This is a genomic window from Paenibacillus sp. FSL W8-0919 (assembly GCF_038003785.1).
Lineage (GTDB): Bacteria > Bacillota > Bacilli > Paenibacillales > Paenibacillaceae > Paenibacillus_AQ > Paenibacillus_AQ lactis.
The window spans coordinates 6,253,480-6,310,792 of the sequence record NZ_JBBOPV010000001.1 but is presented as its reverse complement, the minus strand read 5'-3'; the positions used below and the strand labels follow the sequence as shown (position 1 = coordinate 6,310,792).

59 protein-coding genes (2 of these 59 running past the window's edge) are annotated in these 57,313 nt (G+C 53.3%); 44 read left to right on the top strand and 15 right to left on the bottom strand.

Annotated features, from left to right (window positions below; genetic code table 11):
• On the bottom strand, nucleotides 1–602 hold the 5' portion of the coding sequence (locus tag NST44_RS28655) for a hypothetical protein (protein WP_007130822.1). It extends 352 nt beyond the left edge of the window; 602 of the gene's 954 nt are visible here — the first part of the coding sequence; it begins with the start codon at nucleotides 600–602; its stop codon lies off the left edge, out of view.
• Between the two features lie 230 nt (nucleotides 603–832).
• On the opposite strand from NST44_RS28655, the gene NST44_RS28650 reads away from it, so the two are divergent.
• Nucleotides 833–1,510 carry a general stress protein gene (locus tag NST44_RS28650; protein ID WP_007130821.1) on the top strand — a complete coding sequence of 226 codons (678 nt, stop codon included), beginning with the start codon at nucleotides 833–835 and terminating at the stop codon, nucleotides 1,508–1,510.
• A gap of 250 nt (nucleotides 1,511–1,760) precedes the next feature.
• Here NST44_RS28650 and NST44_RS28645 read toward each other — a convergent pair whose 3' ends face one another.
• Nucleotides 1,761–2,870, bottom strand: a complete 1,110-nt coding sequence (locus tag NST44_RS28645) for a GNAT family N-acetyltransferase (protein ID WP_007130820.1) — start codon at nucleotides 2,868–2,870, stop codon at nucleotides 1,761–1,763.
• Nucleotides 2,871–3,198: 328 nt separating this feature from the next.
• Here NST44_RS28645 and NST44_RS28640 point away from each other — a divergent pair, with 328 nt between their 5' ends.
• Nucleotides 3,199–3,687, top strand: coding sequence for a Dps family protein (locus NST44_RS28640; protein ID WP_050954052.1), 489 nt, complete (start codon nucleotides 3,199–3,201; stop codon nucleotides 3,685–3,687).
• 224 nt (nucleotides 3,688–3,911) lie between these two features.
• Nucleotides 3,912–4,823 (top strand): EcsC family protein, encoded by a 912-nt coding sequence (locus NST44_RS28635; protein ID WP_007130818.1) that lies wholly within the window; start codon nucleotides 3,912–3,914, stop codon nucleotides 4,821–4,823.
• A 177-nt stretch (nucleotides 4,824–5,000) separates the two neighbouring features.
• On the opposite strand, the gene queF is transcribed toward NST44_RS28635, so the two are convergent.
• The 6 genes from queF to NST44_RS28605 form a co-directional block, all read right to left on the bottom strand.
• Nucleotides 5,001–5,498 carry a preQ(1) synthase gene (gene queF / locus NST44_RS28630; RefSeq protein ID WP_007130817.1) on the bottom strand — a complete coding sequence of 166 codons (498 nt, stop codon included), beginning with the start codon at nucleotides 5,496–5,498 and terminating at the stop codon, nucleotides 5,001–5,003.
• Nucleotides 5,499–5,576: 78 nt separating this feature from the next.
• Nucleotides 5,577–6,371, bottom strand: a complete 795-nt coding sequence (gene queE / locus NST44_RS28625; RefSeq protein WP_007130816.1) for a 7-carboxy-7-deazaguanine synthase QueE — start codon at nucleotides 6,369–6,371, stop codon at nucleotides 5,577–5,579.
• Nucleotides 6,364–6,855, bottom strand: a complete 492-nt coding sequence (queD, locus tag NST44_RS28620; RefSeq protein WP_007130815.1) for a 6-carboxytetrahydropterin synthase QueD — start codon at nucleotides 6,853–6,855, stop codon at nucleotides 6,364–6,366. The genes queE and queD overlap by 8 nt, the downstream gene beginning before the upstream one ends.
• Entirely contained in the window at nucleotides 6,852–7,532 is a 681-nt protein-coding gene (gene queC / locus NST44_RS28615) for a 7-cyano-7-deazaguanine synthase QueC (protein WP_007130814.1), read from the bottom strand. The genes queD and queC overlap by 4 nt, the downstream gene beginning before the upstream one ends.
• 290 nt (nucleotides 7,533–7,822) lie before the next feature.
• Entirely contained in the window at nucleotides 7,823–8,527 is a 705-nt protein-coding gene (locus tag NST44_RS28610) for an AIM24 family protein (protein WP_007130813.1), read from the bottom strand.
• A gap of 38 nt (nucleotides 8,528–8,565) precedes the next feature.
• Nucleotides 8,566–8,994: a hypothetical protein gene (locus NST44_RS28605; protein WP_028406447.1), complete on the bottom strand. Its 429-nt coding sequence runs from the start codon at nucleotides 8,992–8,994 to the stop codon at nucleotides 8,566–8,568.
• A 267-nt stretch (nucleotides 8,995–9,261) separates the two neighbouring features.
• On the opposite strand from NST44_RS28605, the gene NST44_RS28600 reads away from it, so the two are divergent.
• The 5 genes from NST44_RS28600 (at nucleotide 9,262) to NST44_RS28580 (ending at nucleotide 15,474) form a co-directional block, all read left to right on the top strand.
• A complete protein-coding gene (locus NST44_RS28600) occupies nucleotides 9,262–9,417 on the top strand; it encodes a hypothetical protein (RefSeq protein WP_007130810.1) in 156 nt (51 codons plus the stop codon).
• Nucleotides 9,418–9,641: 224 nt separating this feature from the next.
• On the top strand, nucleotides 9,642–10,382 hold the full coding sequence (locus tag NST44_RS28595; protein ID WP_100085240.1) for a hypothetical protein: 741 nt from the start codon (nucleotides 9,642–9,644) through the stop codon (nucleotides 10,380–10,382).
• 102 nt (nucleotides 10,383–10,484) lie between these two features.
• Nucleotides 10,485–10,883, top strand: coding sequence for a helix-turn-helix transcriptional regulator (locus NST44_RS28590; protein WP_007130808.1), 399 nt, complete (start codon nucleotides 10,485–10,487; stop codon nucleotides 10,881–10,883).
• A 353-nt stretch (nucleotides 10,884–11,236) separates the two neighbouring features.
• Complete coding sequence (locus NST44_RS28585) at nucleotides 11,237–12,175, top strand: copper amine oxidase N-terminal domain-containing protein (protein ID WP_007130807.1); 939 nt, start codon at nucleotides 11,237–11,239, stop codon at nucleotides 12,173–12,175.
• Nucleotides 12,176–12,186: 11 nt separating this feature from the next.
• Nucleotides 12,187–15,474, top strand: coding sequence for a DUF5704 domain-containing protein (locus NST44_RS28580; protein ID WP_445670722.1), 3,288 nt, complete (start codon nucleotides 12,187–12,189; stop codon nucleotides 15,472–15,474).
• 147 nt (nucleotides 15,475–15,621) lie between these two features.
• Here NST44_RS28580 and NST44_RS28575 read toward each other — a convergent pair whose 3' ends face one another.
• Nucleotides 15,622–16,731 (bottom strand): YheC/YheD family endospore coat-associated protein, encoded by a 1,110-nt coding sequence (locus tag NST44_RS28575; protein ID WP_007130805.1) that lies wholly within the window; start codon nucleotides 16,729–16,731, stop codon nucleotides 15,622–15,624.
• Between the two features lie 327 nt (nucleotides 16,732–17,058).
• On the opposite strand from NST44_RS28575, the gene NST44_RS28570 reads away from it, so the two are divergent.
• The 21 genes from NST44_RS28570 to NST44_RS28470 all read left to right on the top strand — a co-directional run bounded on the left by NST44_RS28570 (nucleotide 17,059) and on the right by NST44_RS28470 (nucleotide 35,292).
• Nucleotides 17,059–18,204 (top strand): glycosyltransferase family 4 protein, encoded by a 1,146-nt coding sequence (locus tag NST44_RS28570; protein ID WP_007130804.1) that lies wholly within the window; start codon nucleotides 17,059–17,061, stop codon nucleotides 18,202–18,204.
• Between the two features lie 281 nt (nucleotides 18,205–18,485).
• On the top strand, nucleotides 18,486–19,061 hold the full coding sequence (locus NST44_RS28565) for a WIAG-tail domain (RefSeq protein ID WP_213616045.1): 576 nt from the start codon (nucleotides 18,486–18,488) through the stop codon (nucleotides 19,059–19,061).
• A gap of 182 nt (nucleotides 19,062–19,243) precedes the next feature.
• On the top strand, nucleotides 19,244–20,101 hold the full coding sequence (locus tag NST44_RS28560; protein ID WP_213616047.1) for a glycosyltransferase family 2 protein: 858 nt from the start codon (nucleotides 19,244–19,246) through the stop codon (nucleotides 20,099–20,101).
• A gap of 125 nt (nucleotides 20,102–20,226) precedes the next feature.
• Entirely contained in the window at nucleotides 20,227–21,168 is a 942-nt protein-coding gene (locus tag NST44_RS28555) for a glycosyltransferase family 2 protein (RefSeq protein WP_210095161.1), read from the top strand.
• The gene (locus NST44_RS28550; RefSeq protein ID WP_340901247.1) at nucleotides 21,165–21,926 is read left to right on the top strand and encodes a glycosyltransferase family 2 protein; all 762 of its coding nucleotides are present in this window, start codon (nucleotides 21,165–21,167) and stop codon (nucleotides 21,924–21,926) included. Before NST44_RS28555 ends, NST44_RS28550 begins: the two co-directional genes overlap by 4 nt.
• Nucleotides 21,923–22,654, top strand: a complete 732-nt coding sequence (locus NST44_RS28545; RefSeq protein WP_340901246.1) for a sugar phosphate nucleotidyltransferase — start codon at nucleotides 21,923–21,925, stop codon at nucleotides 22,652–22,654. The genes NST44_RS28550 and NST44_RS28545 overlap by 4 nt, the downstream gene beginning before the upstream one ends.
• Complete coding sequence (locus tag NST44_RS28540) at nucleotides 22,651–23,382, top strand: glycosyltransferase family A protein (protein ID WP_251537053.1); 732 nt, start codon at nucleotides 22,651–22,653, stop codon at nucleotides 23,380–23,382. Before NST44_RS28545 ends, NST44_RS28540 begins: the two co-directional genes overlap by 4 nt.
• Nucleotides 23,383–23,456: 74 nt before the next feature.
• Entirely contained in the window at nucleotides 23,457–23,801 is a 345-nt protein-coding gene (locus tag NST44_RS28535) for a transposase (RefSeq protein WP_007128026.1), read from the top strand.
• Nucleotides 23,738–24,631: an IS3 family transposase gene (locus NST44_RS28530; RefSeq protein ID WP_138919311.1), complete on the top strand. Its 894-nt coding sequence runs from the start codon at nucleotides 23,738–23,740 to the stop codon at nucleotides 24,629–24,631. The genes NST44_RS28535 and NST44_RS28530 overlap by 64 nt, the downstream gene beginning before the upstream one ends.
• Before the next feature lie 176 nt (nucleotides 24,632–24,807).
• On the top strand, nucleotides 24,808–25,098 hold the full coding sequence (locus NST44_RS28525) for a nucleoside-diphosphate sugar epimerase (protein ID WP_251537052.1): 291 nt from the start codon (nucleotides 24,808–24,810) through the stop codon (nucleotides 25,096–25,098).
• 37 nt (nucleotides 25,099–25,135) lie between these two features.
• A complete protein-coding gene (locus NST44_RS28520; RefSeq protein ID WP_007130796.1) occupies nucleotides 25,136–25,444 on the top strand; it encodes a hypothetical protein in 309 nt (102 codons plus the stop codon).
• Nucleotides 25,444–25,743 carry a hypothetical protein gene (locus NST44_RS28515; protein ID WP_251537050.1) on the top strand — a complete coding sequence of 100 codons (300 nt, stop codon included), beginning with the start codon at nucleotides 25,444–25,446 and terminating at the stop codon, nucleotides 25,741–25,743. Before NST44_RS28520 ends, NST44_RS28515 begins: the two co-directional genes overlap by 1 nt.
• A 22-nt stretch (nucleotides 25,744–25,765) precedes the next feature.
• Complete coding sequence (locus NST44_RS28510; protein WP_028406438.1) at nucleotides 25,766–26,077, top strand: hypothetical protein; 312 nt, start codon at nucleotides 25,766–25,768, stop codon at nucleotides 26,075–26,077.
• A gap of 206 nt (nucleotides 26,078–26,283) precedes the next feature.
• Nucleotides 26,284–27,354 (top strand): CgeB family protein, encoded by a 1,071-nt coding sequence (locus NST44_RS28505; protein WP_007130793.1) that lies wholly within the window; start codon nucleotides 26,284–26,286, stop codon nucleotides 27,352–27,354.
• Nucleotides 27,355–27,400: 46 nt separating this feature from the next.
• Nucleotides 27,401–28,522: a CgeB family protein gene (locus tag NST44_RS28500; protein WP_007130792.1), complete on the top strand. Its 1,122-nt coding sequence runs from the start codon at nucleotides 27,401–27,403 to the stop codon at nucleotides 28,520–28,522.
• Nucleotides 28,523–28,670: 148 nt separating this feature from the next.
• Nucleotides 28,671–30,074, top strand: a complete 1,404-nt coding sequence (locus NST44_RS28495) for a glycosyltransferase family 4 protein (protein ID WP_251537048.1) — start codon at nucleotides 28,671–28,673, stop codon at nucleotides 30,072–30,074.
• Between the two features lie 128 nt (nucleotides 30,075–30,202).
• Nucleotides 30,203–31,297, top strand: coding sequence for a non-hydrolyzing UDP-N-acetylglucosamine 2-epimerase (gene wecB, locus NST44_RS28490; protein WP_251537046.1), 1,095 nt, complete (start codon nucleotides 30,203–30,205; stop codon nucleotides 31,295–31,297).
• On the top strand, nucleotides 31,287–32,273 hold the full coding sequence (locus tag NST44_RS28485; protein ID WP_007130789.1) for a polysaccharide biosynthesis protein: 987 nt from the start codon (nucleotides 31,287–31,289) through the stop codon (nucleotides 32,271–32,273). Before wecB ends, NST44_RS28485 begins: the two co-directional genes overlap by 11 nt.
• Nucleotides 32,270–33,097, top strand: a complete 828-nt coding sequence (locus tag NST44_RS28480) for a dTDP-4-dehydrorhamnose reductase family protein (RefSeq protein ID WP_007130788.1) — start codon at nucleotides 32,270–32,272, stop codon at nucleotides 33,095–33,097. The genes NST44_RS28485 and NST44_RS28480 overlap by 4 nt, the downstream gene beginning before the upstream one ends.
• Nucleotides 33,079–34,026, top strand: a complete 948-nt coding sequence (locus NST44_RS28475; protein ID WP_213616057.1) for an NAD-dependent epimerase/dehydratase family protein — start codon at nucleotides 33,079–33,081, stop codon at nucleotides 34,024–34,026. Before NST44_RS28480 ends, NST44_RS28475 begins: the two co-directional genes overlap by 19 nt.
• Nucleotides 34,027–34,236: 210 nt before the next feature.
• Nucleotides 34,237–35,292 carry a YhcN/YlaJ family sporulation lipoprotein gene (locus NST44_RS28470; RefSeq protein ID WP_007130786.1) on the top strand — a complete coding sequence of 352 codons (1,056 nt, stop codon included), beginning with the start codon at nucleotides 34,237–34,239 and terminating at the stop codon, nucleotides 35,290–35,292.
• A 106-nt stretch (nucleotides 35,293–35,398) separates the two neighbouring features.
• Here NST44_RS28470 and nagA read toward each other — a convergent pair whose 3' ends face one another.
• From nagA to NST44_RS28455, 3 genes are read right to left on the bottom strand one after another with little or no spacing between them, the layout of a single operon-like run.
• Nucleotides 35,399–36,586: an N-acetylglucosamine-6-phosphate deacetylase gene (nagA, locus tag NST44_RS28465; RefSeq protein WP_213616059.1), complete on the bottom strand. Its 1,188-nt coding sequence runs from the start codon at nucleotides 36,584–36,586 to the stop codon at nucleotides 35,399–35,401.
• The gene (nagB, locus tag NST44_RS28460) at nucleotides 36,583–37,311 is read right to left on the bottom strand and encodes a glucosamine-6-phosphate deaminase (RefSeq protein ID WP_210095154.1); all 729 of its coding nucleotides are present in this window, start codon (nucleotides 37,309–37,311) and stop codon (nucleotides 36,583–36,585) included. Before nagB ends, nagA begins: the two co-directional genes overlap by 4 nt.
• A gap of 4 nt (nucleotides 37,312–37,315) precedes the next feature.
• Entirely contained in the window at nucleotides 37,316–38,191 is an 876-nt protein-coding gene (locus NST44_RS28455) for a MurR/RpiR family transcriptional regulator (protein ID WP_007130783.1), read from the bottom strand.
• A 289-nt stretch (nucleotides 38,192–38,480) separates the two neighbouring features.
• Between NST44_RS28455 and NST44_RS28450 the strand changes: the two genes are divergently transcribed.
• From NST44_RS28450 to NST44_RS28410, 9 genes are all read left to right on the top strand, one after another.
• On the top strand, nucleotides 38,481–38,705 hold the full coding sequence (locus NST44_RS28450; protein WP_006208732.1) for a helix-turn-helix domain-containing protein: 225 nt from the start codon (nucleotides 38,481–38,483) through the stop codon (nucleotides 38,703–38,705).
• Nucleotides 38,706–38,779: 74 nt separating this feature from the next.
• Nucleotides 38,780–39,151, top strand: a complete 372-nt coding sequence (locus NST44_RS28445; protein ID WP_213616061.1) for a hypothetical protein — start codon at nucleotides 38,780–38,782, stop codon at nucleotides 39,149–39,151.
• A complete protein-coding gene (locus NST44_RS28440; RefSeq protein WP_213616064.1) occupies nucleotides 39,132–40,865 on the top strand; it encodes a hypothetical protein in 1,734 nt (577 codons plus the stop codon). Before NST44_RS28445 ends, NST44_RS28440 begins: the two co-directional genes overlap by 20 nt.
• A 238-nt stretch (nucleotides 40,866–41,103) precedes the next feature.
• Complete coding sequence (locus tag NST44_RS28435; RefSeq protein ID WP_210095151.1) at nucleotides 41,104–41,385, top strand: hypothetical protein; 282 nt, start codon at nucleotides 41,104–41,106, stop codon at nucleotides 41,383–41,385.
• Nucleotides 41,386–41,666: 281 nt separating this feature from the next.
• Entirely contained in the window at nucleotides 41,667–43,457 is a 1,791-nt protein-coding gene (locus tag NST44_RS28430) for a cache domain-containing sensor histidine kinase (RefSeq protein ID WP_340901235.1), read from the top strand.
• Nucleotides 43,432–44,220: a response regulator transcription factor gene (locus NST44_RS28425; RefSeq protein WP_028406779.1), complete on the top strand. Its 789-nt coding sequence runs from the start codon at nucleotides 43,432–43,434 to the stop codon at nucleotides 44,218–44,220. Before NST44_RS28430 ends, NST44_RS28425 begins: the two co-directional genes overlap by 26 nt.
• Nucleotides 44,221–44,332: 112 nt before the next feature.
• The gene (locus NST44_RS28420) at nucleotides 44,333–45,661 is read left to right on the top strand and encodes an extracellular solute-binding protein (protein WP_340901234.1); all 1,329 of its coding nucleotides are present in this window, start codon (nucleotides 44,333–44,335) and stop codon (nucleotides 45,659–45,661) included.
• Nucleotides 45,662–45,760: 99 nt separating this feature from the next.
• Nucleotides 45,761–46,642: a carbohydrate ABC transporter permease gene (locus NST44_RS28415; RefSeq protein ID WP_028406781.1), complete on the top strand. Its 882-nt coding sequence runs from the start codon at nucleotides 45,761–45,763 to the stop codon at nucleotides 46,640–46,642.
• A 13-nt stretch (nucleotides 46,643–46,655) separates the two neighbouring features.
• Nucleotides 46,656–47,540 (top strand): carbohydrate ABC transporter permease, encoded by an 885-nt coding sequence (locus tag NST44_RS28410; protein ID WP_007130775.1) that lies wholly within the window; start codon nucleotides 46,656–46,658, stop codon nucleotides 47,538–47,540.
• A 114-nt stretch (nucleotides 47,541–47,654) separates the two neighbouring features.
• Here NST44_RS28410 and NST44_RS28405 read toward each other — a convergent pair whose 3' ends face one another.
• Genes NST44_RS28405 through NST44_RS28395 form a run of 3 tightly spaced genes read right to left on the bottom strand, consistent with a single transcriptional unit; the run spans nucleotide 47,655 to nucleotide 49,985 of the window.
• Complete coding sequence (locus NST44_RS28405; RefSeq protein WP_340901232.1) at nucleotides 47,655–49,040, bottom strand: nucleoside recognition domain-containing protein; 1,386 nt, start codon at nucleotides 49,038–49,040, stop codon at nucleotides 47,655–47,657.
• A complete protein-coding gene (locus NST44_RS28400; protein ID WP_340901230.1) occupies nucleotides 49,003–49,737 on the bottom strand; it encodes a FeoB small GTPase domain-containing protein in 735 nt (244 codons plus the stop codon). Before NST44_RS28400 ends, NST44_RS28405 begins: the two co-directional genes overlap by 38 nt.
• Nucleotides 49,734–49,985 carry a FeoA family protein gene (locus NST44_RS28395; protein ID WP_007130772.1) on the bottom strand — a complete coding sequence of 84 codons (252 nt, stop codon included), beginning with the start codon at nucleotides 49,983–49,985 and terminating at the stop codon, nucleotides 49,734–49,736. The genes NST44_RS28400 and NST44_RS28395 overlap by 4 nt, the downstream gene beginning before the upstream one ends.
• 254 nt (nucleotides 49,986–50,239) lie before the next feature.
• Between NST44_RS28395 and NST44_RS28390 the strand changes: the two genes are divergently transcribed.
• The 6 genes from NST44_RS28390 to NST44_RS28365 all read left to right on the top strand — a co-directional run.
• A complete protein-coding gene (locus NST44_RS28390; protein ID WP_340901229.1) occupies nucleotides 50,240–50,380 on the top strand; it encodes a hypothetical protein in 141 nt (46 codons plus the stop codon).
• A gap of 122 nt (nucleotides 50,381–50,502) precedes the next feature.
• Nucleotides 50,503–51,576 (top strand): flavin-containing monooxygenase, encoded by a 1,074-nt coding sequence (locus NST44_RS28385; RefSeq protein ID WP_340901228.1) that lies wholly within the window; start codon nucleotides 50,503–50,505, stop codon nucleotides 51,574–51,576.
• Complete coding sequence (locus tag NST44_RS28380) at nucleotides 51,557–51,862, top strand: ArsR/SmtB family transcription factor (RefSeq protein WP_007130770.1); 306 nt, start codon at nucleotides 51,557–51,559, stop codon at nucleotides 51,860–51,862. Before NST44_RS28385 ends, NST44_RS28380 begins: the two co-directional genes overlap by 20 nt.
• Before the next feature lie 436 nt (nucleotides 51,863–52,298).
• Nucleotides 52,299–54,017, top strand: coding sequence for a proline--tRNA ligase (locus tag NST44_RS28375; protein WP_340901227.1), 1,719 nt, complete (start codon nucleotides 52,299–52,301; stop codon nucleotides 54,015–54,017).
• A 230-nt stretch (nucleotides 54,018–54,247) separates the two neighbouring features.
• On the top strand, nucleotides 54,248–55,264 hold the full coding sequence (locus NST44_RS28370; RefSeq protein ID WP_340901226.1) for an MBL fold metallo-hydrolase: 1,017 nt from the start codon (nucleotides 54,248–54,250) through the stop codon (nucleotides 55,262–55,264).
• 251 nt (nucleotides 55,265–55,515) lie between these two features.
• A protein-coding gene (locus NST44_RS28365; protein WP_340901225.1) for a glycogen/starch/alpha-glucan phosphorylase crosses the window boundary here: on the top strand, nucleotides 55,516–57,313 show its 5' portion. It continues 635 nt past the right edge of the window; the window shows 1,798 of its 2,433 coding nt (coding positions 1–1,798); the start codon lies at nucleotides 55,516–55,518; its stop codon lies off the right edge, out of view.

Here is a 57,313-nt window from a genome sequence, read left to right as displayed (position 1 = left end):
AAGGTCAGCAGCACGTGGTTCATCATGTCATTCGCGGCAGGAATCAGCTCAGGGCGTTCCGCCAGAAGGAGGACGGCGGTGCTGCCGAGTTTAACCGGAGCGGCCTTCTTGGCGACTCCCATCGGCATGTTCACGAAATAATCAGCGCTGCCCTCGTGAATGACGCCATCCGACCATTCTTGATTATAAACTTTGAAAAATTGCCAGAATGCGGAGTCAGGCGGGAAGTAAGCTTGGTACATCGCAAGGAATTCCGAATATAAAAGGGTCGCGAGTGCAAGATGCTGTTTCACATGGAGCGGGGATGGACTCTCCTGAACAGAGTCCATGATGTCGTCTTGAATGAAATAGTAGAGCATGCCGATGATGTTGGCTGCTGCCAGGTGGCGGTAACTTTCTGCTGGGAGTGTGGTAAGTTCTTTCATCCAGAAGGGAAGTAGATAACAGATGTAGTTTTTGGAGCTGTCTTGCTCGAAGACGTCGAAAGCGCGCAAATACGAAATTCCGAGTTCATTCAACGGAGGGGGCAGGTCCGACAATCGAGCTTCGCATTGCGCAAATACGGCAGCAAGATCGTCCTCGAATGGCTTAAACCAATTCATCGAATCACCAGCCTATTTCTATTTTATTGGGAATTACTTACTTTTAATTCTAGCATGAATAACTTAATAGTTAAATATTACCATTCAAATTCAGGGGAGATTCTTCCGTTCGGTATGGAAATCGATGGAACGATGCCTTTTGGCCGGGATCTGTTGTTTGATCAAGTCCTCAGACGTTTAAGAATGAAGTGTACACCGATAACTGAAATGACCATAAGGAGGTAACTCATATGACTCAGAAAATTGTTGGTGCTTTTCGTTCGGAAGAGGAAGCAACTCGCGCTATAGAGGAACTGAAGTCGCAAGGGTTCAGAGCAGATGAAATCTCTGTCATTGCAAAGGATCGCGGTGAAACGTCGGCGATTGAGGAAGAGACAGGGACGAAGGCGCCGGAAGGCCTGGCGTCCGGGGCAGCAACAGGCGGCGTCCTGGGCGGCGTAACCGGACTGCTTGCCGGGCTCGGCGCGCTTGCTATACCGGGCATCGGCCCGATTGTCGCTGCAGGTCCCATCGCTGCCACTCTTACGGGAGCTGCCGTCGGAGCAGGCGCAGGCGGGCTGGTTGGAGGATTGATCGGACTCGGCATACCGGAAGATCAGGCGAAGGAATACGGAAGCTACGTCGATGAAGGGCATATTCTCGTCATGGTGGATGCGGATGAGAGCCGCGGCGGAAAGGTATATGATATCTTCCGCAGCAACAGCGCGCTTAATGAGCATCATTACCGTCAAGGAACAACGTACAACGGCACGGGCTCCCCAATCGATTCCCGCACGGAAGCGGCGGCGGCTACCGAGGATGCCGTTCCGGATCCGAATTTGTATCACGGCTACGGCAACGGGGACGGAGGCGCGGTGAGACCTGATGGTGTAAGCACGGGCCGCGAAGGGTCATCTAAGAGACTTTAAGATACTATATATTACTCTATACAATGAGGGGCTGTCCCACAAGATCATCGATCTGGGGCAGCCCCTCTTCCTGCTGTCAAGCCACTTCAGTAACCGTTATGAATTTCCTTTCGCAGTTACGGTATACCATCAATCACTTTATGCCTATTAAATCTGGAAAAGCGGCTCATCTCTAGGATAAAAAATTTACTATCAGGCCAAACCTCGGTGAACATTCGGTTCGATGAGTATTCGGTATCCGTTGGCTTATTTAAATATACTGCAGCCCGGAGGTATACGGCAGCGGAATCGGGTCAAACGCTGCTGTCCCTCGAATCCGGTACGGAGACAAAGGGTCGAACAGGAGCGACAGCAGTCCTTCGTCATCCAGGACAACAGTCTCCCCCGAGAGCGTAATGCGATAAGGTCCATGCTCCCCATCGGCTTGGATGGCGCCTTCCGGCAGCAGCGGAGCCAGCTGATCCAGAAGCCGGATTCCGTTCACCAGGTAAACCGTCCCGTCATTCTGGATCGATTCCGGCATGGCACCGGCGGATTGAAGCAGCGCGGCGAGCTCTCGGTCCTGCCAGGCCAGTGGAATGATCAGCTCCGGCAGGTTAAAGCCGGCGATTGCTTCAGCAATGACCAGCGCGGCGGCTTCCGGGCTGCCGCCCCATTCCACAAGCGTGGATGCGCGGGAAGGCGTCATCACGGTTCCGGGCACGGCAATGATTGCGAATGCCGACAATTCCCCGTTCTGCTCGGCGACAAGCACTTGCTGCTCAAGCCGGATCACGTTGGAATAGGCGCTTGCGTCAAGCAGCTTGCCAAGCTCGGTAGGCGTCGACATATACCCGGCTTCCCGATCTTCCATAAGCGCGTGGACTTGCAACAGATCCTCCGGCTTCATGGCCCGGATCTGAACCTGCTTTGCGGTGGAGGACCGAAGGGGCTCGACCATGGAAGGGGTCACCTGAAAGCGCTGGGCCCGGCCGAACAAACGGCTGCCGGCACGGGTGTACAGGGATCTCCCTCCGGAGATGAAGATCAGGGATGCGCCTGAAGCTTCGCCATGCTTGATGCATGCTTGAAGCAGCGAACCGGCAAGCCGCTGTCCCCGATAGTCTGGGTCCGTACATACGGATCCGATCGAGAATACGTTCAGCCGTGCTCCGCGGATCTTCATCATAAACGGGACAAATCCCATGAACGAGACAAGCTTCTCTTGATCCCATGCTCCGTATGAATGGCTGATACCCGGAGAGAAGATAAGCGGGAAGGATACGCCCATGGAGGGCTGCTCGGGCTGCTTAAGAAAAATACGATCGGATAATTCAATCGCTTGGGTCAGTTGATCGGAATTCATGATAGAAATATGCACTGGGGTATTTCGCCTCCCTATGGTTGTCACTTAACACCAGTATAAGGTGACAGACCGCGGGATTTCCAGTAAACGTTTACAAATTAATAGATTTTTATGGATAAACCGCTCTCAGCACCCATCACCTGAAGAACAACATGATTCAATTCACAGCCGGCTCGGCAAGGAGCACTTATGATAGGGTATAAAAACAGAGAAAAATCTTCATCCTATCTTCATCTAAGAAATCGTGAATTGCTTTGCAAATAAGATGAAAATCTGATATTATAAAGACAAGGATTTAGAATAAGTCTAAATACAATATCAACTAAAGGAGACGATATAGATGATGAATACAAATACGAACGCGAATGTAAATTTGACTCAAAACCTGCAGGGTGAAAACGAGCTCCACAGCATCCTTAATATCCAAGTTGCGAACTGGAGCCTGCTGGGCGTAAAGCTGCACCATTACCACTGGTATGTGAAAGGGCCACAGTTTTACGTGCTGCATGAGAAGTTTGAGGAGCTGTATAACGCGGCAGCCGATTACGTGGACGAGCTGGCTGAGCGGCTGCTGGCCATCGGTGGCAAACCGGCAGCAAGCATGGCCCAGTATCTGCAGCTGACGACGCTTCAAGAAGCGAACGGTGAGAACAGCGCTGAAGAGATGGTGAGCCAGCTTATCGCTGATTATGAAACGATCGCAGCCGAGCTTAAGCAGGGGATCGCGGCAGCCGATGTAGCAGGTGACGATGCGACAGCCGACTTGTTCACGGGCATGATGACCGATATTCAGAAGCATGCCTGGATGTTGAACGCATTTTTGGGCAAATAAGCTGCGTATACAGGTTGCTTGATGTTCATTACATTTCGAAAAACATCGTAAAATGGCCATCCCAGATGGGATGGCTTTTTCGTATGATTAGCTGGCTATAATGGGGCTGCTCGATTTGGGCGATATCGTGCTGAGGCATCAGTTTTGAAAAATACTGCGCCGTTTTTACGTTTGATGCGTATATACTCCATAGTTAACGCTGAATTGAAGAGGAGATTGTGAACATGGCAGAAATGGAATCACGGCAAGTGTTGGAGTCACAGCTTCAAGAGATATTGGTGTGGGAAAAAGAACAGAAAGACGTGATGTTCTGGGAAAAGCTCGGCAGAATCCCCTTCATGCTTCTGGATCGGCTGACACCGAAGGCCGTGCGGAATAAAATCGGTGAGGCGCTTAACGATGTCGGCAGCTTTATCCAGACCGGAGGCCAGTATCTGGTGCGCGAGCAGTCCGTAATGAATCTGTTGGCCAAAACGGCGGGAGATGAGGGGACCGCTTCCAAGGAAGCCGAAGCGTGGGAGATCGAAGAAGAAACCGATCCTTCCCGTACGGGTGGCAACGCGGCGGATGGCTCAGGCGATCAGAAGCTGACCTTGACCGAGGCTTCTCGTTTGCCGCTGCAGGTGATGGATGCCGCGGCGGATATTTTGACGGCTAAACGGGTCAAATTTGCCGCAGCCCAAGGGGCAGCCACCGGGATCGGCGGCGTCTTTACGATTGCAGTCGATATTCCGATGGTGCTCGGACAGTCACTAAAGGTGCTTCAAGAGATGGCGCTATGCTACGGCTATGATCCGAACGATACCAGGGAGCGGGTGTTTATCGTGAAGTGCCTGCAGTTCGCTTCCGCCGATATAGTGGGCAAGAAGGCGGTGCTGGAGGAGCTCGCCAGCTTTGATGACGAGAAGGGGACGGATCAGGTATTCTCCCAGCTGCAGGGCTGGAGGGAAGTGATCCAGTCGTACACGGACAGCTTCGGAATGAAGAAGCTGTTCCAGCTTATTCCGATTGCCGGGATTGTATTCGGCTCGATCAACAACAAGGGCACCATCGGGGACGTGGCGGAAGCCGGAAAGATGCTCTACAAAAAACGTCGCCTGAACCACCGACTGCGCAATATGGAATATCCGCTGTAAGTTTTCAGCTAAGCCAGAAGAATGGGTGCAGATTGAGACTAAAAAGAGGGCCGCTCCGTAAATGGAGCGGCCCTTATGGATATGAATGCCTAGAGGTAAAGCATCGTATAAGAAGTGATAGATTGCTTGTAAATCTAACTTGTACCTGTACTTGTTACCAGTACAGGTAACTTGTATTTAACGGTTATCCACTTTTTCCGGATACAGATCATGATTCATGAGACGCTGTGCAGCCATTTCCTCGTATTTGGTTCCGGGACGGCCGTAGTTGCAGTACGGATCGATGGATATCCCGCCGCGCGGAGTGAATTTACCCCACACTTCAATATATCTCGGATCCATCAGCTTGATCAAATCGTTCATGATGATGTTGACGCAGTCCTCATGGAAATCGCCATGATTGCGGAAGCTGAACAGATACAGCTTCAGAGACTTGCTCTCCACCATTTTAATATCCGGAATGTAGCTGATGTAAATGGTGGCAAAGTCCGGTTGGCCCGTAATCGGACACAGGCTTGTAAACTCGGGGCAGTTGAATTTTACGAAGTAATCCCGATATGGATGCTTATTGTCGAAGCTTTCCAGGATGCCGGGATCATACTCGAAGGTATATTTCGTGCCTTGGTTGCCCAGCAGGGTAACCTCTTGCATTTCCTCTCTTTGTCTTCCAGCCATGAATGCATAACTCCTCTATATTATAATCGTTTTCTGTTCAGGTTCATTAGGCCATCAAGCGGTATGTCGGACAGCTGTCTAGACGCCGCGCTTATTGCCCCATACGAGCGTATGCAGCTGGGGAAGGACGCGCACGTCGTTGAGCCGATCGGATTGCATAACCGCATTCACCAGCCACTCGTATCGCTCCAGCAGGTAGCTGACATGGGAGGACGTATCACTTGTGCTGACATCCGGGTTGCCGGTTTGCAGGTAAAACGGGACATTCGGATATCGCTCATGCACCGTTTCGGCGTAAGCCAGATCGGTATCGTCGAATACGACCACCTTCAAGCTGAAGGAGCGGCCGGGCTGGCGCGCGGACAAGCGGGAGATCATGATGTCAAGCTTCTCCCAATCCGTCTCCATACCGGAGCTCGGCGGCTTCGGCGATATGGTGACTTCATCGATGTCGTTCAGCCAATCCTGCCAGCGGGAGCCTTGCGTCTCTACCGCAACGGTAATGCCGTGCCGGTGCAGCTCATCCACAAGGGAGCCTAATTGGGACAGCAGGGCGGGGTTGCCGCCCGAAAGGGTGACGTGGTCGAACCGTTCTCCCCCAAGACGATACAGCTCCTGCCATATTTCATCAGTGCTCATCTTGCGGATCGAATCTGCCGCCGATCCGTCCCACGTAAACGCGGAATCGCACCAGGCGCAGCGGTAATCACAGCCCGCCGTGCGGACGAACATCGTTTTTCGGCCAACGACCATCCCTTCGCCTTGTACGGTAGGGCCGAAAATTTCCATTACCGGAATGGGGCGGTCGACGGTTGCCGCAGCGAATGCGCCTCCGCTTGTGCCGGTCTCTGCCTTACTATGCTGATTATTCACCTAGCATCCACTCCCGTCTGACCTCGGCATAGCTGGTCGGTGTTTCGAACAAACGCACGAATTCGGTGCGCGTTCCCTGCTGCTCATGGGATGGCTTGGCGCTGAGGGCGGCTTCCATTTTCTCAAACAGCCATACGACCATATTCTCCGCCGTGGTGTTCATCGGAGGCAGCGTTTCGTTCAGATATCGATGGTCGAGATAAGGCTCGATCTCCGATTTCCATATGTCCTTAATTTCACCGAAATCAACGGTAATTCCGACTTCATCCGGAATGCCGCTGATGCCGAATACGACTTTATAGGTATGCCCGTGGAGGTTCTTGCATTTTCCTTCATAAGCATGCAGATGATGTGCTGCATCGAACGTAAATTCCTTGGAGACGAGCACGCGCTTCCGGTGGTAGCGCAGGCTGCCGGCATCGATATCCTCGCCGAGCTTCTGCAGCCGTTCAACGATCCGAAATGCTCCAGGCTCTCGGCTCATACCGTGCGCCCCCCTTCAACGCTCGCGTTCCTGCGGCTCAAATATTTATCCAACCCGGCTTTTCTCAGCTTGCAGGCAGGGCATTCTCCGCAGCCGTTGCCTTTAATGCCGTTATAGCAGGTCAGCGTGTGATCACGGATATATTCCAGGGCGTTCATCTGGTCTGCGAGCTCCCATGTTTCCGCTTTGTCCAGCCACATAAGCGGGGTGTGAATGACAAAAGGATAGTCCATGGCCAGATTCAGCGTCACATTGAGCGATTTGATAAAGCTGTCGCGGCAATCGGGATAGCCGCTGAAGTCCGTCTCGCATACGCCGGTTACGAGATGCTTGGCTCCGATTCCTTTCGCAAGGACGGCAGCGAAGCTTAGAAATAGCAGGTTCCGGCCCTCCACGAACGTGGTTGGCAAGCCTTGGTCGCCTTCCTTGATTTCAATATCGGTGCGTGTCAACGCATTGGGAGCCAGCTGGTTCAACAGGCTCATATCGAGCACGGTTTGCTTCACGCCTTGGTCTTTGGCGATCTGGGCGGCGCATTCGATCTCAAGCTTGTGGCGCTGGCCGTAATCGAAGGTGACCGTCTCCACCTCGGCAAAGCGTTCCTTCGCCCAGAACAGACAGGTGGTGCTGTCTTGGCCGCCGCTGAACACGACGACCGCTTTTTCATGTTTAAGCATAAAAAAACCTCTCATTCTTCATAGTTTTAGGGGAGCCCGAAGGCCGATCCCGTAGAAGAATAGAGAAGTTCTTGAACTGAATCCGCAAAAAAACAAGCCTTATTTTCACGGCAGCTTAAAAAAGATAATTCGATGCCGAATAAGACAATGTAGTTTTTTATAGAGGGAGTTCGCGAACCTCTCCCATACGCTTTGCAGCGTATGGACTTGTCTTCTGTTGTCACTAGCGGCCGCTAGCGGCTCTTGCGCTGCAGCCGGGTACTTATGCCCTACATTATAACACGGGGACATTATTTGATAAACACTCCGCCGAAGGGAATTGCTTCCCGTAAGAAGCGCTTGATAATCCCTTCATCGTTGAATTCGTCGACCAGCCGCTGGTTCTGCCGCCCGGCCTGAAACAGGACATATCCTTCTCCGGTAAGCTTCCAATGGTAATTCATATGCTGGCTTGCCAGGTGGTTACCGTATACGGTCAAATCCAGTTTGGCTCCTTCCGGATAGGCAATGATGCTGCCTGCATCGACGTATAGCGGCTCCGTAGGGTGCAGCTTCACCTTGCAGACCGGACCTTGGGTCAGGATGCCGATGCTGCCGCTGCCGGAAAACTTCATTTTAATGGCGTCCCGCGTAACGAGCATATTTTTAAATTTCAAAATACGGGTCTGCATTGTTACATTACTGGTATAGAAGAATACATGCCTGAAATCGTAGAGCATATCCTCCCCGCCTTCCAGCCGGATCTCATGCATGTTGAAGCCCGGAGGGAGGGCTGCCGTAAACTGGCTGGGACCGCTGATGTCGGCACGGATCAGCTTCTTCTTCCGGTATATCCCTTTCACGTTCATCAGACGGTCGCTTCGCCCGGTCGAGGGACCCCGGTACGCTACAATCTGATCGGGATGCAGCACATGGGCAATGTCGCCGTCGGCCAAGGAAAAGGTAACCGCTTGCCCGGCCCCGCCGCCGGACGTATCTTCCATTCGGATAATCACACGCCCACCTCCTTTATCAGTCTGACTGGCTGCTTTATTTAAAAGCGGTTCGTTCGGCGCATGCCGAATCGAAGGGCGCGTATCAGCAAAAAATATCCTGCAGCTAGCGCGGCCGCCGTAATCGCCAGGTTCTTCAGCCGTTCCGCTCCCCGCTTTCGGGCGGCTTCCGCTTCCTGCAGCTGGTTCACCATTTGCGTCAATTGCCGATTTTGCTCCGCTAGCTCCGCATTTTGCTGCTGGAGCTTTTCCGTATTCATCCGAGCTCGATCCAGCTCCTGCAAGGTTTGATTATAGCTGTCCTTCAGCTCGGTAACCTCTTGCGGCAATTCACGAAATTGCTGTATATTGTCGTACAAATTACTGATGTAGCCGGCGCTGGCCGTGCGGCCTCCGAGGGGAAGCGCGATCCCTGTCGCCAGTATTATCAAAGAAAGTCGGATCAGCTTAGATCGTGCAGACTTGTCCATGAGGGATCACCGTCCTTTGATATATAATAGTACATACGAAATGATAGAGGAACAAGTTTCCATAGTATCATTTACCCACTGGAGAGGCGGCGTTTCATCTCGGGCCGCCAGGATGTTTAATAGGCGGTTGAATCGGGTAAATAGATGTTGGCAAGCAGCGGCCAAGCATGCTCAGGCATGAAAGGCAGAATACGACAAGGAATAATAGACACGCTTTTGAACAAGATGACAAATTAATAGAATTTTCGAAATAAGGAGATTATGCATATGAATAACAATAACGTGAAAAAAATCATGATTACCGTAAACGGCAAACCGGTTGGAAACGGCCTGGTTATTGATAAAGTCACCTACGCGCCCGTCGGGCGTGCAGAGGAGGCCCGCAGTGAAGCGAGCAGGGCTGCGAGCACGGTGATTGGTTAAGCAGGTCATACAGCGACTACTTTTTTTTAGAAGGAGCTTTGGGTTCCCTGGGAGGAACGACAAGGCGGTTGCCGGTTATCTAATCGGTCCTGACAGAATCCATGACAAAGACTGCAGCGATAGAGGCTGCGGTCTTTTTTTGTCGAAAACATTTTTCGAACATACGTTCCGTGACAGTAAGATGTCCCTCTCTATTGGTACATTATTAGAAGAAGAGGAAAGAGGTGGATGTATTGCAGTCAGGGTTGTATTCGGATTTTTTATGGAGCCATAACCAGGTATCAGCTAGCGGCTGTAATCAAGTCTTTCTGCTGATCGAGTGGAGGGGTGGAGTCTTAGGGCCGAAATTGCCGGCAAAAGGTTCCAAACAGCTGCTCGCGGATCAAGTTCAGCTGCATCTCCAATTGGGTGAGCGCGTGCAGCTTGGTCGTATGTACGGATGCGAAGGCGAAATGCTGAATGACCGGAATCTCTCATTATCGCTGGGCACATTGTCCGAAGGAAAGGTAAGGCGGCTGGTGCTCGATCTGTCGGTCGGCCCCCGGCCGTCAGGTGTTTACCCCATTGTCACGATGCTGTGGACTTATCTGGATGTGATCAAACAAAAGATGGTGCTGCAGCCGTCTCGAACAATCCCCCTCCAGTTCAGCAACAGTACGGCATTAATAAAGCGGGGCGCCGATCATCGTGTGGAAAAGGCACTCAAATTGCTGCAGAATCCGATGATCGTGGAGCAAGCCAGACAGGAAATGCAGCGTGGAAAACTGGCCGAAGGGGAAGCGATTATTCTTAGACGGGCCGATGAAATGCTGCTGTACGCCGCACGTTTAGAGGATGCCGATTATTTAAAAGAAGCGGAGGCTTTGTATAGGTTAAGCACTTTGTATATGGATACATACCGTAAGTTCCGTTCCCGCATTGCGAAAAGACAAGGACTTAAGGCTTATTCTGATGCTAGTTATTAAGAATCTTTGTCCAAAAAAGGAAAAATGATATCAGGGTCGAATGTACTATTTTATAGTCATAAAATATACGTCTAATTTACTAGAGAGATAGGGAGAATGCATATGACAGACAGACTGATCCGACTAATGAGAATCATTACCCTTGTACAAGCAAGACCCGGAATTTTGGCGAGAGAGCTTGCGGAACGCTGCGGAACGAGTGAAAGAACCATCTATCGTGATATGGATGCGCTCAGCGCGATGCATATCCCCATTACCCACCAGGGGCGCGGGCGCGGATATACGTTTATCGGCCATTTTGCCATGTATCCGCTTGGTTTGACGGAAGAAGAGGTGCAGGCACTATTCAAGCTGATGCCCGTAATGGACAAAATCAAACCGCTGCTGCCCATAGAATTTGAAAGCGCTTATGAAAAAGTGCTGGCTGCCGTATATAAACAGAGTGCGGAAAAGGCCGAAATCCAGGCGGGGGACCGTGATGATTCCTCTGTCCAAGCCTAATTTTCGCAGACGAAATCGCACATCGTAAATGTGAAGCCCCGAATGAAGCACATGGAATTGGCATGTGACAGTCATTCGGGGTTTTTGTTGTTTAGGACTATAAACTCATTCTTCTTCAATGCGAATAGTGTCTTAAAGACTATAAAAGATAGGGATAATATACCAAATTATATGAATATATGATAAAATGACTACAATTTATCTCTAGGGATCAGAATCTGTCAATTGCTGATCCGGATGGGGATATAGCGGCATAACGTCCCTAAGCAAGGGCGTAGAAAGGAGATCCGTGCAAGGGATGCACGACATGCATAACTAGTTTTTGAGAAATGGAGAGGGGAGCAAGAAGATCGATGAAAAAAATCATTCTGACGATGTTGTTGAGTATGGTGGCATTATCCGTACTGGGAACTGATGGAGCAGAGGCCTCGAGCCCAAGACAGGTTGAAGTCCTATTGAACGCTAACAAGCTGAGCTTTCCGGATGCCAAGCCGTTCCAAGATAGCCAAGGCAGCGTCATGGTACCGATCCGGTTCGTCTCCGAAGCGCTCGGCGGGAAGATCAGCTACAGCAAGTCTGGAGGCAAGACGATCGTTGAAATTCGAAAGGGCGATGACCTTGTAAAAATGACCGTGGGCCAAACGAGCGCCCAGGTGAACGGGAAAGCGAAAGACTACGGGACGAAGGTGATCTTGAAACAAAACCGTACCTTTGTGCCGCTGCGGCTCGTAAGTGAAGGGCTGGGCGAAAAGGTGGAGTGGGATAAGGTTGGCCGGTGGGTCTGGATTGGTGAGAAAACATTCCGGAATACCGATGATGCGGAGTTTAAGCTGCGGCCGTTGAGTGATTTTAAGGCGTATATGAAGGCCAACATATTTTTTAATAAGGTCGCTTCAGATGAACCATACAATGGAATTAAAATCGTTCAGGCAAATCAGTTACCGATTAAGCTAGGTGATGGTGAGATTATTTATGATATTAGACTAGAAAATGTAAAGGGTATGGATTATATCGTTACTCGTAGTTCAGAGCGAAATACTCCGGTTTTTTTCATGGTTAAGGATGATTTTGTTAAGTTTAGATATGGGCTGGACAGTGCATTTGTAAACAATAAAGACGGGACAGCAACGAATTATTATCCGGTTACTAGCACTTCTGATGTCTTTCAAAATGGGAAGTACAATCAATATTATGATTGGACAAAATTCACATTGAGTAATGCAGATTATATTGCTTTTAGTACCCACCAACCGAAAGACTATCTTGTAGTTATCGTTAATCCTTTTAAATAAGGAGACGGATTATGCAGCTAAGGTACAGATTAAAGAAATTCATTCAGATATTTCTTTGTTTCATCACTCTCATGACCACGGTGTTCATCATTAACCCAGGTAGAGCAGAGGCCATCGGAGTTAATAGAATGTTTCAAGACCCACAGAACCCCAATAAATTTTATTTTGTGGGTATGGTCTACTATGAAACCTGGAGTAATGCTGCTGGTCAATGGATTACAAAGCCACCAGGTAGCCAAACTGATGTAGATGGATTTGACTATTTATTTGAATTTAATTCCTCTCGAAAAATAAAGGACATCCGGGTTAGTAAGTTCGATTATAACCGGGAGTATGGGGATGAAATCTTTCTTGCTTCCCGTTCCGTAGAAATGTCACAGAACCCAAAATCATATTATGTAAGGGCAACTTCGCCTATCTATTCGTTAACAAATCAACCTTGGTCAGGGAAAGGGACAAATATTGCTAATGTACCAGTTTATGTAATTCGTGCAATGTTAGAATCTGATTTACCTGTAGATAGAAAAAGGGAAGAGGAACAAAAAGGGCAACAATTTGCCCCTCTAGTACAAGGCTGGCGTTACTACTTCCCTACCTTATTCGAAATCGAGCTTGAACCGGCGGAAGGAAATGCGATTATTAAACACTACACCACTACAGGGAAACCGCTACATGGAGTCCCCGGTTTTTCAGACCGGGAGGAGAAGCTGGAGAAGGATAAGCCCTATGCTTTTACGCACACACCGGGCAATGCGGATTATACATACAAGGGGCATAAGAAGAGCACAATAGCTGCTCCGAGCGGCGGTCCAATTACGCCGGGGGATCCGTATCCGTTTACCTATGACGGGTCTTTCCCTACCTATTACCTGTACTTTTACTACGAACCAACCAGGGACACACCGCCCCCGCCTGACCCGTCAACCGGAGCCTGTACGGAGCCCGCTCCAGGGCAGACGATCAACGGACGGTATATGGACCCGGTGGTGACGGCGAAGATCCTGGCCGACCAGCGTGGCAGCGAACGCTTTGACGTGCTGCAGGGAATTCCGACCTCCGAGAGCTTATACGGCAATATTTTGGCTCGCAGCTATCTTGTTCAGAACACGTTTGTCAAAATGACCGGGGTATGCACATTTGAAGTGAATGTGGAGAAGAGCTGGACACTGCACTGGGATCCCGGCAAGCCCGGACCAAATGGACCGGACGGTAAGCCGACCACGGTACCGGATCCCCAGCAAGCGGAAGAGAAAGTGACGGAGCGATATACGGTTAAGCGTCCCTACTCCTATTGGGTGATCGACAACCTGGAAGTATACAGAATCAACCAAGGCCTGCTCCGAAATTATGCGCTCCCCGGCAATGAAATCCGCCTTGATCCGCAAGGCTATCAGCCGCCGCAGTATTCAACCAGCCAAACGGGTGCTTTCTATCCGCCTTCCCCGCCGGATCCGATCATAGCGCCGTCCGGCTCCTACGGAGGCAGCTCTTACAAGAGCAAGCCATCCCCGCCTAGCGAAAATCTGCAAAGCATCGCAGAGGCCGGCGTGGATCGAGTGGAGGTCGCCAATGACTCCCTCATTTTTAACGGAGCAACGATTATGGACAGCCGCCGGACTGTGGAGAGCGGTCCCACGCCGGGAAGCATTCCCGAGCCGCCTCAGATCCGCGAGAACGTGCTGTACAAGCCCGGCAACATGATTAGCAGCGATAAGGCCAATCGGGCGAATACAACAAGCGCCGGTACAATCGCGTATGGCCTGCTGCCGGGGAGCATAAATGGAGGCAGCGACAAGGAGTTCCCGATTTACGGTATCAATACGGTCACCGTTCATACTCCCGTGGTCAACTATTCCTCCGTAACGGATGATCGGGCTCATAATCAAAAGACGGTGCCGAATCCGGACCGGTCTGCCTTTATTTTGGACAGACCGTTTACGGTACGCATCCCGACGTCCGGACAGCATCGCAATATTCCGGGTTACGGAAATCGGGATTATGCCAAGTATGTAAGAGCGAAGCAGGTCTATTTTCCGTTTGATGTGTACAGCGGTGATAAGCGGACGTTCTACCCGAAAAATACGTGGATCACGATCCCGACAGCCCAGCTCGATACGGAATTTTTCCTGCCGGTCTGGGTTGATGAAGGGGATTATCAGGTGTATTTCCGTACGATTGCTGAGAATGCGCCGCCCGATTATACGACGCAGCCGGGCGCAAATATGGATCTGATCCACCATGCAGCCACAGACATCGAGCCGGTAGAGGTGATCGGGCGGATGTATGATTTTCATATTACCGATATCGCGGATTATAACTGGGAGGGGGTCTTTCGCAAACAGAAGGGGAGCGCCGTTCCAAGCGGTGTCTCCTATTGGACGGGACTTCGGGATATCGATGGGGGAGTCCGGGGGAATACCGCTCCATACATGCTCCCAATCGCGCCAGGGAAGCATCCGGCTAAAGGGTATAACAATGCCGCCGTGAAGACGGGCTACCATTTCAAATTCGATTTGAAGACCAAGGGCAATATGTCCGGTGCCGCAGACGGGATCGCGATCACGCCTAGCTTTTATTTTGTGGGCAAGGATGGAACGGGACGGCAGGAGGTGGATCTGTACTACCACAGCGGAGACCGAAAGTTTATACGAATCGGCTCCCCTGAGGACAAGGAGAAGCGATATGTCATTCTGAACGAGCGGCTTCGAAATGTTCCGATAGCAGAGCTTCGGGATACAGCCGACCATCTGTACCGTCAAGGCGGGGCCTCAGCCGGCATGCCTGCTGAAGCGTTCACCAAGCAGTATATCGAGAAGCTTAGCAAATCCAAGACCTGGGTTGGCCGGTATGACTGGCTTCTGCTTTCGTCAGGGGTTCGTACGTTGATCGGGCCGAAAGCAGGGCTGCCGATAACGGTGGATGCCGGGCGAGCCAACGCTGCAATCCAGCGGTGGTATGGGGAATACAGCATTCCCTCTGATGTATATGTCGTCAAGAAAGGAACGAATATTGCAGAGCACGGTCGAACCCGGCGATTGGACGAAAAGTCCGATATTTTTCTGAAAAAAGGATATATCATCGTTCGGTTTAACCTCGAATCGATCCGGGATGGCAACACGGCAAGGCCGCATCTGCAGTATATTCATGCTCCGCTGATGAACCAATGGAGGCTGGAGGGGTACGCAAGTTCTTATACCGATCCCTACGGGCACCGATTCAGCCTGCTCGATGGCGATGTCGTATTCTATCATGGCGACAAATCCAGTAAGGGGGACTTCCTTTCCAGGGTACCGCATTAATGTCTTTACGGCTGTTTTGCTGCAACCTGGCTTGGAGCGTCATTCAAAGACGGGCCAATCAAGCTTCGAAATGCTTGATTGGCCCGTTTTTTCCTTTGTGCCTGCGGTCCATCTAATCGCAGCAGACTTGATCTCAAAAGTGTTCGACTAGTAATCGGGCCATGCCTGGTGATCATATAGATAACGGGCGAAGGCCATCGGATTGCGGTAAGCGGTTCTCCACGCTTCCTCCATCCCTGCCTCCAAAAATCCGTAGCGCTGATCACATCCGTTGCATTCGATGAAATATAGCTTCCCATCCGCAGTAATTCCGATGTCGAGACCGAAGTCCGCTGCATACGGTATAAACAGGGACAGCACGCGGGCGATATGAAGGGAAAATTCCGTGATTCGTTTCATCATGAGCGGAACCGGCAGGTCTGGCAGGCTGTTCTGCAGGATATACGGGACCTGGTAAGCCGATCCGCCCTGGGCGATGTTCGAGACAAATGTGCGCGGCGGCGAGGTCTTGGCGAACATGCCCGCTACCTCCCAGGCTCCGCTGCCTCCCCGCTGAACGGTGACGCGGATGTCGAAAGGGCGTCCCTTATACTCGGCCAGCGGAATGCGTTCCTGGGCAAGAAAGGGAGCCCGCCGGATTCGCTGAAAGATCAGCGGATGCAGATTTCCGGCTGCAAGCTTCACGGTTCGCCAGCCCTTCGCTGAAGGAGAGGAGCGGGAGTAGGTGAGCAAGCTGCCCCCCGGCGGACTGCTTCGCAACCGCATGATCCCTACGCCTACGCTGCCGCTGCAGGGCTTCAGGACCAGGTCGCCATACTCGTGAAGCATCGTTCGAATGGAGGCAGCGGTAGCTTTTACCGTATGCGGCAGGGCAGGTGTGACCTCTGGGTCCTGCTCCAGCATACGATGTATAGCATCCTTGCCGTACCGGGTGCGGCCGTTGTATACGAAGAATCCGCGCTGGATAAGATCTTCGATCTGGGATCGTTCCCGCCGATGGGAATAAATGGCCCGCATATGAATCGCCCGTGGAATCGGAATACGCACGCGTGTATATCCGTACGGCCGCTTCGGCATAAATCCGGTGACCTCTCCGGTTTCAAGCGAAATATGGCGGATGGTAAAAAAACAAGGAACCAGTCCGTATATGGCAGCTGCTTCTTCATAGTTGCTCAGTGATTCGGTACCGATTCTCCCGCTGGAAATTCTGCGATACGTGCTGTTGTTAAGCAGAATGCCGACAAATTCCGGATGCATGGTCATCCTCCTTGCTGCCACAAATCTTTGTAGTTTTTTCGTATCTCATCGTATGCATAGGAAAGTTTGTCCCGGATGGACGGGTGTCGTGCATGGTTGGCCTATTCTTTCAGGTGAGCATGTTCGCTTCCCTATGGGACGGGGGAGACGGCACATCGGATACGGTGAAAATCAGGCACCGGAGGAGAGCATGGCCGGAATATTGATTTATGAATCGTATCAAATTCTATACACCGAACGGGTTGCCGCGAAATTATGAATTTCGGGAATCCAATGGGGTGGATATGGAAATTTTTAATAGATATGCTGCGAGAAGGATGTGAAGATATGAGTTTACGGAAGGTGGCGGTCGTGACGCCGGGGTCTTTTGTCATTCCATCAGGAAGGAGCAGTTCCGTGGAGCGGGTCGTCGAACAGATCATTCCTTTAGCTCAAGAGGCGATGGACGTCCGAATCTATGGTGTGGTGGGCAAAGGACTGCCTGTTAAAGACACGATTGGAGGAGTGCCGTGCTACCGCCTGCCGGCCGGTGCCAGCTACTATTCCTCCCTGCTGCGAAGACTTCAGAAGTGGAGACCCGACATCATTGAAGTGCACAATCGTCCGCTTCTGGCCCAGCGTCTGAAGATGCATCTTCCGGATATCAAAATCGTGCTGAATCTTCATTCGAATACCTTCATCTCCCCGCCTTATATAAGCCGGCAGCGATTTGGGAGCATCGCCCGCTGGATGGACGGAATTGTCGTCAACAGCCGGTTTTTGCTGGAGGAAATAACCTCGCTATACCCATGGCTCCATGAGAAAATGACGATCAATCATCTCGGTGTCCGCCTCGAGCATTTCACTCCGCCGTTCAGTCCGGCGGCCAAAGCGCTGAAAGAGGGGAGGCTGGCGCACTTTGGCTGGAGCGGACGTCGTATTGTTATGTTTGCCGGACGGCTCATTCCGGACAAAGGCGTTCACCATCTCATCGCAGCATTGCCCCAATTGGTCGAAAGACATCCGAATGTCCTGCTTCTTATTGTCGGAAGCGCGGCTTACGGATCCGACCGGGAAACCGCTTATGTCCGGGAGCTGAAGCAAGCGGCAAGGCCATATCAGAAGTGGGTGCATTTTCGCCCCTTTGTTCCGTATCCGGCTATCGCGGACTGGTACTCGCTGGCGGATGTCGTTGTCGTCCCGTCCGCTCCAAGGGAGGCGTTCGGACTCGTGAACGTAGAAGCGATGGCAGCCGGTGTGCCGGTCATTGCCGCAAGTGCAGGAGGTATACCGGAAATCGTTGAAAACGGCGTTACGGGATATTTGGTCAAAGGGGATGAACTGCAGACCGGACTCGTTGAACAGATTGACCGTCTGCTGAAGAACGAGGAGCTGCGCATTCGGCTCGGGATGGCTGGCCGTGAAGCGGTCCGCCAGCGCTTTAGATGGGACCATACCGCGGAGCGCTGGGTTCGGCTGATGCAGACGATCTGAGTCCGACAATTTGAAGCAACCGGGACAAAGAAATCCGCAATCTTAACGGTTTATATTTATACGATCTACAATCGATCATGGATGCCTGCCCTTTTTACGGAATCCTCATAATCGGGCCGGCTCGGAATGGATACTAGTACACCGGCTGCAAGTAAGCCGGGGTGCTCTAGCTTATAGCCCGGGAAATAACATGTCTGCATGCAAAACCCGGGTGCAGTGGCAGGAGCCCTCCTTCCCGAATAGGATGAATGTAACGATTAGAGCAGAGGAGAGAGCCGACAGTGAACAAAGCCAGAAGGATTACGAGAGGGAGAGGGATACGCCCTTGCCGGCGATATTCCGGACGTCTCCGGACATCCGCCTTCAGGGGAAAAACAACGGCCGGAGCCGATCGGGCAGACGGCGACTCGGATTATGCTTTGGCCGAGGATACGATCAGCGCTTCCCATCTTAAGCATCGGAGTGTGCGAAGCGAAGCCATCGAAGATTATTCCGTGTACAGCATTCATCTGTCTCCTGAATCGATTACATCCTCCAAGATCGCGTTAAACTCCGTGGAATTAGAGCATCTGAATTTTAATCCTGTGCAGGGAGCGGCGGAACGGCCGGTGATGCAGCAGTTCGGTCAAATACCGTTCATATTCCCGGAAGGCGCCACGGAAATGGATGTATCCGTAACACTGCAGGCCTTTTACCCGGATGGAAATTATGTGATGGTCGTTTCATGCAATGACCCGGCATTCCAGGCGGGCGTTCGCGCAAAAAATGAACTGCAGGCGGTTGTAGGAATTACAAGACCCCAAGACAGCCTCGCAGGTGAAGGGTGGCTGTCCTGGATTGCCATCGGCTTGAAGTAGGCAGAGCATAACGGTCAGCAGGGCTGGAGGCGACTCCAGCCCTTTTGTATGCATCCAGGATTCACGAGGTAAGTCAAGCAGAGATGACTGTACATATGCCGTTACGGTGCCGGATGTCTTACATACAATAGCATAGATTGCCGAGGAGAAAAGAGACCCCTTTGCGGAGGAGGAATACGATCATGCGTCACGTGCAGCGGTTAAGACCAAGAAGATCAAGGGTCCGGCGCCCTTCCGCGCCGCAGGTCCCGGAGACGGCGCCGGTAAGGCTGACCTACCGTTTCTTTGAACCGCTGATCCCCAAGCAGAACCATCCGGAACCGTTGGTATCGGTCATTATCCCGGCTATGAATGAAGCCGGCAAGATTGCCGCCGTGATCGCCGAAGCGAGGGCCGTCCATCCGGCAACGGAGGTTATCGTTGTCGCGAATGGTTGCAGGGACCATACGGAAATGGCAGCGGAGCGTATGGGAGCGAAGGTTTTGGCTTTTGCCGACCCGCTGGGCAACGATGTGGGAAGAAGCGTGGGCGCACAGGCGGCCAAGGGCCAAATCTTACTGTTTACGGATAGCGATATGGTGATTCCTTCTAGCGAATTGAAGCCATTTGTGCATGCGGTGCAATCCGGAGTCGATGTGGCGTTAAACGATTATACGGGTCCTACTGACCGATCGCTGGTGCACCGGGTCATTCTTGCGAAGTATACATTAAATTCCATGCTGGGCAGGCCCGATCTGCGGGGAGCATCCATGACCGCTGTTCCGCATGCCATAAGCCGACGTGCCCTGCAGACGATCGGAGCCGAGATCCTGTCCGTGCCGCCGAAGGCTCAGGCTGCGGCGGTGTGCAGGGAATTGCGCGTCGAGGCAGTGCATCGGGTAGAGGTCGGCAGGTTGAACCCGGGTCGGGCTGCCGGAGGAGATCCGCTCGAGAAGCTTGTGCTGGGCGATCATCTGGAGGCATTGGCTGCATTGGTGGTGGAGCGCGGTGTGCGCGGAGGATTTCATGATGGAGAACGAAGACGGAGCATGGTGAGGTGACGAGTGTGAAAAGGCACGGCCCCAAAGCATCAGCGCTAATCCGCCGGCGTGGCCGGAGGCGTCCGGGAAGAAGCTTAGTACGGAACGCAGGCTTACGTTCCCTGCGGAACGGCAGGTGGGGGAGGATGGCAGTGACGGCCGGCCGCTTGGCGGGAAGAAGGGGAGGCGCCGCAGCCGCCGCGTTCGGGCAGTGGCTGGCATCGGCCGCATTGCCTGCCGGACAGCTGTTTCGCCTGCTGCCCGGCGTTGCGGAATCCTTCCGCCGCGGCTTCGTCCGAAGCTCCGGCAGCCAGATTCCCTCCCCTCTAATGCCGCCTCTGGCAGGACGTCCTTCGGTGGTTGTATCCGCCTGCAACGAGGCGGGTTCGCTGCCGGCGGTATTGAGGGAGCTCAAGCGGCTTCCCTTCCATGAAATCATTGTGGTAGTGAACGGAAGCCAAGACGGCAGCTTTGCTGCAGCGCGTTCCTTCGACGGTGTGATCGTCGTTCATATCGCCGAGCGGCTTGGGCATGATGTGGCGCGTGGAATCGGAGCGAAGCTGAGTACGGGAGATTTCGTTTTGTTTATAGATGGAGATATGCCGGTGTCCGCTCATTTACTGTCCGCCTTTTTGGTGGCGGCAGATCGGGGCGTGGACGTGGCACTCAATGATATTATGCCTCTCTTGCCTGCGTTTGACCGGCAGGATGAGGTCACCCGCTGCAAGACCTTTCTTAACCGGATGATGGGACGTGATGATCTGGAGGCGAATTCGATGACCGCTGTCCCCCATGCCCTGTCAAGAAGGGCGATCGAGATGATCGGATACGATAATCTTGCCGTACCGCCGAAAGCGCAGACGCTTGCCATCCGGGCAGGGCTTCGAATCCAGGCGGTTCAAACGGTAGATGTGCTCAGCGTCAACCGTAGACGAACGTTGAACCGAGGCAGGGATAATCCGGTAGCCCGGCTGATCATTGGGGATCATATCGAGGCCCTGATGGAAGCCATGAAGAGTGCCGGCACCCGCCTGCAATGGGGACAGGTGTCCCGGGACGAATTCGCAATACGGAGGAACGGCATATGAGCGGACTGACGAGCATTATTATTCCAACGTATAACGGGCTTCATCTTCTTCGGACATGTGTGGAGCATATCCGCGCTTATACCAACGTGCCCTACGAAATAATCGTGGTGGATAACGGTTCCCGTGACGGCACAGCTGCATATTGTATTCGTGAGAAGCTGCTGCTTGTATCCCTGCCGGATAACGCAGGGTTTCCCGTCGCCTGCAATCGCGGTTTGAGGATCGCCTCCGGCGACAATTTGCTCTTGCTGAATAACGATTGCTTTGCCTCGCCGCGCTGGCTGTCCTATATGCTGGATGCGCTGTACAGCAGGGAGGACATCGGGATTGTGGGACCAGTAACGAATTACGCCAGCGGCATCCAGCAGGTGAAGGTCGGATACAGCGATTTAGCGGGCTTTATTCGTGAGGCCGAGTCCTGGAATGTGCCGGACCCCGCAAAGTGGAAGGAAGTCCACCGCATCGTCGGGTTATGTTACTTGTTTAAACGTACGGTGATGGATCGTATCGGCCTGTTGGATGAGATGTATTCCCCGGGACATTACGAGGATGATGATTACTGCTACCGTGCCCGCCTGGCTGGCTTCAAGCTGCTGGTAGCCGGTAATGTGCTGGTCCATCATGAAGGAAGCGCTAGCTTCCGAAACCGGTACCCCGGAGGGTTCCAAGAGTTGGTGGAGCGGAACCGCAAGCGGTTTGTAGATAAATGGAAAGTGGATCCGTTACAGTTCATCGAGGAGAGAGGTGACGCATCATGAAGGGGGTATTGCTGGCTGGAGGAAACGGAACCCGTCTTCATCCGCTAACGAAATATATGAATAAGCACCTGCTTCCGGTAGGCAGGCATCCGATGATCGCATACGGCATTCACAAGCTCCATCAAGCCGGTATCGAGGATATCATGCTGATTACCGGCTCCAAATCGGTTGGATTATATGCAGAGTATTTGGAGAACGGCCGGGATTTTGGCGTGAACCTGACCTACCGAGTCCAGGAGCAGGCTGGCGGGATTGCGGAAGCACTGGAGCTGGCGCGAGGTTATATCCTGCCTGGGGAAAAGTTTGTCGTTCTGCTGGGCGATAATCTGTTTCAAGATGAGTTGAAGCCGTTCATCCAGAAATATATGGGGCAGCCGCCGGGCACGGCGATGGTGCTGCTTAGCCCGACGGATCGCCCGCATAGATATGGCGTGCCCGTATTTGCCGAGGACGGGAGCGGAAAGCTGCTCTTCATCGAGGAGAAACCGATTAATCCCCGCAGCCGCCAAGCGGTGACCGGAATCTATATGTATGATGATGCGGTGTTTGACATCATTCGCCGGATCCATCCTTCGGAGAGAGGCGAATTGGAGATCACGGATGTCAACAACCTGTACGCAGCAGACGGCAAGCTGATGTATGACATCCTGCAGCAGTGGTGGTGTGATGCCGGCACCTTTGAGTCATTACAGGAGGCGGCGGCTCATATGAAGGATGTTCTGCCATGAACAGACGCCGAACTGCACGCATAGCATTCCACCCTGTGGAGGAGAGAGGGGCGGCTTCCGGCGATTACCGCGCCGGTTATCAAGCGGGATATGCACTAGGGTATCAGCTCGGCCGGGAAGACAGCGGAACGGTATTCGAGGGACCGAGCATCATTATTCCCGCCCGTCCCCACGACGATGCGGTGATTCGCATCATCCAGCAAATCGAGGCGGCAACGCCCCACCCTTACGAGGTGCTTATTGCAGATGCCGGTGCGTCGGTTTCCAGCAGGCGGTATTTTCACGACCGAAGCGGAGCGCTCCGGCATATTAAAGGCAGTCAGGGGGAGAACCTGGTTCAAGTGGTCAATCGGGCGATGAAGGTATCGCTCGGCGAGTACATTGCCGTGTTGACCGATTCTGCCCCCGTCTGCGACAACTGGATCGGTGAAATGCTCTTTGAGCTTGAGCATCATCCGGAAGCGAAGGTTGTATGTGCTGCATCCCGAGCCTTGAGTCCCCCGTTTGACCAGGCTCAAGAGCAGTCCGCATTTCAAGAGGAACAGACGGTTAGGGACAGGATCGGCTGCGTGCTGTTCCGGAGGAAGCTGCCGGCCGAAATCGGATGGTGGGACGCGGGCACAATGACGGTGGAGGAGCATCTGCAGAAGTGGCTTGATCGGCTAGAAAAGACGCAGCGCATCTTCCGACCCGATATTTTCAATGAGAACAAAACGGCCGCTACGTGATTCTGATATTATCCCCTTTAAGTAGACAGTGTGTAAAAAGCGCATTAAAGTCTACTTTGGAGGGGATTTTTTCCATGGGCGAAATAAGAAAGACATATGACATCGAATTTAAGCGCAAGGCTGTTGCGATGTTCCTGGAGGAAGGTCTTGGCTACAAGACGGTAGCCAAGACCTTGGGCATCGATGATAGGATGGTTCGAAGATGGGTGGCTCACTACGAGCGAGAAGGAATTGAGGGTCTCAAGGAAAAAAGAGGCACCTCGACGGGTTCGAAGAACGGGAGACCGAAGAAGGCCAAAACCTTGGAGGAAGAAGTCCTGCGGCTGCGAGCGGAGAATGCCTTGCTAAAAAAGCTATGGGAACTGCAAAGGGGGCAAGAGCAAAGCGACGTCAAACCTACCAAGCCATCGAAGCGCTAACTAGCAACTACCCCGTGGCCTTGCTGTGTGAACTGGCAGGTATCGCTCGAAGTAGTTACTACAAATGGGCAGCCAGAAAGAATAATCCAACGCCCAAACAGATCGATGAGCAGGCTCTGAAAGAGAAGATTCTAGAGTGCCATACTCAGCTAAAGGGCATTTACGGATACCCACGGATTCGTGTCTGGCTAAAGAAAACCTTTGGCTTGAACGTCAACCATAAGCGTGTGTACCGGCTGATGAAAGAACTGGGGATTCGTGCGCGCATTAGGCGAAGGAAGCCATACTTTGGCCGTCGGGAGGCAGGGATTACCTCAACCAATGTACTGAATCGGGATTTTAACGCCACGGCACCCAATACGAAATGGGTCACCGATGTGACCTATCTGCCAATCGGCTCTCGCTTTCTGTACCTGTCGGTTATTTTTGACCTGTATAACAACGAGGTGGTTGCCTTTCGGATCGGACGCCACAACAATTTAAAGCTTGTGCTGGAGACCGTACAAGCAGCTGTACATAAACGCAAAGTAGCCAACCTGCTGCTCCACAGCGACCAGGGCTTCCAGTATACTCACAAGGAGTACCATGCTTTTTTGAAGCGTAAGAAAATTAAAGTGAGTATGTCGCGTAAGGGAAACTGCTGGGATAACGCTTGTATCGAGAGCTTCTTTGGACACCTGAAGTCAGAATGTCTTCGACTCGACACTTTCTCGACCGAGGAAGAGCTCGTAAAGGCAATTGAACGATATATCCATTTTTACAACCATGAACGTTTTCAACAAAAACTAAACAACCTTAGTCCGGTTGAGTACCGAACTAGGGTTGCTTAAGGCTGCTTTTTTAGGCTGTCTACTTGACAGGGTTAAGTTCATTCCGGCGGCTTTTTTGTGTTCCGGCAAGCTGTAGCACGTGCCCGAAAAGGATGCGGGGGATGAAGGGGTTTGGCACAGGGAATCTCTTCTCCGCATATGCTGGAGGGTAGATGAGAGTGAAGGAGTGTACTGACATGGAAAGCCGGATCGATGATATGCTTGCGCATCTCTCGCATTCTCAGCAGCAGTTGGCTCGGATTCTGGAGGCGCAGCGCCATTCTGCTGTTCGCATGGCTCAAATTATATATGCATTGCCTGAATATGAATTTCGAGTGGCTGATGGAGCGCGGTCTTCCGGCGGTCAGGCGGAGCAAATCAACCGCAGCATCGTAGCCTACCTGAACGCGATGGCTGATTTGCAGCAGACTGCAGCGGATAACCTGGAGATCGTGCTGAAAGAGCTTCGTGAGCAAGAGGAAGAATAACCGGTCCTATACCGGATGACAAGGGCGGGAAAATAAAGTGAGCAAAGAAGAGTCTTTGATGCGTATGCTGGATGCAGCTGTCGCTATTCAGCGGGAGACCTCTTTGATACTGGAGGGGAAGGCCGTTGAAGCGGAAAAAGTCCGTGAATGGGTCGTTTCGCAGGAGCCCTCTGCCATGAATGGCTTGAAGGAAACCCTGACCATTCACGAGCAAATCGTGGAGCAGATTGAGGGGCTGACAAGGATCGGATCCGGACTATGCCGGAATTTGCGGATCGCCATCGGTACGGAGGAGCGGAGTGCCGGCGGAGGGTTTGATGAATTTGAATTTGGAGATTCCGATTAATGATTACGCGCACTCACCGTGAACAAGCGGCGAGGGTTGCGATTGTCTCGTCGATTGCGAGAAGCCAGGAGGCCCTTGCCGGTATATTGGAGAGCATTGCCGATATTTCTGCCCATTCCGATCTGACTGCGCGAACGCTAGCGGAGAATATCAGGCTTCTGACCGCCTACCAATCGGTGATGACAGAGATGCTGACCGGCATATCGCTGAACCGGACGAAGACGGGAAATCCGACGTCGCCCTGGCTTGCGGACGGATGCTCGGCAAGCCCGAATGAGAACATCGCAAGAATGAATTGAAGCGGGACAGGAGGCTATTGAAATGAAAATAAAGATTTCCGCCGTGCGAAAGAGAGGGAGAATTCGGCCGGCCGGCAGCAGAAGGTCATTTCCCGGCATGCATCGTCTGAAGGTGGTTCAAGGCCCAAGGCGCCGTCGCCGGGCCAAATCCGGACTATCCAGACGCCGGGGAGCTCGTGGAGGCTACCGTTTGAGAAGGGTAGGACGTGTATATCCGGCTTCTTCCCAAGCCTATAATCAAGGCTACAGCCAAGCCTATGATGAAGGCTTCAAAGCCGGATTCGCGAAAGGCTATGAAGACGGTCTGGCAGCCCCTCCTCCTCCAATCTCATGAAGGAGCTGCTCCAAGCGGTTCTCATGGAACATACCCATCCATGAGAACCGCTTTTTGGTTGGGACAAGCTTGATGCATTACGGGCATGTGCCAATTTCTTGGCATTAGTGGACAATCGTCCATGATGCATCCGTCCTCCCGGCATATAGTTATATGAACCTGAGCAAATCTCACAAAAGACAGGGTGAAAAGCCGTGAGTTTAGCGATGCGTAAAGGTCAGAAGGAAGGCTATCAGGCCGGCTATAACGAAGGCTACCGCGTTGGAGGATATCGCGCGCTTATAGAGCGCATTCCGCCTGCGGCGCCGCCATTTTTCGATGCAAGAATTTTGTATATTCCCCAAGGGTTTGAATCGATTGACGAAGGGATCACGAAGGCGCTTGGCGGCATGGTCCGTGAATGCATCGTCGGGCGCCCCGAAACCTTGCTGGAAACAACGCTGTCGGTAAAACCGGACTTGATTCTGGTGATGAACGGCCTGCATGTATTTCCGGAGCATTTCCGTGAATCGTTGGACCAAGTGCGTCAGCAGGGCTTTCGAACAGCGATCTGGTTCGTGGATGACCCCTACTTCACGGATGAAACGCCCGAACTGTCCCGGCACTTTGACGTCGTGTTCACGCATGAGCTCAGCTGCGTTCAACTGTATCAAAGCGTTGGAGCGCAGGAGGTGCATTATATGCCGCTCGCCGTTCACCCGGAGCTGTTTGCCCCGACCATGGCAGGACCCGCCTATCAGTCGGATATTTGCTTTATCGGCAACGCCTTCCGCAACCGCGCCGCCTTATTCGATGAGCTGGCTCCGTTTTTGGCCGGTAAGCGTGTGCGCATTATCGGCGGTTTTTGGGAGAGGCTGGCCCGTTACAAGGAGCTGTCGCCTTTTGTGTACAGCGGATTCATTCCGGCAGCCGAAACCGTTAAATTCTACAACGGGGCGAAGATCGTGATCAATCTGCACCGCCCAAGCGAAAGAGGGAGCGACAATCGCAACATTATGAATCTGCAAGGACGTTCGATCAACCCGCGGACGTTTGAAATCAATGCTTGCGGAACACTGCAGCTGACGGACATCCGCGAGGATTTAACCATGTACTATACACCCGGCGTCGACATTGAAACCTTCGGTTCTGTCGAGGAGCTGAAGCAGAAGATTTCCTATTATCTTGCCAACGAGGATCACCGCCGGAGCATAGCCATGCGTGCGGTTGCCTCTACGATGTCTAAGCATACCTATGCGCACAGGCTTCCCGAGCTGCTGGGAAAAATCCCGTTATGAACGGTCGCGTGTGTCGGAAAACACAAAAACGTTAGGAGTGAAGCGGATGCCCAGAATGTTTGCCGCAGGCCCGAAACGGGCTGCTGCCGATGCCTACGAGCAAGGGCGCAGCTCCGGCTTGCAACAGGGTTATATGGATGGATATTTCCGTGGAAAGTCGCAAGGAATCGTGAATCGGGTGTTGTACGCCCCTACGCTGCGGAATCTGCATGTATTATTTGTCAGCTCGGGTAAAGGCTTCCCGTACTCTCCGATCGATGAGGCGATTATTGCAACTCTGCATACGATGGTTTCGCAAGTGACCGTATCGGATGCGAAGCAGGATGTGGCGGCCGAGGCTAGCCGGACCCGACCGGACCTCGTGCTGGTGCTGGACGGGATGTATATGCCTGTGGAGCAGATGGACGCCATCCGGTCGATGGGGCTGCGGACCGCCGTTTGGATGACGGATGATCCGTACTACACGGATATATCGGTCGGCTGGATTCATCACTATGATTATATATTTACGCTGGAGCTGAACTGCGTAGCACATTATCAGAATTTGGGGTGTGCACAGGTTCACTATTTGCCGTTCGGCGCCTTCCCGCTCCATTACCGCCCCATCGCCATGCCGGCGGCAGCGAGCCGGGACATCGGATTCGTCGGCACGGCTTATCCGAAGCGGATCCGTTTTTTCGAGCCGATCATGGATCAGCTGATGCGGCATCGTACCTTCATCAGCGGCAACTGGTGGGAACGGCTCCCGGGTTACGCCAGATTCAGCAACAGGATCGAGGTCAATAAGTGGATGGGCCCTGCGGAGACCGCAGACGTCTACAACAGCGCCAAAATCATCATTAATCTGCACCGGGCTGTCGATGACGATGATATCAATCAGAACAGTGGCCGAATTCCTGCCGCATCGCCGAATCCGCGCACGTTCGAGATCAACGCTTGCGGAACGCTGCAGCTAGTCGACGAGCGAGAGGACTTGGCGCGTTTTTATACGCCGGGCATCGAGATTGAGACGTACCGTTCGCAAAGTGAGCTGCTGGAGAAGATCGAATATTATCTTGCGAACGATCAGCATCGAAAAGACATTGCGCACCGCGCGTTGGAGAGAACGTATGGGGAGCATACCTATGCGCACCGTCTGAATACGCTGCTCTCGGTCATCTTTCCTTAAGGGCATGAAGCCATAAATAGTTGAATGCTGGAGGAACAAGTGTCGTTACGGTATCTTTGTCTCTCTAATATATTGTACCAACTGGGTGAAAAGGAGGTGGATCGCATCCGGTACTGCGCTCAAACCACGGTTACTGGAGATGCGGACAATGCCGATGGTCCTTAAACCGAAGATGTTGATATTCTCGCACGTTTGTAATCCGACAAGCATAACGGGAGCGGAAAAACTGCTCCTGTTCTTCTGCCAGCAAATCTCCCCTTATTTCGAATGCGTTCTGGTTGCCCCAAACGAAGGCAGGCTGACAACACTCGCCAGAGCGTCGGGGCATGATGTCAGAATCTACAAGGTCCCTCTGCTGCACAGTATATACACCCCTGGTCCGGGTCTGCTTGCCGAGGCTGACAGGCTGGTATCCACTTCGGTATTCCGCTCCTTCGTCCAGTGGATCGCTGGCGAGTCGCCGAGCGTCATCGTTACCAACACCTGCGTGCATTTGCTTCCGGCTGTTGCAGGGAAGAAGCTTGGTATCCCGGTTCTATGGCAGCTGACCGAGATGATTACGAATAACGGGTACGCCCACCTGTCGGCTAGTCTGATACACCAATACAGCAGCTGGATCATCAGTATCTCCGAATCCGTGGCCCAGTATTTTCCTGTGGATGTCAGGCAGTCCAAGATGACGATTCTTCCTCCGTCCTGGAACGATCTCGACATTCATCCCGAAATATGGCCCGCACTTAGGGAATCCTTTCGGAGCAGACTCGGCATCGGCCCGGACATTCCGGTTATCGGCATGATCTCCTCGTTTCTCATCGAAACGAAGGGCGTGCACCATTTTATTGACATGGCCCTCTCCCTTAAGGACACATTCGCTAAAGCGCTGTTTCTAATCGTAGGCAGTGTGATGGATCCAGGCTATGAGAAGCAATGCAGGGAACGCATCGAAGCTGCCGGCGCGCAAAGCCGGTTCATATTTTCCGGATCCAAGGAGGATATGGAGCAAGTGTACCCTGCACTGGATATTGTGGTAGTGCCGAGTTTGGTTCCGGAAGGATTTGGCCTTACGGCCCTTGAGGGACTGCTCTATGGGAAACCGGTCGTTGCCTATGCTGCCGGCGGGCTTGCGGAAATGCTTACGGCTGTAGGATGCCCGCAGATGCTGGCAGAACCTTCGAGCCCGGCCTCTTTAGCGGAAAAAGTGGCGGCCGTTTTGGAGCAATCCGATCAAGGGGAGGCATTGGGGCAGCAAAACAGGGCACAGGTGGTGTCCGTCTATGGTCCTGAACTCTACAGAGCACGCGTCAACGGCATGGTTACTCGCTGGATGACGGAGCAGCCTTCATGGTTCCAAATTAATAAGGCGATCAACTTCCGGCATTTGCTGCCTTCATCACGTCATAAAAGCCGGGGACGGAACCGGAAGAAGAGAGGCTTCTCGTTTCCGCATCTACGCACTGCCCGAAAGAGCAGAAGATTTGAGCTTAGAAAAGCAAGACGCCGGGCGACAAAAATAAGAATACGCAGAACGTCCGTGAGGCGAAGAAAGGCATAGCACAACGAACTAGCAGAGCAAAGGACCAGACCAGACAGCTGCTGTCTCCGCTTAAAGCAGAAGAATGATCGTGCTGCGTCAATGATCGCCCTCGGATCTGTGATTAAGTTGGCAAGGGAGAATCCAATATGAAAGTCATGACGATCTTGGGTACAAGGCCTGAAATTATTCGGCTAAGCTTGATCATTCCTCTTCTGGATCGGTATGCGAAGCGGCATGTGCTTGTTCATACGGGGCAAAACTTCACGGAAACGCTAAGCGGAATATTTTTTTCGGAGATGGGTCTCCGTGCCCCGGATTATGTGCTTCAGGATCGGCAGGCCACTTTGGGTGGACAGCTATCCGTCATGTTTAGCCGCATCGAGGAAATTTTGCAGAAGGAGCAGCCGGACACTGTACTGCTCCTTGGCGATACGAACAGTGCGTTATGCGCCATACTGGCCGAGCGGTTGGGATATCCCGTCGTGCATATGGAGGCGGGGAATCGCTGTTTTGACCTGGAGGTGCCCGAGGAGAAGAACCGCCGAATCATCGACGCGGTTTCCACCATCAATATGCCATATACAAGCTACAGCAAAAATCATCTGCTCCGGGAAGGATTTCCCAGTCAGCGCATTGTCCTAACCGGTAATCCGATCTATGAAGTTTTGAAGCATTATGATGCCAAGGTCAGTAAAAGCATGATTATGGAAAAGCTGTCCTTAACCAGCCGGCAGTACTTTCTGGTAACGATTCACCGGTCGGAAAATGTCGATCGGCCTGAGCATTTGAGAGAAATCTTCAGAGGGCTGAATGCCGTCGCGGAAAGCTTCGGCCACCGTTTGATCACCAGCCTGCATCCTCGGACGGCTTCGCGTTTGCAAGAGGTGGCGGACGTTCCGCTTCATCCGCTAATCGAATTTCATGAGCCGTTCGGCTTTTTTGATTTTGTAAGGCTGGAGAAAGAGGCACTATGCGCTATTACGGACAGCGGTACCGTACAAGAAGAATGCTGCATTATGCATGTGCCCACGGTAACGGTTCGACGGACGACGGAGCGGCCCGAAACGGTGGACTGCGGCAGCAATATCGTTTCCGGCCTTGATGCCGAGCGAATTCACGGGGCGGTTAAGCTCATGACGCAGCTGAGCCGTGACTGGAAGTGCCCGGAGGGCTATCTGGCGGACAATGTGTCGCATACCGTCGTAAAATTTGTGCTTGGGGGGAAAATGAATGTTCACTAATCAACGGATTTTGGTGACCGGCGGCACAGGCTCTTGGGGACATGAATTGATCAGCCAGCTGCTGCCGATGGATCCGAAGCAGGTTATCGTTTATTCCAGAAGCGAGGCGACGCAGGTAGCGATGGACCGTGAGTTCGAGGATCCGCGGTTGACGTTCCGGATCGGAGATATTCGCGATAAGGAGGCGCTTACCGCGGCTTGTCAGGGCGTCGATTACGTATTTCATCTGGCGGCGCTGAAGCATGTTCCCGTGTGCGAGGAGCATCCCTACGAGGCGCTGAAGACCAATGTGGTCGGCACGCAGCATGTGATCGAGGCCGCCATTGAGAACAATGTGAAAAAGGTCATTTATATATCGACCGACAAGGCGGCCAACCCGTCCAATTTCTACGGCATGACCAAAGCGATCGGCGAGAAGCTGATCGTCTACGCGAACCTGCTGAGCCCGACGACGAAGTTCGTCTGTGTCCGGGGCGGCAACGTGCTGGGAACCAACGGAAGCGTCGTACATGTATTCAACAGCCAAATTAGGCAGAAGGGTCAGATCAGTATCACCGATAAAAATATGACGCGCTTTTTCCTTACGCTGAAGGATGCCATCTCCCTGCTGTTCAAAGCATCCGTTGAAAGCGTAGGCGGCGAAATCTTCGTGATGATGATGCCGACCTGCCGGATCGTCGATTTGGCGGACGTGCTGATCGAGGCATCCGGAAGAAGCGAGGTCAGCCTGGTTGAAACCGGCACACGGCCCGGCGAGAAAATCCATGAAATTCTGATGAGTGATTTCGAAAGCTTGACGACCGTCGTCTATGACGACGAGTACCTGGTTATTCTTCCGACCCTCGACATTCCGAATCTGAAAGAGCGGTATCAAGGCCTGCCGAAGGTATCGTTCAGCAGTTTCAGCTCCGAGCATAATTTAATGAATAAAGACGAAATTCGCGAGATCCTGCGGCGCGGAGGCTTCTTGTCATGAAAATGCTCATTCTCGGGGGAAACGGAATGGCTGGGCATATCCTTGTTCAGTACTTTCAGCAATCAGGCAAGCACCATGTCTTTTATACCACCCGAGACAGTTGCGATTCCAAAAGCCTGGTGCTGGATGTTACCGATATGAGCGCAGTGGAGCATGTCGTTCGGGCGGTAAGGCCGGATATTATCATTAACGCCGTCGGGGTCTTGAATCAACGGGCTGAGGATGACAAAATAAATGCATATCATATCAACGGCTTCCTGCCGCACCGTCTGCGTTATTTGGCGGACGCCATCTCGGCACGTCTTATCCACATCAGCACGGATTGTGTGTTTCTTGGGAACAAAGGAGGCTATCGGGAAGATGATCTTCCCGATGGAATCTCCGCCTACGCGCTTACGAAGGCGCTGGGTGAGGTGCGTGAGCCCGATCATTTAACGATACGGACTTCTATTATCGGTCCGGAGATCCGCCCGAGCGGAATCGGCTTGTTCAACTGGTTCATGAAGCAGCGGGGGGAGGTTACGGGATACCGTGCCGTCAAATGGAATGGAGTCACGACCCTGGAACTGGCGAAAGCCATCGATTTCTTCATGAATAAGGATGTCGGAGGATTGATACATCTCGGTCATCCCAATCCGGTTAGCAAATACGATTTGCTGCTGTTGTTCAAGGACATATGGGGAAAGCAAGACGTCGATGTTGTGCCGTCCGATGAGTTCGTTCAGGACCGTACGCTCCGGAATACACGGCTGGATGCCGTGTATCCGTTCCCCGATTATGTTCGCATGTTAAAGGAGATGTATGAATGGCAGCAGGCACATTAAATAAGAAAAAGCTTCTCATTACAGGAGCCTCCGGGTTTACCGGCCTTCATGCCTGTGCGTATTTTATCCGCCAGGGCTGCACGGTTATCGCTGCTGGACGGGATTTGACACGGCTTAAGGCCATCCCGGATGTGCTTCCGCGGGAATGCCATTTGGAGGATCGGGAGCAAACCGAACGATTGGTGAAGGAGAGTCTTCCTGATTATGTTCTGCATTTGGCCGGAAAAAATTCAGCTTCCGAGTCGTGGGAGCATCCTGATCAATATATGGAGAGCAATGCGATGGCTCCCGTCTACTTGTTTGAGGCGCTGCGCCGCCATCGTCCGGATAGCGTCATCCTCATGGTGGGCTCGCGTCTCAGCATCGATCCGGCCAAAGGGCCGGCCGCCGTGCCGCATCCATATAGTCTCAGCAAAACCTTTGGCACATGGGCCGCTGCCGCCTGGCACAGTCTGTATAACCAGCCGATTATTTTAGCGGAGCCATCCAATCTAATCGGCCCGGGAGAATCCAGAGGCTTTTGCACGCTGCTGGCTCGCTATATCGCCGACTTCGAAGCCGGAAGACCGCGTCCGGTATTTAAAATAAGCTCGCGTCACGAATCCAGGGATTTCCTGGACGTGCGGGATGCGGTGTGTGCATACGGATATCTATTAAGCCACGGTACGCCAGGCGTAACCTACCCGATCGAATCCGGAGAAAATCATACGCTCGAAGAGCTGACCCAGGCGCTCCTTGGTTTGACGCAGGAAGCGGTGCCTATCGATTGGGGCCCTGAATCGAGTCCTTTGTCGGCCGATTCACTTAATAAAGGAAGCGGTGATGGGCAAGGAGCCGCTCTTCTGAAGTCGCTAGGCTGGACGCCAAGGTATAGGCTGGCGGAATCGGTCGCCGATATTATGGAGTATGCGCGAAGCCGAGCCCGCTAAGTCCGTAAGCTGATCCATATCAAATGCCGATGGAATTCCATCGGCATTTTTTATATGGCAGCGGACCGAAAAGCGGGTGTTTCGCATACAGGAGTGCCGTTGAACCGAGGATACACTTATATTCCATGTTAAAACCTTTCAGCATACCGCTACTGCCGCAAAGCCATCCTAACGGTGTTACTACACTTATTATAGAGATGGAGGATGAACATGATTAAATCGAAAGCCCTCAACCTGACCGTCTCCGCGGCCCTGCTTCTCAGCATGACCGCAGTTGCAGGATGCGGCAATGCGAACAACGGCAAAGCGAACAACGGCAATACGACGCGCACGAATAATGTCGACGGCGGCCGTGTCGGGGTAAATTCCATTCGGAACAACCAAACTCCAACAGGCACGCAGCACGACCTTACAAATCTGAAATACAGCCGGGAGCTTTCCGCTAAAGTGTCCCGCATCAGCGGCGTAGGCTCTGCGCATGTGTTTGTAACCAACCGTAACGCTTATGTCTCGCTGGCTCTGGACAACCAGAACGGCGGAGCACAAACCAACAGCATCAACGGACGTACGACGGGAATTAGTCCCGGTACCGGCAGAACGATGACGACTAGAACCCGCAGCAATGCGATGGACGGCACGTATAACACAAGCACCGGTAGTGTCGGTCTTCTTCGCGATATGACCGACAATACCAGACGTACCGTAGATAACAATACCGGATTTGGTACAGGCCTTGGCGGCAATGCGGATACGCGCGGTTTCGGAGTTCGCGGTACGACGCGGAACAACGGCTTCGCTGACGGCGGCTTCAATACGATGAATACCCCGCGTACCAACACGATGACAGGTACGAGAGGCACTGACGGCAACATGAACGACACCCGAATCGGAACAGGCATTAACGGCGTGCCTTATGGAACTTATAACGGTAACAATATGGGAATGATGAACACAAATAATAACGCTAATGATGTTCCGCAGCATATCCGTATGGAAATCAGCAGCAAAATTCGCAAGACGGCTCCGCATATCCAGCAGGTTTATGTTTCCTCGGATCAGGATTTTTATCAGCAAGCAAACGGATTTGCTACCAACGGCAATGCCGGCAACACGTTCGGTACGCTTTCCCGTGATTTCGGTTCATGGATCAACCGCATCTTCCCGCTTAACCTTGGCGGACGTGACGGCATGAATGATACCCGCGGCAATCTCATGAGAAACGATACGGACGATGGATGGTTCGGCGGGAACCGGAACAGCCGGTAAAACCGAAACATTCGCTGTAGCTAAAGGAGCTGCCCGTTAGGATGAGTACATCCTTAACATGGCAGCTCCTTTGCATGTTCCTTCATACTTCGATCGCTGTTACAGCTTAATGTTTGCGCGTTCCTTGAATCCATACGCCCTGCAGCTCAAGCTTATGATCAAGCAGCAGCACATCGGCGAGCTTGCCGGCTTCAAGCGAACCGGTGCGGTCGTCGATGCCGATCTTCCTGGCCGGGTTCGTGCTGGCGGCAAGCGAAGCCTGCTCCAGGCTTAACCCAACCTCGCGAACGAGAAGCTGGAAGCCCTTGATCATGGTCAAGGTACTGCCTGCCAGACTGTTGCGGTTGCTCTTGAGCGTAGCGATGCCATCCTCTACGACGACAGGCAAATCGCCTATGGTGTATTCGCCGTCAGGCATCCCTGCTGCGGACATCGCATCCGTAATAAGGATGAGCTTATCTTGAGGCTTCACGCGAGCCAGAATTCGCATCGCTGCCGGATGAACATGGATGCCGTCGGCAATGATCTCGCAGCTCAGACGGTCATCGCTCAGCATGGCTCCGACGACGCCGGGTTTGCGGTGATGCAGACCCGTCATGGCATTGAATGTATGCACGCCATGGCTCAGACCGGCCTCAACGGCCGCCTCGACTTCTTCATAGGTTGCATCGGTATGACCCAGCGCAGCGACAATACCATGGCTGCTAAGCCATTTCACGGCTTCCAGTGCGCCTTCGCGCTCAGGGGCAAGGGTGACCTGCCGAACAAGGCCAGGATACGTCGATACCCATTCCTCGAGCCACTCGATGTTCGCCAGGACGATATGCTCGGGGTTTTGAGCTCCAGGCCATTTTGGGCTGATGAATGGCCCCTCGAGATGTACGCCTTCAAGCCGGGTATAAGGCATCTCTTGATTACGGTAATTCTGTACCTCATTCAGAACCCGGTCGATATCTGCCTTCGGCGCGGTCATCGTCGTCGCCAGCATTGCCGTCGTGCCTTGGGAGCTGTGGAACGATGTGATTTTATCCAAAACTTCCTTGCTCGAATCCATGAAGTCTTCGCGGTTGCCGCCATGGACATGAATATCGATGAAGCCGGGAATGATGTAACCATCCGGGTGCTTGAGCACTTGAGCATTATTTTGCTGAAGCTCGGCCGGCAATCCGGCAGCTTCACCGGCATAAACAATCTTCTCTCCTGCGATGGCGAGCACGCCTTCCTGGATCAGACCTGTTGGTGTCAGCACGTTTCCATACAGCAGTTGCATTTGAGCTAAGGTGTCGTTTTTCATACGAACAGTCTCCCTGCGCCTTGGTCGAGAAGAACGACCACATTGGAGTGGCACTGAAGAAGGGATGCAGGACATTCCGTTGTAATTGGCCCCTTCAGTGCGCGATGCACGATTTCGGCTTTATCCTCGCCCCGAACGAGAAGAAGGATCTGACGGGCCTTTAGAATGCTGGCCACTCCCATCGTGATGGCATGGGTAGGGACATCGTCCAAGGAAGGGAAGAATCTTGCATTCGCCGTGCGAGTCTTCTCCTGAAGCTCAACCAAATGGGTTCCCCCGGTAAGGGATTCGCCAGGCTCGTTGAAGCCGATGTGACCGTTATGGCCGATGCCGAGAAGCTGAAGGTCGACCGGGCCGTGCTCTTCGAGCATCCGGTCGTAATTCAGGCACTCTTCTTCGAGATTTGCTGCATTGCCGTTTGGCACATGCGTCCGCTCGATCTGAATATCGATATGGTTGAAGAACTTTTCGTTCATGAAGGTCCGGTAGCTTTCCGGATGGTTCTCAGGCAGACCGACATACTCGTCCAGATTGTAAGTCGTAGCCTGCGCGAAGCTGACCAGCCCTTGCTTGTTCATTTCAATCAGCTTGGCGTACAAACCGATCGGCGTGCTGCCCGTAGCCAGACCCAGGGTTGCCCGTGGATTCGTGTGCAGCAGTCCCGAGATCAGGCTGGCGCCTGTTTGTACAAATTGTTCTTCGTTACGCAGTATGAAAATATTCATGTCTTCAATGTCCTCCTCGGCTTTTGCGGTAGTTTTTAACATTCAGATAGGACTGTTCCAGCCTCGGTACATACGTGGAAAAGTCACGGCTGGCCATTCCCATGAACAGGATGTCGATAATGTGAAGCTGCGCGATCCGGGAAGCCATATCGCCCCGGCGCATGCCTTCCTCCAGCGAGGAAGAATACAGTGTGATATCCGCCAAGGCAGATATCGCGCTGCTTCGATAAGAAGTGATGCTGATCGTAAATGCGCCGGCGTCCTTTGCGCAAGCAAGCGCATCAATCGTTTCGGGCGTTTCGCCCGAGTAGGAGACCGCTACGGCCACATCGCTTGACGTCAAGGTCGAAGCCGATGTGATCTGCATATGGGAGTCTGCGAAGGCCGTGCAGTTCTTGCCGATCCGGATCAGCTTCTGATAGAAGTCCTGGGCCACGATCGATGAAGTAGCAACGCCGTACAGATCGATCCGCTTGGCGCGGCACAGGGCATCCACTGCCCGTTCCAGCTGCCCGAGATCAAGGAGCTCCGTGGTGTCCCGAATCGAGGTCAGATGATTGGATTCGATCGCCTCGACGATGCCTGCGAGCGGATTCCCGGCCACGATATCCTGATAGCGGGTGTTGCCGGTCCGCGCTGCCATCTCGGCATGCGCAATCTCAGAGGCAAGCTTGAGCTTAAAATCAGGATACCCTTTGCATTGAAAATTTTTGCAAAAGCGGGTTACCGTCGCGGCGCTGACTTCGCACTGATCGGCAAGATCCTTAATGCCCATGTGCACGATCTCGGACGGGGCCGCCAAAATGAACTCTGCGAGCCGTCTTTCCTGCCGGGGCAGGCGGTCCTTTTCGACAGAGATAATATGCAGGATCGGTGTCATCGCAAGCCTCCTTTTTTCACTGATTCCCGGTAAGCTTATCGTGCGGCATCAGGTGCGAATTCATGAAAATAATTTTATTGAAAATGAAAATGAAAAGAAAATAATTTTTAACAACATCATCATAGAACAACGTGTGCGGATAAGCAAGGATAAAAATCACTAATCGTCGATAATACGCCCAAATGGCGGCAGCACGCGCACCATCCCCCCATTTTCAACATAATATGAGTTGACTGTATCCCTAAACCTTGTTAGACCACACATACCCGGGCAAGGAGGGGTGACACCATTGAAGGGGACCGACCATAACAGCAAGTTCTTGTTAACCCACCGTGAACGCGAAGTGTTTGAATTGCTCGTTCAAGACAAAACGACTCGCGACATCGCCGGGCAGTTGTTTATTAGCGAAAAGACGGTGCGTAACCACATTTCCAACGTCATGCAGAAGCTAAACGTCAAGGGCCGTTCGCAAGCTGTCGTTGAGTTGATAAAACTCGGTGAGTTAAAGATCTGACATCATGCCGGTTGTATGAACGAGAGCACAGCGAAAGCCTTCTTCCCCTGTAAGGGGAGCAAGAAGGCTTTTTTGTGTTGGAGGAAGGTGACTTCTCCCAGTATCCTTGCTGCTATGTTAGCGAAACAATACAAACCGAAGGCACACATGAAAACATAGCATATGATGAAGTAACGACCGGCGAGGTCCAAACCAGTCAAAAAAGGAGCGAACCATGTATGAGCAGTGCGTATGATGCTGCACCATTGCTTAACAAGCAATACAACAACGCCGGCGAAGCGATCAACCTGGCCGACAGCGATGATGGAGGTATGAAGGTAAAGATCAAGGCAGATGCGGCTGATGATACGCTGGGGGATGGGACGGCGTTTGCTCCTGCTAATGGCAATGCTGCAATGGCCATCAAAGAGAAGGCGGTGGCATCCGATGGACAAGCAAATCCGTGATCAACAATTCGATTTTGGAGTGAGCATTTCTCAATTTGGTGCGGCTGGTGATGGCTCCGATGATACTCAAGCTTTCTTGGACGCGATCGATAAATTGGGGGGCAAGGCTGGGACTATCATTCTTAATGGGACTAAAACTTACGGCATTAAGAATACAGTCATAATCCCACATAATGTGAGCATTGAAGGGAATCTGGCCAAGATAATCCCTTTGAGCGGCGGGACGTTGACAGGTGGATTTTTGTTTTACGTGAACTCAACCCTCCAAAACTCGACCATCGTGAAATGGGGTGGGGAACAGGTTCCTACCATCCAAAACCTCAAATTCGAAAACCCTCATCAATTGTCGGACGCTAAGGCGTTCTACACCAGAGGGAAAACAAATTTTCGTAACATCACATTTAGAGGTGTGTACAAAGGGATTTTGAAAGAGGGGTTCAGTGACGGCGATTACTCCGATATGATGCATCTTGAGAAACTTTATTTTGTGAACTGTATGGGCACAGACCCGCTGATTGACATTAAATACAACGGCGACGGGCTCTTTATCGATCGGTGCCATACAGCAGGTGCCGCGGACAGCAATTTTAATCTGCTGAACCTGGAATATTGCAATGGCGGAAAAATCGCTGGATGCATAAACGGGGATATACGGATCAATAAATCCATGGGCGTTTCCATCGAGAATTTCCATTGCGAACACGGAAAGATTCATATCATCTCCAGCCAGGTAACGCTGAGGGACATATATCACTGGTACCACAAGGATTATCAGCCGATCCCATTAACGATAACCGGTGCAGCCAACGACAAACCGTCCATGCCGTGCATCATCGAAAACTATGCAGTTATACACTTAAGGGGCAGAACCGATCAGTCGAAGAATTACACGGATCCCGATTATTTTGATGCTTACTTCAAGAATACGAATGTCAAAATCACAAACTTCTTCCGGCGTCCGCAGTTCGCATTGGATCCTTCATTCGGAATGGCTACGGCGGCAAAAATAAGCTTTGACGGTACCAAAATTTCGGAACAGTGGGAGAACGCCAGCCCGCTCTACTCGAAAGACAGTTACATTTCGGATAATCGAATATTCACGAGTATCAACGAGGCAGAGTTCACAAGGAATTTCGTGCTGTTCGGGGTGCCCGTCACAAACCATACGAGCTTTGATGAAGCTGCTGGGACGTATTACTATCAGGCAGTGTACTACTTCGGCCCTGTAGATCGGGAGGTTGGAAGATGGGGCGGAGGGGAACAAAGTGCTCACGTGACCAATCCGGCAGCTCAAGTTCCATATCTCAATGTGTCGAATCGGCCTGAAATGCAATTGTCAAAAATCAGACTCTACCGAGGCAAAATGGCCGGGCAGTATACGCATTGGGTTGATATCCCTGTAGGCAATGGCGTGCACGTCTATGATCTCGGATATTTCCTCTCGACGGGCGAACGATGGAAAACGCGATCAGCAGGCCCTGTGGGTTCATTTAATTCAACGTATACCAAGATTAGAATGGAAGGCGACAACGTTGCTGTTACAGGCCCGGCCATCCCAACACAGGGTAGCTGGAAAAAGGGTGATCGTGTTGTGAACGAAAATAGGGCGGAGCTGGGCACGGTAGGAACCAAATATATTGTTGATGGTTGGGAGTGTATTACTGCGGGGGCACCGGGAGTTTGGGTCGAGAGGCGTTTTTTAACAGGAAATTAAGCTTTAGCCAGAAGCAAGGCGCACAAGGCGTATTCCGATCTTTCGCTTGTATTGCGGTCATTTATGGGCACCTCCATCGGAATGGGAATAGGGTTTAATAGGCTGCTTTCCGAACGGGCACCTCATTTGTTAGACTGTAAGAGACAGAAGGGAATCCGGAAGAGGGCATAGAAGCCGGAATCCAGACAGGGCCAAAAAGCGGGTTCTGGCGCCCTAAAGAGCGAGGAGGTGGGCCGGCGTGGAGGTGGCGGTCGGAATTGCGGTCATAATCATCGCAGTTTTCGTTTCCGTATTTTTCGCTCGATTAAGACGTACACGGCAAGCAGCGAAGGGCGGTAACGTGATCGATCTGAAATCGAGAAGCCGAAGAAGCGGAGGTACGGGCAGAGGACAGGTCTGCAGCCGATGCAAGCAGCGGCGCAAGCTGACGTTTTATGCCGATGCTTCGGGGGCTGTCAGAGGATTGTGCAAGGCGTGCCGAAGAGAATTGGAGCGGCATCAGGAGCTGTATCCCGTGTAGAGCTGAGCATGTGCGAATGAGGAAGGGCGAGAGAGTCATATTCTGCGCCCTTCCTCTTTTTTGCCTAACAGCGATTGAAGGAATACTCTACATACTTGCCCTAACTACATTCATTTGTTCAACTTACAAAGGATTTCCTTACGAGTATAAACATAGCCATAGACTTAAGCCGATATCGTTTGTTATAACTTTCTCATGAGGCGAAGCTTTCGCTTCGCTCACTCATGATGTGCACAGCGAATAACAGTCTGTTCATCCACGGGAAGGGGTGTGCTTGGAACATGAACCGATTCGGCAGGCTGAATACGCTGCGAAATCAAATATTTCTCGGGTTTATGCTGGTCATGGTGATCGTGCTTGCGCTGGTAGGCGCATTTGTATACGAGCAGGTATCCGTGCTGCTCCGCAACAGTGCGGAAAAGCATATTCAGCAGACCGCCGTTCAAGCCACGGGCAAGCTGGATGTGCTGCTTAAGCAGGTCGATACGCTGACCGCCCAAGTGTCCACGAATGCCACGGTCCAGCGATTCCTGACCCAGGAAACCGGAGGCAAACCGATTACGTTCGGCGAGCGGCAGTCTTTGCAGCAGGAGGTTCGCAAATATGAGGCCTACGCGACCGGTATTCGATCGCTGGAGCTGTATACGACCGATTATCGGCGATTGTTTCCGCTGGATGAGGGGAGCCTGGCGAGCCGGGTGAGGGGCGAATGGATCGCGATGGCGGACGAGGGAATGGGCAAGCTTGTATGGTTCGGGCAGGATCCCCGGGATCAGGATGTGGTCGTAGCCATGCGGCGGGTCCGCCTGGTTGACCAATCCTTCGCACATGGCGGGTACTTGCTCGTCCGGCTGGAGAAGAGCTATTTCGAGCTCGCCGACTCGGCGGGCGATACGGGGCAATCCCGGGAAGCGATGGGGCTGTTCGATCAAGCCGGCCATGAAATATCCTCCGATTTCGACGTGACGGTGGATTCCAAGGAGATTTTGCATCGCGAGGGCGAGACGGTCACCATAGGTAACGAGGATTATATCGCGGTGCAGAAGCAGTCGGAAGCCACGGGGTGGACGCTCGTGATTTTGACGCCGGTGGATTATACGACAGAGGGCATTTCGGTGCTGCGGACGGCGGTTATCGTATCCGGCGCGGTCGGCGCGCTGCTGTTCCTAATCCTTAGCTTCATCTTGACGACGATGATTATCCGCCCGATTCTCAAGATGATCAAGTCGATGCGAGGGGCAAGGTTCGGCACGCTGAAGCCGATATCGGTCACCTCGAAGACGATGGAGATCAACGAGCTTACCAATACGTATAACCAGATGGTCGATTCGCTTAACGAATTGATCGAGGTGGTGTATCAGAAGGAGCTTATCCAGAGCCGGACCGAGCTGAAGGCTCTGCAGGCGCAGATTAACCCGCATTTTCTGTTCAACACCCTGGAAGCGTTTTATTGGGCGCTCGATGATCAGGGCGAAGAAGAGCTGGCTCAAATCGTAGTGGCCATGTCGGGCTTGTTTCGTTACGTGATTAACCTGAAGGATGAGGATGAGTGGGTGATGATCGGCGATGAGCTGGATCATGCCGAGCGCTATTTGATCATTATGAAAATGCGGATGCTGGACCGCCTCTCTTGGAGGATTGAAGCGGACGAGGCGAGCAGGGCGGTTCCGATCCCGAAGCTGCTCATCCAGCCTATTGTGGAAAATGCGATTCTCCATGGCGTGGAGCAGCGGCTCGGACCGGGCACGGTCATCGTGCGGGCACAGCCATCCGAACGGCCGGGGCATACGGTGGTGTCCGTATCGGATGACGGACCCGGCATGGACGGGGAAACCCTCGCGTCCCTGTATGCCTCCATGGAAAAAGGGCATGTGCCGTCTTCCAAAAACAGCGGCGTCGGCCTGTCCAACGTCGAGCAGCGCTTGCGGTTGTACTATGATGCCGGACAAGCGGGCTTGTGCATTCAGAGCGAGGCAGGCGCAGGAACAACCATCTCATTTGAGATCCCGAACGTGTACCGTAGAAATCCCGGGGAGGAAGAGACGCATGAAGACGATATTGATCGTGGATGATGAACCGAGAACAAGAGAAGGCATTCGAAAAACACTGGAAGCATGGTCTTCCGGACGCAACCGGATCGAGACCGCTGCCAGCGGCGTTGAGGCGCTGGCATGGCTGCAGGAGCACGAGGCGCAGCTCATTGTGACCGATATCCGCATGCCGGAAATCGGCGGGCTGGAGCTGATCGAGCGACTGCAGGATCTGAGGCATCCTCCGGTGATTATCGTGATTTCCGGTTATTCGGAGTTCGACTATGCAAGGAAGGCGCTCCAATTCGGCGTGGTGGACTATTTGCTCAAGCCGATCGATAAGCGGAAGCTCGTGGAAGCGGTGGAGATGGCGCTTCAGCGCGGCGACCAGAAGGAGCGCGTAGCGCGGATGGAGAAGCTCGTTGATCCGAAGCTCCTGGAGGCAGCAGGGCAGGAGAAGGTGTACAGCGTCCAGGTGCAGGAGGCGATGCGGTATGTGGATGAGCATCTCCAGGCGCAGGTATCCCTGAAGGAGGTGGCTGAAGGGCTTCACTTGAATGCGAGCTATTTCAGCGTATTGTTCAAGGAACAGACCGGGCTGACCTTCAGCGAATATTTGACAAGACGGCGCGTGCAGCGGGCGAAGGAGCTGCTGGCGGCAACGCCCCTGTCCGTTGCTGAAATCGCGGAGCAGGTCGGCTACCAGACATCCAAATATTTTGTCAAAGTGTTCCGGGACATGGAGCAGGTAAGCCCGAGCCAATACCGGCAGAGCGTGACGGATGCAGGAGAGAAGATCCAATAATAGTGGAATTAGACCCAATCGTTATGACCTTATCCGTTCATCCCCTCATTGCTACAATTGAACTAAAGCGGTTTCATTACGCAAAAGACATCCTAAAAAAGGGGTTGGAAACGTGTTCAACAAAAAATGGACAGTTCTTCTTCTGACATTGTGCCTGGCTGTATTTGCGGCAGGCTGCGGATCGGGCGGCGGTACCGAAGGGGCCGGCGGCGATAAAAGCAGCGGCAGCGGCGAGGGAGAGAAAGTAACCGTAAACTTCATGCATCTGTGGCCGGCCGGCGTATCCGCGGGCCAGAACAAGATCGTTAACCAGATCATCGAGGATTATCAGAATGAGAATCCGAACGTGACGATCAAGCAGGAGGTTCTGGATAACGAGCAGTACAAGAACAAATTGAAAGTGCTTTCTGCATCGAATGAGCTGCCGGATGTCGGCGTAACATGGGCTGCCGGATTTTTAAAGCCTTATGTGGAAGGCAATCTGTTCGCGCCTGTCGATGATCTGCTCAGCGGCGAGCTGAACGGAAAATTCGTCTCGGGTACGACGGAGGCCTATGCGATCGATGGCAAGACCTATGCGCTGCCGCTGGAGTTCAACATCGCTCCGGTGTACTACAATAAAGCGATTTTTGAACAGTATAACCTGCAAGTGCCGCAGAGCTACGAGGAATTCAAGCAGATTGTGAAAACGCTCTCCGATAGCGGAATCGCACCGATTGCGTTGGGTAATAAGGACCGCTGGACCGGCTCCCTGTGGTATATGTACCTCGCCGACCGGATCGGCGGACAGGACACGCTGGCGAGCGCGATTAGCGGCGACGTATCGTTTAAGGACGAATCTCTTGTGAAGGCTGCCGCAGAAATTCAGTCGCTGGTCGACGGCAATGCTTTTGTTAAAGGGTTCAACGGCTTGTCCAACGAAGAGGCCAAATCCGAATTCCTGAACGGCAAAGCCGCCATGTATATGATGGGAACCTGGGAGCTGCCGAACTTTACGACCAATGAAGAGATTCCGCAGGAGTTCCGCGACAGCGTCGGATTTTTCAAATTCCCGACGGTGGATGGCGGCAAAGGCGACATTAACAGCTGGGTTGGCGGTCCGGGCGTCGGACTGTTCATCTCCGAGGACTCCAAGGTGAAGGAGGAAGCGAAGAAATTCGTGGAATACTTCGTCACGAAATGGGGCGAGCAATCGGTGACCGGCGCGGGCGTCATTCCGGCAACGAAGGTGGATACCGCATCGCTGGAGCTTCCGCAGCTGTATATCGACCTGTTCAACGAAATGAACCAGGCAAGCAGCATTACCTTGTTTGCGGATGTCCAGATGGAAGCGAATGCCGCCGAGACGCATTTGAATATGATTCAGGCCCTCTTCGGCAAAGCGGTCACGCCGGAGAACTTCTCGGATGAGCACGACAAGGCCGTATCCAAAGGGAAATAAGACGATCAGGCAACCAAGAGACTGGGAATCCCATTTATCCGGCAGCGATGCCGGATAAATGCTTCCTGGAGGACCGATTCGGGAAAGGAGTCGATAACTTTGGATAAAGTAATGTCCAATAAAAAAGTCATTGCCTTGTACGTGCTGCCGGCTTTGCTTGTGATCATGGCGATCGTGTATATTCCAATCGTGCTTACGGCGTTTTACGGCCTGAACGAGTGGAACGGCATCGGCGCGATGACGTTTATCGGGCTGGACAATTACCAGGCGCTGTTGTCCGACGGCAAGTTCTGGGACAGCGCATGGCACTCGCTGCTGCTTGCGGTATTCTCCGCGCTCAGCCTGATCGTTTACCTGGCTGTGGCGATGGTGCTGTCCTCAAAGATTAAAGGCGCCGGCCTGTTCCGCAAAATCTATCTGATTCCGATGCTGCTGTCTTCCGTAGCCATAGCGCAGCTGTGGCTTCGCATGTACCATCCGACGAACGGGATCGTGAACAGCTTCCTGGAGTCGATCGGGATCACGAACCCGCCGGCCTGGCTCGCCGAGCCTTCGCTGGTGCTGTACGCCCTGTTCATCCCGATTTTGTGGCAGTATGCGGGCTTTTACATTCTGATCTATTACGCCGCCCTCAAGAACATCCCGGCATCGCTGGTGGAAGCGGCGAAGATCGACGGGGCGACCTCGCTGCAAATTGCATTTCGGATCAAGCTGCCGCTTATCATGGAAGTCATCAAGGTAACGATTGTACTCGCCGTCGTCGGCTCCTTGAAATATTTCGACTTGATCTTTGTTATGACCGACGGAGGACCGAACGGCGCGAGCGAGGTTATGGCGTCCTATATGTACCATACGGCCTTCCGCGCTTATGATTTCGGTTATGGGAGTGCCATCGGCTTCTTCCTGCTGGTCATCTGTCTGCTGGTGACTTGGGTCATTCGGAAATTAACGGCAACCAAAGATACGATCCAATATTCATAAGGAGGGATGTTTCATGATTCAAGGAGCCGCAGGACAGCTCCGGAGCCGTCCATCCCGATCTGGCGGCGGGGGTGCGCGTAAGCTGGGGTACACCCTGCTGTATGTCGTGCTGATCGGAGTGGCGGTATTCCAGCTGTTTCCGCTCGTATGGCTGCTGCTGTTCTCGCTGAAGAACAACCAGGAAGTATTCGATCTGCCGCCATTGTCGCTGCCGATGAATCCGCGCTGGGAGAACTATGAAAAGGTATGGAGCGCGGGCAACATCAGCGTGTATTTTCTGAACAGCGTCTGGATTACCGTCGCCGCCACCGTATTGACGATTATGCTGGGCAGTCTCGTGACGTTTGCCATAACGAGAATGAAGTGGAAGGGCAGCTCCTTCGTTCTCGGCTTATTCATGGTTGCGATGATGATCCCGGTTCACTCCACGCTGATTCCGTTGTTCAGCCTGTTCAACAAAGCCGGGCTGACCGACCATCCGGTGTCGCTCATTCTTTCGTATGTGGCGTTCAATATGCCGATCACGATCATGATTCTGCTCGGATTTTACTATACGCTGCCGAGGGAAGTGGAGGAGGCCGCAGTCATGGATGGCTGCTCGGTTCACCGCGTATTCTTCCGGATCGTGCTTCCGATGACAGGCTCGGTATTGGCCACGACGGCAATCATCAACATGATCTATAACTGGAACGAGTTTATTTTCGTGAACACGTTCATCAGCTCGGATATGTTCAAGACGCTGACCGTGGGGGTCCAGAACTTTATCGGGCAGTATACGACCGATTGGGGAGCCATCGGCGCGACGCTGATGATCAGCATTTTGCCGATTCTGCTGATGTTCCTCTTCCTGAGCGACCGGATTGTGGAAGGCATTGCAGCCGGTTCGGTGAAGGGATAATTGCATGCGTTTTGTTAAAGGGTGACAAGTAGAGTCACATATTAAGCAGCCCGGTCTCAGAATGAGAGACCGGGCTGCGGCATTGATATCGTTGACCATGACAGATTTGGTGTATCAGACCCACCCGAGCGCTCGCGCGGCTTGGGCGACAATAAAGGTAACCAGAATCGCAATGGCCGTCGGAATGGCAAAGGACAGGAAGGTCCACTTGAGGCTTTTCGTTTCCTTCCAAATATTGAACAAGGTCGTGCCGCACGGATAGTGAAGCAGGGAGAACAGCATCATATTCAGCGCCGTCAGCCAGGTCCAGCCTTGATCCACGAAAATCTGCTTCAAAGCAAACATGTTCTCCACCTCGGTCAGCGACTCGGTTGCCAAGTACCCCATCAGGAGGATCGGCAGCACGATTTCGTTCGCGGGCAGTCCGATGATAAACGCCATCAGAATGAAGCCGTCCAATCCGAGCGCCTTGGCGAACGGATCCAGGAATTGGACGAAGTGAAGCAGAATGCTCGTATCCCCGATATAAATATTCGCCAGAATCCAGGTGAGCACGCCTGCCGGCGCGGCAACGATAACGGCTCGGCGCAGAACATAGAGCGTCTTGTCGAGCGTTGCCCGCAGAATGGTATTCAGTATTTTCGGCTTCCTGTAGGGCGGCAGCTCCAGGGTATAGTGGGAAGGAACGCCTTTGAGCGCCGTTTTGGACAAGATCCACGACACCGTCAGCGTAACAACGATCCCCAAGAGAACCATGCCCATAACAACCGATGCGGTTACGAGCGTCTGCACGCCCCCTGAAAAACCTGCAGCCATAAACAGGGAAGCCAGCAGAATGAGCGTCGGCCAGCGTCCGTTGCATGGCACGAAGTTATTGGTCAGGATGGCCAGCATCCGCTCGCGCGGCGATTCGATAATCCGGGTTGACATAATCGCTGCGGCGTTGCAGCCGAACCCCATAGCCATGGTGAGGGATTGCTTGCCGTGAGCGCCTGATTTTTTGAACAGGCGGTCGAGATTGAAGGCAACCCTAGGCAAATATCCGTAGTTCTCGAGCAGGGCAAACACCGGAAAGAAAATCGCCATCGGCGGCAGCATGACACTGATGACCCAGGCGGTGCCGCGGAACAATCCAAGGATCAATATCCCATGCAGCCAATCCGGAGCGTGAACCGCTTCGAATGCCGCCGTCAGATAGCCTTCAATCCAGCCGAAGAAGCTTGACAGCATGGAGGAGGGGACATTGGCTCCGGCAATCGTCAGGTAAAATATAACGCCGAGCATGGCCAGCATGATCGGGAACCCCCACAGCTTGGAGGTGAATATCCGGTCCAGGCGCTCTGAACGGTACAATCGTTCGCGATCCGTGACGGTGACCGCTTCGGCGCACAGCTCTCTGGATTTTTTGAACAATTCCCCGACGATCGATTCCCGGACGTCATCCACCTGGTCGGCAGGAATGCTACCGGTTAGTGCTTCCAAGCGCTTTAGCTGCTCCATAAATCATTCCCCCTCTATCCGAAGCGGCAAGTTTCTGTTTCAATGTGTCGATCAGCTTCCGGTCCCCGTCAAGAAAACGGATCGCCAGCCATCTTGCCGGATACTCATCGCCAACGATCAGCTTCAGCTCCGTCTCAAGTTTGGCGATTTCTTCCTCCAGCCGTTCGTTATACTTCATGCGGTAAGGAGTCGTCCGAATGCTTCCGGTGCACATGAGAAGCAGCTGCTCGGACAGCGTATCCAGGCCTTCATTGTTTCTGGCGGATATCGGGATAACCGGAACGCCGAGTTTTTGCGCAAGCTTGCCTGCATCAACCTTAATGCCTTTCTTCTTCGCCTCATCCATCAGATTGAGGCAGACGATCACCCGGTCCGTCATTTCAAGCACTTGAAGCGCCAAATTCAGGCTGCGTTCCAGCGCCGTCGAGTCCAGCACCAGCAGCGTCACGTCCGGTTTCTCAAAGACGATGTAATCGCGGGCTACCTCTTCGTCCGCAGAGTTGGAGAACAGGGAATACGTTCCCGGCAGATCGATGAACCGGAAACGGGAATTCTTGTATTCGTAATAGCCGCTGGCCAAGCTTACCGTCTTGCCCGACCAGTTGCCGGTATGCTGCTTGAGGCCGGTGAGAGCGTTGAACAGCGTGCTTTTTCCCGTATTCGGATTCCCGGCCAGCGCAATCGTATAAGTTCTCATGACGGCATCACCTTGCCCCAGATTAACTGACTCTCCTCTTGTCTCAATGCGATGACCGTACCAGCTACTCTATAAGAGATGGGATCTCCCAGCGGACTCGCCTTCAGCACTTCAATGACGGCCCCCGGAACAAAGCCCAGGTCCAGAAGCCTGCGTTTCAGCTCACCCTGTATATCGACTCGCTCAATCAGGAAACGTTCCCCGAGAGACGCCTGATGCAAATGCTGCAAAATATTAGTCTCGTCCATAAAGTTTAACCTCTCCCTATTAAATTGGTCCGAGCATATATTGTTTCCTTAAAGCAACTTTACGCCTATAGTATGACCGATTCGCTCTATTGTCAACTGGCAGAAGAAATTTTTTCTATTCAGATTCCATTCGGATATTACCGGATCACCCATACTTCCTCTTTTGCTGGATCGTTGGTCGGTTGCCACGGAAGAGGACGGCTTGACGATTAGATTATATGACGTTTCTAATGCAGAATTGGGATCATGATGGATTGGCATCATGGTGGACCTGGCATTACGACGGACTGGCATTACGACGGACTGGCATCATGATGGACTGGCATCATGATGGACTGGCATTATGGTGGACCCGACATTATGGACCTGGTGGACCTGGCGTCATTATGGACTAGTAATAGTGGATTGGGATTGCGGGGAATGATGATCCATGATATATCTTTATATGAGCAATTATTCATATAAATAATCATACGATCAAAATATGATTCCATTTTATCGATGAGGTGAGCCGGACATGATTTATGATGCAATCGTTATAGGGGCAGGACAGGCTGGAATGGCGGCAGGGTATTGGCTGAAGCGGGAAGGGCAGCATTTTCTCATATTGGACCGGGGGAGGGAGGCGGGAGAAATGTGGAGCTCGCGTTACAAGTCGTTGAAGCTGTTCACCCCGCGAACCCACAGCGTTCTCCCCGGGTTGAAGCTTGAAGGGGATCCCATCGGCTTCCCGAACAAACAAGAGATGGCTGCTTATTTGAAAAAATACGCCGCGAAGTTCGAGCTGCCGATTCGGTTCGGGAGCGAAGTGGTCGCTGTCCGGAAGGAGGAAGGGACCTTCCTGATCCATACCGAGCGTGAAGTATTCCAATCACGTGTGCTGATTGTGGCGACGGGCCCGTTCCAGCAGCCGAGAGTTCCCGATTTTGCTTTGCATCTGCCGAGGGACATTATGCAGCTCCACTCCTCTGCCTATCAAGAGCCTTCACAGCTTCAAGACGGGCCGGTGCTCGTCGTTGGCGGCGGCAACAGCGGAGCCCAAATTGCGGCGGAGCTGGCCGATACCCGTGAAACTTACCTGGCACTGGCTGAGCAGCCGCGGTACTTGCCTATGTCGCTTTTCGGCCGCAGCCTGTTCTGGTGGCTGGATCTCGCGGGCATTTTGAGAGCCGATTCATCTTCTTGGGCAGGACAACGATTACGGCGTCAAAGAGATCCGATCTTCGGCTATGAATTGAAACAAGCGGTGAAGTGCGGTAAAGTGGTGTTAAAAACGAGAGCCGTCCATGCCGGGGCTGCCGGCATTCAATTCGCCGATGGCTCCCGGCTGACGGTCCGGAACATCGTTTGGGCGACAGGCTACGTTACATCATACGGCTGGCTGCAGGTGGATGGGGCGCTGGATGCAAACCGGAAGGTTGTCCATACGCGCGGCGTCGGTCCGATCGAGGGATTGTATTATGTCGGATTGCCTTGGCAAACGCACCGCGGCTCATCACTGCTGGCCGGCGTCGGCCGGGACGCCCGCGAGGTTGTGCGAGCGATGATGATTCAGAAAGAGGGGATAAGGAATGGAAAAGGAACACCATGAGCTTCTACATGAGGAGCAGGCGATGGAAGCGTCCCGGCTGCTTAAAGCGATATCGGATCCGACGCGGATCCGGATTCTGCATCTGCTGTCCCAAGAGGAATGCCCCGTGGGTCATATCGCCGAGGTGCTCGGCATGAGCCAGTCTGCGGTATCCCACCAGCTAAGCTATCTTCGAAGCTTGCGGCTGGTCAAATACCGGAGAGACGGCAACACGTATTACTATACATATGAGGATGAGCATGTCATCGGCATTCTGCGCCAGGTGCTGGACCATCTTGCTCATTAAGGAAGCTTGAACTGAAAGCTTAACCTGCTTGACATGACAGGCGACTTGGCTGTAATGTATTGGGAAATAAATGTTCGCGAAAATAACGATGACCAAGGACATAAGTCCGCAGGATCCGGCGAGACAGAGAAGAGGCCCACGGCTGAAAGGCTTCGCTCGCAAGGCTGCATGCTTCCTACCTTGCAGTTGCCCTGGCCTTGTGCAAGCAAGCCGGTGCCGGCACGGCCCGTTACAGCCGAGGATAAGGATCTTTCCGAGACCGCTCTTTGGCTATTTCGGAAGGTTGAATTAGGGTGGTACCACGAGCACATTCGTCCCTTTGGGATGAATGTGCTTTTTATATTTGCCCGATCGATTCAGCCCTGGCTGCCGCTGTTGGTCGGGCCCTATCAGGTATTCGTTCACGAACGCTACGAAATAAAGGAGGATGATGGACATGCAGCAATGCCGACTGCTCATGAACACGAAGCGCGACGTGCCGTCCGAGGCGGAGGCGCTGAGCCACCAATGGATGCTGCGCGGAGGTTATATCCGTCAAAGCGCGGCCGGGATGTATTCCTATCTGCCGCTTGGGCGGCGCGTGCTGCGCAACATTGAAGAGATCGTGCGCCAGGAGATGGATGCCTCCGGCGCGCAGGAGCTGTTGATGCCCGCGATGCAGCCGGCCGAGCTGTGGCGGGAATCGGGAAGATACGGTGTGTACGGGCCGGAGCTGATCCGGCTGCATGATCGCCATGAACGCGAGTTTGTACTCGGACCGACGCATGAGGAGGTCATCACCTCGATCGTGCGCCAGGAAATCGCTTCGTACCGCTCGCTTCCGGTGAATTTATACCAGATTCAGACGAAATACCGCGACGAGCGCCGGCCGCGATTCGGCCTGCTTCGGGGACGGGAATTCTTAATGAAGGACGCATATTCCTTCGACAAGGACTGGGAAGGCCTCGATCGATCGTACCGGATCATGTACGAAACGTATGAGCGCATCTTCAAGCGCTGCGGCCTGAAGTTCCGGGCGGTTGAAGCCGATACGGGGGCGATGGGCGGACAAGGGGAGACCCATGAATTTATGGCGCTTGCCGATATCGGGGAGGATACCATCGTCTCCTGCAGCGTATGCAGCTATGCCGCCAATCTGGAGCGGGCTGAGATGAAGTATCCCGCGAATGCCCCTGACGCGGAGATTGAGGGCCGGAACGCTTTGAAACCGGTGCTGGTTCGGACGCCGAACGTTCGGACGATCGCGGAGCTCACCGCTTTTATGGGGATCGCCCCTGAACAGGTGATCAAGACGTTGATCTACCGAGCCGACGATGAACTGGTCGGGGTGCTCGTCCGAGGCGACAGGGAAGTGAATGAGCTAAAAGTGAAGGGATACCTAAAGGCCGAGAGCGTGGAGCTGGCAGGCGCAGAAGAGGTGGCGGAGGCTACGGGAGCTCCGATCGGATATGCCGGCCCTGTCGGGCTATCGCTGAAGCTGTTGGTCGACCGTGACGTTGCCGCAATTTCCGAGGGAGTCACGGGTGCCAATCAAGCCGATGCCCATCTTACGGGCGTCCGTCCCGGCCGGGATTTTCCGCTTGCGCATACTGGCGATTTCCGCAATGCGACCGAGGGGGATGCGTGTCCCCGCTGCGGCGGACGGCTGCAGTTTCATCGCGGCATCGAGCTCGGGCATGTCTTCAAGCTTGGCACCAAATACAGCGCGTCCATGAACGCGATGTTCCTGGACGCGGACGGGAGACAGAAGCCGCTGATTATGGGCTGCTACGGAATCGGCGTGTCCCGCGTCATGGCAGCGGTCGCCGAGCAGCGCATTTCCGGCGGACGGCTCGTCTGGCCGATGGCGATCGCTCCGTTTAAGGTGCACATTATCCCGATAGCGGTCAAGGATGAAGCCCAGATGCGTCTCGCCGAACAGCTGTACCATGAGCTTGCAAACGCCGGTCTTGAACCGCTGCTGGATGACCGCGATGAGCGGGCCGGCGTCAAGTTCAAGGATGCCGATCTGGCAGGCGCGCCGCTGCGGTTGATCATTGGCCGCGGGGCCGCCTCCGGCGAGGTGGAGTGGATGGGCGAGGACGGGATTAAGCTTCCATTGAAGGCGGATGAGGCCGTTCGCCGGGCAAGGGAGACTGCTGCCTCCAGCAGGTAAAGCTGATCTCCAATCCCTGACAGCAAATAGATGTACATCAGATGATTCAAATTGCGTGGCTGCACATCGGCCCGTATCCTTCAGCGGGCCGAGACGATCAAGGGAAGCGCACCTTTAAATTGCTTGGGTTCATGCGATGGTAAGCCCAAGCTTGTGTCCATGTTGGGAACGGGCTTATGATGGTAGGGATAGGAGTCGAAGCGACAGACCGATGGAGGTTTTTTATCTGTATGAATAACAATCGCAAGGGAGACCATCCGGATATTTGCCGTTTGGATGAGCACGAGCTGATTCAAGTCAAAATTACGCTGGCCAATCCGCTTCGCTGGGTGAACAGCTACGTACTGCAGGGGGAAGAAGGGGTTACCATCCTGGACCCGGGCCCGCGTACGGCTGACTCGGAGCAGGAGTGGCTGAACGCCCTCTCCAGTCTGAGTATCGGCTTCGGGGACATCGCTAGCGTGGTGCTGACCCATCATCACCCCGATCATTACGGATTGGCCGGCTGGTTCCAAGAACGGTCCGGGGCTGACGTGTGGATGTCGCAGCGGGCCCATGAGGAGGCCGGGCTGATGTGGGGGACGAACTCGAGCATGGATCGGGTGCTCCCTGCGTATTTCCGCCGTCACGGCATGCCGGAGGCGAGGCTTGCGGAGCTGCCGGGGCATTTGAACAGCTTCTTTCCCCAGGTGACCCCCCAGCCGAAGGTGTCTTTTCTTCATAAAGGGGTGCCGCTGCGCATGGGAGGCCGCTTATGGCTGCCGATCGAGACGGCCGGTCATGCGCCGGGCCACCTCTCATTCTTCCACGAAGACAGCGGGTCCCTGTTATGCGGCGATGCCGTGCTCCCGCAAATATCGCCTAACGTGAGCCTGCTGCCGGGAAGCGATCCCCGGCCGCTGGCTTCGTTCCTTGCAGGGCTGCGCTGCCTGCGGGAACTGCATGTCCGGACGGCGTATCCCGGACACCGTCACCCGTTCACGCATTTCCGTGAACGGATTGATGCGCTCCTCCTTCACCATGAGGAGCGGCTGAGTGACATCGCCGGCATGCTTGGCGCTGCCGGGCGACTCACCGCCTTCGAGGTATGCACCGCCCTCTTCGGCGATAAGCTCGGCATCCATCAGCTGCGCTTCGCCATGTGCGAAGCGCTTGCCCATCTTGCCGAGCTCGTATCCCGCGGCCACGCGGAGCAGCTGGATGCAGGGGATGGCACAAGCTATTTCGCTGTGCGGAAGCGCCCCTGATCCAGAGCGATTAACGTGTCCGTTTGCCAAGACCGCCCGTTTACGACTGTTGCTCAAGCTGTCGTAGACAGGGCGGTTATTCATGTTCTGGCGGCAAATATTCCATTGCTCTGAAAATTCCCTTGCTCGCGGGGTTTATCAGTCAGAGTTAGGCTTACTCCGCATATACACGCATATATATAGGTACGGTCGCCGCAATTGCATAAGCCTTCCGCATTGTATTGATTACGGATCCGTCAGGAGGATTTCATTTGTTTAACAACAAGGAAGCGTTCAAACAGGTCTTTACAGAGCTATTGGTAAGCCGTTTGGGAAAAGGGCTTGAAGAGGCTACAGCCGAGGATGCCTACAAAATTCTCGGCGGCATGATTCGCGAATTCGTCGGAAGCCAGTGGGCAGCTTCAAATCGGACGTACCGGGATACGAAGCAGAAGCAGGTGTATTATTTTTCGATGGAATTTCTGATCGGCCGTCTGCTGGGCGCCAATCTGCTCAATCTCGGACTGCTGGACATCGTCCGCAGCGGGCTGAAGGAGCTCGGCTGGGAGCTTGAGGAGCTTGAGGAACAGGAGCCGGATGCCGGTCTCGGCAACGGGGGGCTCGGAAGGCTGGCCGCATGCTTCCTGGACTCGCTCGCCTCGTTAAGCTATGCGGGACACGGCTGCGGCATCCGGTACCGATACGGGCTGTTCGAGCAGCGTATTATGGACGGCGAGCAGGTGGAGCTGCCCGATAATTGGCTTCGGGATGGAAACGTGTGGGAGGAGCGGCGAGCGGATAAAGCGGTGGAGATTTCCTTCTGGGGTCGTGTGGAGATTTCGGAGCGTGATGGCAAAACGGTGTTTGATACCGTGGAGGATGAGCGAATATTGGCTGTGCCGTACGATATGCCGGTGATCGGTTACGGCGAGTCGCAAGTGAATACATTGCGGCTGTGGAGCGCCGAAGCGACCGTCGATTCCGCAGCCATTCGCCTGAGCCATCAAAGCGGGTATTACCGGTATCTGGAATACGCCCGTCAGGTGGAGTCGATTTCGGAGTTTCTGTACCCGGACGATAAATCCTACGAGGGCAAGCTGCTGCGTTTGAAACAGCAATATTTTCTATGCAGTGCAGGCGTTCAGAGCATTCTTCGAACATTTGATAAGCTTGGACTTCCGTACAGGGAGCTGCCGGAGCATGCCGCCATTCACATTAACGACACACACCCTACGCTCGTAATCCCCGAGCTGATCCGAATTCTAATCGACGACAAGGGACTTGGCTGGGATGAAGCCTGGGAAGTGGCCCATCGGACGGTATCTTACACGAACCATACGCTGATGAGCGAAGCTCTCGAGAAATGGCCGGCGGGGATGGTCCGGGAATTGCTGCCCCGCATTTATATGATCATTGAGGAGATGAACAAGCGCTTCTGCGGTATGCTGCTGGCCCGATATCCCCAGCAGATGGAGCGGATATCGGAGCTGGCGATCATCGAAGGGGATCAGATCCGAATGGCAAATTTAGCTGCTTGGGGCAGCTATCATATTAACGGCGTCGCCGGGCTGCATACCGAGCTGCTGAAGACGGATGTCATGAAGCATCACTACGAGTTGTACCCCGAGCGATTCAGCAATAAGACGAACGGCATTACTCATCGGCGCTGGCTGATTCACAGCAATCCGGGACTAACGCGGCTCATCAGCTCCGCGATCGGCACGGAGTGGATCAACGATCCCTTAGCCCTGCGGGAGCTGGAAGCCTATAAGCGGGATGCCGCCTTCCAGGAACGGCTCATGCGGATTAAGCAGGACAATAAACGGCGGCTCGCGGACTTTATTGCAGCCAGGCAAGGAGTCCGGGTGGATCCGGATTCCTTGTTCGATGTTCATGTCAAGCGGCTTCACGGTTACAAGAGGCAGCTGTTAAACATTTTGAGGGTGATGCATGATTACAATGAGATGAAGGAGCGGCCGACGGTTCCTCGTGTTCCGCGTACGGTTATATTCGGAGCGAAGGCTGCGCCGGGATACGATTTGGCGAAAAGCATTATCCAGCTGATCCATG

Excerpts from the sequence above, each read along its gene's own strand:
- NST44_RS28605 (WP_028406447.1), bottom strand. The coding sequence starts at position 8,994 with ATGGACAAGTCTGCACGATCTAAGCTGATCCGACTTTCTTTGATAATA.
- queD (WP_007130815.1), bottom strand. The coding sequence starts at position 6,855 with ATGAGCCGAGAGCCTGGAGCATTTCGGATCGTTGAACGGCTGCAGAAG.
- NST44_RS28430 (WP_340901235.1), top strand. The coding sequence starts at position 41,667 with ATGAACCGATTCGGCAGGCTGAATACGCTGCGAAATCAAATATTTCTC.
- NST44_RS28570 (WP_007130804.1), top strand. The coding sequence starts at position 17,059 with ATGAGTTTACGGAAGGTGGCGGTCGTGACGCCGGGGTCTTTTGTCATT.
- queC (WP_007130814.1), bottom strand. The coding sequence starts at position 7,532 with ATGCTTAAACATGAAAAAGCGGTCGTCGTGTTCAGCGGCGGCCAAGAC.
- NST44_RS28530 (WP_138919311.1), top strand. The coding sequence starts at position 23,738 with ATGGGAACTGCAAAGGGGGCAAGAGCAAAGCGACGTCAAACCTACCAA.
- NST44_RS28555 (WP_210095161.1), top strand. The coding sequence starts at position 20,227 with ATGGCAGTGACGGCCGGCCGCTTGGCGGGAAGAAGGGGAGGCGCCGCA.
- NST44_RS28585 (WP_007130807.1), top strand. The coding sequence starts at position 11,237 with ATGAAAAAAATCATTCTGACGATGTTGTTGAGTATGGTGGCATTATCC.
- NST44_RS28560 (WP_213616047.1), top strand. The coding sequence starts at position 19,244 with ATGCGTCACGTGCAGCGGTTAAGACCAAGAAGATCAAGGGTCCGGCGC.
- NST44_RS28380 (WP_007130770.1), top strand. The coding sequence starts at position 51,557 with ATGGAAAAGGAACACCATGAGCTTCTACATGAGGAGCAGGCGATGGAA.
- NST44_RS28405 (WP_340901232.1), bottom strand. The coding sequence starts at position 49,040 with ATGGAGCAGCTAAAGCGCTTGGAAGCACTAACCGGTAGCATTCCTGCC.
- nagA (WP_213616059.1), bottom strand. The coding sequence starts at position 36,586 with ATGAAAAACGACACCTTAGCTCAAATGCAACTGCTGTATGGAAACGTG.
- NST44_RS28635 (WP_007130818.1), top strand. The coding sequence starts at position 3,912 with ATGGCAGAAATGGAATCACGGCAAGTGTTGGAGTCACAGCTTCAAGAG.
- NST44_RS28495 (WP_251537048.1), top strand. The coding sequence starts at position 28,671 with ATGCCGATGGTCCTTAAACCGAAGATGTTGATATTCTCGCACGTTTGT.
- NST44_RS28590 (WP_007130808.1), top strand. The coding sequence starts at position 10,485 with ATGACAGACAGACTGATCCGACTAATGAGAATCATTACCCTTGTACAA.
- NST44_RS28410 (WP_007130775.1), top strand. The coding sequence starts at position 46,656 with ATGATTCAAGGAGCCGCAGGACAGCTCCGGAGCCGTCCATCCCGATCT.
- NST44_RS28475 (WP_213616057.1), top strand. The coding sequence starts at position 33,079 with ATGGCAGCAGGCACATTAAATAAGAAAAAGCTTCTCATTACAGGAGCC.
- NST44_RS28650 (WP_007130821.1), top strand. The coding sequence starts at position 833 with ATGACTCAGAAAATTGTTGGTGCTTTTCGTTCGGAAGAGGAAGCAACT.
- NST44_RS28505 (WP_007130793.1), top strand. The coding sequence starts at position 26,284 with ATGCGTAAAGGTCAGAAGGAAGGCTATCAGGCCGGCTATAACGAAGGC.
- NST44_RS28485 (WP_007130789.1), top strand. The coding sequence starts at position 31,287 with ATGTTCACTAATCAACGGATTTTGGTGACCGGCGGCACAGGCTCTTGG.
- NST44_RS28540 (WP_251537053.1), top strand. The coding sequence starts at position 22,651 with ATGAACAGACGCCGAACTGCACGCATAGCATTCCACCCTGTGGAGGAG.
- NST44_RS28500 (WP_007130792.1), top strand. The coding sequence starts at position 27,401 with ATGCCCAGAATGTTTGCCGCAGGCCCGAAACGGGCTGCTGCCGATGCC.
- NST44_RS28545 (WP_340901246.1), top strand. The coding sequence starts at position 21,923 with ATGAAGGGGGTATTGCTGGCTGGAGGAAACGGAACCCGTCTTCATCCG.
- NST44_RS28510 (WP_028406438.1), top strand. The coding sequence starts at position 25,766 with ATGAAAATAAAGATTTCCGCCGTGCGAAAGAGAGGGAGAATTCGGCCG.
- wecB (WP_251537046.1), top strand. The coding sequence starts at position 30,203 with ATGAAAGTCATGACGATCTTGGGTACAAGGCCTGAAATTATTCGGCTA.
- NST44_RS28535 (WP_007128026.1), top strand. The coding sequence starts at position 23,457 with ATGGGCGAAATAAGAAAGACATATGACATCGAATTTAAGCGCAAGGCT.
- NST44_RS28425 (WP_028406779.1), top strand. The coding sequence starts at position 43,432 with ATGAAGACGATATTGATCGTGGATGATGAACCGAGAACAAGAGAAGGC.
- queF (WP_007130817.1), bottom strand. The coding sequence starts at position 5,498 with ATGGCTGGAAGACAAAGAGAGGAAATGCAAGAGGTTACCCTGCTGGGC.
- NST44_RS28385 (WP_340901228.1), top strand. The coding sequence starts at position 50,503 with ATGATTTATGATGCAATCGTTATAGGGGCAGGACAGGCTGGAATGGCG.
- NST44_RS28480 (WP_007130788.1), top strand. The coding sequence starts at position 32,270 with ATGAAAATGCTCATTCTCGGGGGAAACGGAATGGCTGGGCATATCCTT.
- NST44_RS28580 (WP_445670722.1), top strand. The coding sequence starts at position 12,187 with ATGCAGCTAAGGTACAGATTAAAGAAATTCATTCAGATATTTCTTTGT.
- NST44_RS28550 (WP_340901247.1), top strand. The coding sequence starts at position 21,165 with ATGAGCGGACTGACGAGCATTATTATTCCAACGTATAACGGGCTTCAT.
- NST44_RS28525 (WP_251537052.1), top strand. The coding sequence starts at position 24,808 with ATGGAAAGCCGGATCGATGATATGCTTGCGCATCTCTCGCATTCTCAG.
- NST44_RS28575 (WP_007130805.1), bottom strand. The coding sequence starts at position 16,731 with ATGCATCCGGAATTTGTCGGCATTCTGCTTAACAACAGCACGTATCGC.
- NST44_RS28395 (WP_007130772.1), bottom strand. The coding sequence starts at position 49,985 with ATGGACGAGACTAATATTTTGCAGCATTTGCATCAGGCGTCTCTCGGG.
- NST44_RS28400 (WP_340901230.1), bottom strand. The coding sequence starts at position 49,737 with ATGAGAACTTATACGATTGCGCTGGCCGGGAATCCGAATACGGGAAAA.
- NST44_RS28370 (WP_340901226.1), top strand. The coding sequence starts at position 54,248 with ATGAATAACAATCGCAAGGGAGACCATCCGGATATTTGCCGTTTGGAT.
- NST44_RS28640 (WP_050954052.1), top strand. The coding sequence starts at position 3,199 with ATGAATACAAATACGAACGCGAATGTAAATTTGACTCAAAACCTGCAG.
- NST44_RS28470 (WP_007130786.1), top strand. The coding sequence starts at position 34,237 with ATGATTAAATCGAAAGCCCTCAACCTGACCGTCTCCGCGGCCCTGCTT.
- NST44_RS28375 (WP_340901227.1), top strand. The coding sequence starts at position 52,299 with ATGCAGCAATGCCGACTGCTCATGAACACGAAGCGCGACGTGCCGTCC.
- NST44_RS28455 (WP_007130783.1), bottom strand. The coding sequence starts at position 38,191 with ATGACACCGATCCTGCATATTATCTCTGTCGAAAAGGACCGCCTGCCC.
- nagB (WP_210095154.1), bottom strand. The coding sequence starts at position 37,311 with ATGAATATTTTCATACTGCGTAACGAAGAACAATTTGTACAAACAGGC.
- NST44_RS28440 (WP_213616064.1), top strand. The coding sequence starts at position 39,132 with ATGGACAAGCAAATCCGTGATCAACAATTCGATTTTGGAGTGAGCATT.
- NST44_RS28515 (WP_251537050.1), top strand. The coding sequence starts at position 25,444 with ATGATTACGCGCACTCACCGTGAACAAGCGGCGAGGGTTGCGATTGTC.
- NST44_RS28600 (WP_007130810.1), top strand. The coding sequence starts at position 9,262 with ATGAATAACAATAACGTGAAAAAAATCATGATTACCGTAAACGGCAAA.